Consider the following 57,671-nt stretch of genomic DNA (forward strand, 5'->3'; position numbering starts at 1 on the left):
ACATCACATCCTGCCTTTCTTTCCCCACAAGATACCGCTAGCACCTTACCGGGCTTCCCTCAGCTCGCTGATATTCTTTATTCCAAAAACGTAATAATGCTCATGAACGTGCCTCCATCTGATATAATACCTCCTCACACAACACATTACCTTATCCATCATCACGCCCGGATTTTCATGTCGCTTCCCTTTCGTGCCCTTCGCTCTGCCGTTCTGACAACAGGCCTGCTTGCTACACTGGGGGGCTGCATGGTCGGGCCGGATTATCACCGGCCAAAAGCGATCATCTCCTCACGCTTCAAAGAAGCCCCTCCACCTGAGGGCTGGACAAAAGCCAATCCGGCCATGAGCAACATGCCCAAGGGAAACTGGTGGACCGTTTTCAATGATCCCACGCTGAACGGACTGGAAGAGGAAGTCAGCCGTTCCAACCAGAGCCTGAAGCAGTATGAGGCGCAATACCGCAAAGCACGGGCCATGATCGACTCCGTGCGGGCCAGCCTTTTCCCTACCCTCAACGGCAAATTCGGCTTCAACCGCAATTCCAGCGGGGGCAGGACCATCAGCGGCCTGAATGCCGAACCCCATACCTTCGTCAACACCACCAACACCTGGACCATGGGGCCCAGTGCCAGCTGGACGATTGACGTCTGGGGCATGATCCGGCGGCAGATAGAACAGCAGGTCAGCTCGACACAGTCCAGCGCAGCCCTGCTGGCCAACATGCAGCTCTCCTACCAGCTGGAGTTGGCCACCGATTATATGAACCTGCGTTATCAGGACAGCCTGATTGACCTCTTCACACGCAATGTCGGCCTGTACCAGCATAATCTGGAGATTCTCAGCAACCAGCTGGCCGCCGGTGTCGCCGACCCCACCAGTGTGCTACAGGCCAAATACCAGCTGGAATCAACCCAGGCCAGTCTGGCCAACGCCCATGTGGCCCGTGCCCAATACGAGCATGCCATAGCCGTGCTGATCGGCCGTCCTCCGGCTGACCTGACCATTCCCCATGCACCACTGCCCTTCACGCTGCCACCCATTCCACAGTTCCTCCCCTCCGACCTTTTGCAAAGGCGACCAGACATCGCCCAGGCCGAGCGGGAAATGGAAGGATACAATGCTGAAATCGGGTACGAGATCGGGGCCTTCTATCCGCAGATCACCCTGTCAGCCAGCTATGGCTACAGCGGAAATCCTATCCAGCATCTGATCCAGCTGGCAACACGCACATGGTCGCTCGGTGCAGCCGCCAGCGAGACCCTCTTCAATGGTGGGGCCCGTTCCGCTGCCGTACGGGAAGCCGAAGCCGACTACGACAACGCTGTTGCCAATTACAGACAGGTCGTGCTGAAGGCCCTGCAGGATACGGAGGACCAGCTCTCCAACCTGCATTATCTCGGCGACCAGATGACCTACCAGAATCAGGCTGTAGAGAGCGCACAGCGGGCCGTGGAAGTCTCCATGAACGAGTATCTGGCCGGAACACAGATATACACCACTGTCATCACGGCGCAGCAGACAGCCCTGCAATATGAAGAATCCCGCCTTCAGATACAACAGCAGCGCCTCAACAGTGTCATCCGCCTCATCACCGATATTGGTGGCGGCTGGAGCACAGACCAGCTACCCAGCAAGGATTCCCTCCAGACTGACAATCCCTTCCTGCCCAGCTTCATCCAGAAAGACAAAAACTGACCGCATCAAAAAAGGCGCCCTCTCCTCTGGGGAGAGAGACGCCTTTCCACGAGGACATGATTCTGTCCCGTGCCTTCAGGAAGGCTGCTGCTCCTGACAAGGCTTCTTCTTTCGGCCCAAAAGTATCCCTACGAAAAAAGCAAATCCAGTCCATCCCCAAGGATGGTCCATTACCAGATCCTCAATTACGTCCTGCACCATCCCCAGAATCGGGCTGCTTACGTCTTTCAGATTAGAACTCATGGCATTACCTGCTTTTCTATCGGGTACTCTTACCCCGTGAAAAAAGGCCGATGCCTGATGGCACCGACCTTTCCTTTATTCTCCCATTGGAGAAAAAGCTCAAGCAGCTTCCTGATCTTCTTTCTGAACAGGGCCGCTATCTTTGCCCTTGGCCTCGACATCACGCTCGACCAGCTCAATCACGGCCATGTCGGCATTGTCGCCATAGCGGACGCCAGCCTTCAGCACACGGCTGTAGCCACCTGCACGGCCTGCATAACGCTTGCTCAGCTCAGAGAAGAGCTTGGTGACGATGGCATCATCACGCAGCTGGGCAAAAGCCTGACGGCGTGCATGAAGTGTGCCACGCTTGCCCAGCGTGATCAGCTTCTCGACAACCGGGCGAAGCTCTTTGGCCTTCGGCAGAGTCGTGGAGATCTGCTCATGCTTGATGAGCGCAACAGCCATGTTGCGGAACATCGCAGCGCGATGAGTGGAGGTGACGCCAAGTTTACGTCCGCTCAGATTATGACGCATGTTGTTTCCCTAATCCTTCTACCCGAACTTCCCAGCCGGGGTTCTTAGAATGTCTCGTCGAGACGCCGGGCCAGATCCTCGATGCTCTCCGGCGGCCAGGCCGGGACATTCATCCCCAGCGAAAGCCCCATGCCTGTGAGCACTTCCTTGATCTCATTCAGCGACTTACGACCAAAATTCGGAGTCCGCAGCATTTCCTGCTCGCTCTTCTGCACGAGGTCGCCAATATACACAATATTGTCGTTCTTCAGGCAGTTTGCGCTACGCACGGAAAGCTCAAGCTCATCCACCTTACGCAGAAGGTGACGGCTGAACGGCAGATCATCCTGCGGCTCTTCATTCTGAACCGGACGCGGCTCATCGAAATTGATGAAGAGCTGAAGCTGATCCTGCATGATGCGGGCAGCCAGTGCCAGTGCGTCTTCCGGAGTGACGACTCCGTTTGTCTCGACACTCAGCAGCAGCTTGTCATAGTCGGTGACCTGTCCAACACGGGTCGGCTCCACCTTGTAAGACACACGCTGCACCGGCGAATAGATCGCATCAATGGGGATCAGCCCGATCGGTGCATCATCCGGACGGTTGGCAGAAGCAGGGACATAACCCTTGCCCATGTTCACCGTGAATTCCATGCCAAGCTTGACATCATCGTCAAGCGTGCAGATCACCAGCTCCGGATTCATGATCTCAATGTCATGGCCCGTCTGAATCTGCCCAGCCTTCACTTCTCCCGGCCCTGTTGCCGTGAGAACCATACGCTTCGGGCCCTCACCATGCATGCGCAAAGCAAGCTGCTTCACATTCAGCACGATGTCGGTCACATCCTCACGCACACCCGCAACGGATGAGAACTCGTGAAGGACCCCGTCAATCTGGATGGCCGTAACAGCAGCACCCTGAAGGGAGGAAAGAAGAATACGACGCAGGGCGTTGCCCATCGTCAGGCCAAAGCCACGCTCAAGCGGCTCTGCAACGATGGTTGCCATACGGGAAGGAACCGGGCCAGGCTCGACTTCAAGCTTCTCCGGTTTGATGAGAGACTGCCAATTTTTCTGGAGAACCAAGATCATGGCCTTTCAAACAACGAAGCCCGCCACAGGATGGCGGTGCCAGGCCCGCACTGTCGTGCGGTACGAACTCACCAAGGTCAATCTGGCTGCACCATCCATTCGTGACAGCCAGACCTACCAGATTTTTGCGTCCAGATCAGACGCGGCGACGCTTGCGCGGACGGCAACCGTTATGCGGCACCGGCGTCATGTCGCGGATGGATGTGATCGTGAACCCGACAGCCTGAAGGGCACGCAGAGCGCTCTCACGCCCTGAACCAGGACCGGAAACCTCAATCTCCAGCGTTTCCATGCCGTGCTCGCGGGCCTTGCGCCCTGCATCCTCGGCAGCAACCTGAGCTGCATACGGGGTGGACTTGCGGGAGCCCTTGAAACCCTGTGCGCCGGAGGAGGACCAGGCGATGGCGTTGCCCTGGGCATCAGCAATCGTGATCATCGTGTTATTGAAGGTGGAAAGAACGTGAGCAACACCGGAAATGATGTTTTTACGTTCCTTCTTACGGATACGCGGTGCGGCAGCCTTGGCCATAGTATGCTTGTCCTATTAAATCTGCGATAGGGTGAAAGAAGCGGCGCCTATCAGCGCGTTGCCTTCTTCTTACCTGCAATGGCAACAGCCTTACCCTTGCGGGTCCGGGCGTTGGTATGCGTACGCTGACCACGAACCGGCAGACCACGACGATGACGCAGGCCACGATAGCAGCCAAGGTCCATCAGACGCTTGATGTTCATCGCCGTCTCACGACGGAGATCACCCTCCACACGATAATCGCTATCGATCAGGTCACGAATCTTCGTCACCTCATCATCAGACAGCTCATTCACGCGCTTGGCATTGTCGATACCGAGCTTCTCACAGATAGCCTGTGCGCTCGAAGGACCAATGCCATAAACATAGCGCAGACCGATGACCACCCGCTTGTTGGTCGGAATGTTTACGCCGGCAATACGTGCCACGCCAATTCTCCCATCCACACGGCCCAAAGCCGTGTTTACAAAAATCTTTGTCTGACCGGACCATGGCCGCTCACCGGCGTCGGTCCTCAGAACGATTCCAGCCCCACCATCAGGGCCGTACGCTCACCTTATGCTGGGCGAATATACTGCCCTGCCAGACAAGTCAAACCATAAAGATCACTTTTTCGTGATCAGCTCATTCATTCAGGAGCCTGCCCGATCGAGAATGGCATCAATCGCCCTCCCGACTGTTTCGACATCCTGCATACCATCAATGCGGTTCAGACGACCGTTCTGCTCATAATAGGGCAGGATGGGGGCCGTCTGCTTCCGGTACATCTCCAGCCGGGCATGGATCACCTCAGGATGATCATCAGCCCTGCGAGAGCCATCTTCATGCTGCCGTTCAGACAGACGCTTCACCAGCGCTTCCTCACTGACCTCCAGAAGAATGACTGCATCAATCTTAAGCCCCTGCTCCTTCAGCATGGAGTCCAGAATCTCTGCCTGGCTTTCAGTCCTCGGGAAACCATCAAGGATGACACCCTTTCCACAGTCAGGCTGAGCGATACGGTTTTCAATCATCTGAACGATGATCGGATCAGGAACAAAATGCCCCTTCTCCATCAACGCCTTCACCTCCATACCAATCGGTGACTGCGCCTTCACCTCGGCACGAAGCATGTCCCCTGTTGAGATCTGCTTCATGCCCCGGCTGTCTTCAAGACGTTTTGCCTGTGTCCCTTTGCCCGCACCCGGCGGGCCAAGAAGAATGATGTTCACCGTAAGTTCCTTCTTTCCTTGCCCGCCCGGCCACGGGCTCCCTTCCGGCCACGCTGCTTGCGGATGAGCCCCTGATACTGATGGGCCACCAGATGGGACTGGACCTGTGTGACCGTATCGATCGTCACGGAGACAATGATGATCAGACTGGTTCCCCCAAAATAGAACGGCACATTATATTTGTTGATCAGGAACTGCGGCAGCAGACAGACCAGCACCATGTAGGCGGCACCGATAGTCGTCAGCCTTGAGAGAATCCGGTCAAAATAACGGGCCGTATTCGCACCCGGTCGGATACCCGGTACAAAACCACCCTGCTTTCTCAAATTCTCAGCTGTCTCTTCAGGATTGAAGGTTACCGCAGCATAGAAATAGGAGAAAAAGACGATCATGAAGGCATAAAATGCCATGTAAAGTGGCTGCCCCTGGGAAAGCCACTGCCCGACATGCCCCAGAAATCCACCATTGTTATGCATGAAGCCTGACAGCGTTGCCGGCACCAGCAGAACGGATGATGCAAAGATCGGCGGGATGACCCCGGCTGTATTGACCTTCAGCGGCATGTGCGTGGAATCGCCACCATAAATGCGGTTACCCACCTGCCTCTTGGGATACTGGATCACGACACGCCGTTGTGCCTGCTCCATGAACACGATGAAGGCAATGACAGCCAGCGCCAGCAGCAGGAAAACCACGACAAAAACCGGAGACAGCGCTCCAGTACGTCCCAGCTCCAGCAAGCTCCCCAGTGCATGAGGCAGGTTGGCCACGATACCCGAGAAAATGATCAGGGAAATACCGTTCCCGATACCCCGGGAGGTTATCTGCTCACCCAGCCACATCAGGAACAGGGTTCCCGTTACCAGCATCACGACATAAGAGACGAGGAAAGTCGGACCCGGCGAGATGACAGCACTGAGCCCTGCCTGCGTGTGCATGCTGCTCAGCCCCATGGCAAAGCCATAGGCCTGCACGATGGCGATCAGCACCGTCAGATAACGGGTATACTGGTTCAGTTTTTTGCGCCCACTCTCCCCTTCTTTCTTCAGCGCTTCCATGGAAGGCAAAGCCGTGGAAAGAAGCTGGATGATGATGGATGCACTGATGTAGGGCATGATGTTGAGAGCAAAAATGGTCATGCGCCCCAAAGCGCCACCCGTGAACATGTCAAACATGCCCAGGATGCCACCCTGCTGCTCCCCAACAAGCTGCCCCAGCACAGAGGCATCAATCCCCGGAACCGGGATGAATGTTCCCAGTCGATAAACAATCAACGCACCCAGCGTGAACCAGATCCGTTTTTTCAGCTCCGTCGCCTTCGCGAAGGCACCCATATTCAGGTTACCGGCCAGCTGTTCTGCGGCAGAAGCCATCTCCCCGTCCTTTCATGAAAACAGCGCCACCGCACATCGTACGGGACGCTGTTCACTAGTTCACCGTCGTCCCAGCAGGCTGGGCAGGACAGGCTCAGGCTTCAGCCTGAGCATCCTTCTTTGCGGCCAGAACCTTCACAGAGCCACCGGCCTTCTCCACTGCAGCCACAGCAGCAGCAGAGGCACCGGACACTTCAAAGTTCACGCCTTGAGACAGTTCACCTTTTGCCAGAAGACGCACACCAGCAACCTTGCGGCTACCGACCAGACCAGCCTGGTACAGTGCTTCTTCCGTCACAGGAGCAGAGGCGGAAAGCTTGCCAGCCTCCAGAGCCTTGCTCACTGCACCGATATTCACCGCAGCATATTCCTTGCGGAAAATGTTGACGAAGCCACGCTTCGGCATACGGCGATAGATCGGCAGCTGACCACCCTCAAAGCCATTGATGGCCACGCCGGAGCGTGCCTTCTGACCTTTGTGACCCTTTCCGGAGGTCTTGCCCTTGCCGGAACCGATACCACGCCCGAGACGCTTCTTGTGATAGCGTGCCCCGGCGTTGTCGCGCAATTCATTCAGGTTCATATCAACCCTCCACCTTCACCAGGTGGGACACCTTGCGGATCATGCCACGGACAGAAGGGGTATCCTCCAGCTCACGGCTGGAACCGATGCCACGCAGGCCCAGCCCCTTCACCGTTTCCGCCTGACCCGGTTTGGAACCGATCACAGAAGCGATCTGCGTCACCCGGATTGTCTTGCCTTTTGTCTCAGACATTGGCAGCCTCCGTCTCTGACTGCTCACGACGTCCGAACAGCTCGAATGTCTTCTTGCCACGGCGGGCCGCAACCTGACGCGGGCTGCTTGCACGCTCAAGAGCGTTGAAAGCAGCTTTGATCATGTTGTGCGGGTTCCGGGTCCCGAGGCTCTTGGCAACAACGTCGCTGATGCCCAGGCTCTCGAAGACAGCACGGATCGGACCACCAGCGATGATCCCCGTACCAGCCTCAGCTGCACGGACGACAACCTCACCAGCACCGAAATGGCCCACTGCATCATGATGCAGAGTCCGGCCTTCTTTCATCGGTACACGGATCATGTTGCGACGGGCGCGCTCGGTTGCCTTACGAATGGCTTCCGGCACCTCACGGGCCTTGCCAGCACCGTAACCGACACGACCCTTCTGGTCGCCAACAACGACCAGAGCCGCGAAGGCGAAACGCCGACCACCCTTAACAACCTTGGCGACACGGTTGATGGTTACCAGCTTGTCAACCAGCTCATCACCCTGCTCGCGCTCACGACCACCACGGCCGCCTTCTCTTGGCTCACGTGCCATGTGTGATCCTCCTTAGAAAGACAGCCCGCCCTCACGGGCAGCCTCTGCCAGGGCTTTCACCCGGCCATGATAGAGATAGGAGCCACGGTCGAACACGACTTCCTTGACCCCAGCCTTGACAGCGCGCTCAGCAACGAGCTTACCGATAACGGTAGCTGCTGCGATATTCGCACCCGTTTTACCGGCTTCACGAACACTCTTCTCAAGCGTAGAGGCGCTGGCCAGCGTAATTCCACGGGCATCGTCGATGACCTGGACGTGGATATTCTTGCTGGAACGGAAGACCGACAAACGCGGCCGGCCGCCGCTCTTGCGACGAAGCTGGAAACGCAGCCGCTTGCGGCGGCGTTCCTGCAATCCTTGCAGCGATGCCATTACTTCTTCTTACCTTCTTTCTGACGCAGAACTTCGGTCTCATACCGGACACCCTTGCCCTTGTAAGGCTCGGGCTTGCGGAAGCTGCGGATATCCAGAGCTACCTGACCAACGCGCTGCTTGTCGTTACCTTCAACCAGAATGGCTGTCGGGCGGGGCGTCGTGATTTTCACATCGGACGGGATCGGATAGATCACATCGTGAGAGAAACCGAGGTTCATGACCAGATTGGAACCCTGAACAGCAGCACGGAAACCCGTACCCTGGATCTCAAGCCCCTTCTGGAAGCCCTCAGAGACACCTTTGATCATGTTGGCGAACACCGCGCGGGATGTCCCCCACATCGTCCAGCTCTTGTTGGTACGACCACCCAGCGGAGACACGGTAACCTTGCCGTCGGCAATCTTCACATCAACATGAGAAGATACCGGCACGCTGAGCTCACCACGTTTACCCTTGACGCAGAACATACCGTCCTTGACAGCTGCTTCCACGCCTGCGGGGAGGTCAATAGGATATTTACCTACGCGAGACATATTCCCTCCTTAGAAGACGCGGCAGAGGATCTCGCCACCAACATTGGCAGCCCGAGCCTCGACGTCTGAAAGAACACCGCGCGGCGTGGAGAGGATGGAAACACCCAGACCAGCATAAACACGCGGCAGCTCTTTGATTTTGGAGTACACACGGCGACCCGGACGGGACACGCGATGGATCTCGCGGATCACCGGCTGACCATCTGTGTACTTCAGCTCGATACGGAACTGGGAAATGCCCTTGCGGACTTCCTCGGTCGTGTAACCGCGGATATATCCTTCGCGTTTCAGTGCTTCAAGAACACTGGCACGCAGCTTGGACGCCGGAGCAACGCAGGCAGCATGGCGGGCACGCTGAGCGTTACGGACCCGGGTGAGCATATCACCCAAAGGATCAGACATAGACATTCAGACTACCCTTTTACCAGCTGGACTTGACCATGCCGGGGATCTGCCCCGTAGAAGCAAGGTCACGCAGAGCAATACGGCACAGTTCAAACTTGCGGTAGTTCCCACGGGGACGACCGGTCAGTTTGCAACGCAGGCGCACACGGGTCTGGGACCCATTACGCGGCAGCTTGGCCAGTTTAAGTGTCGCTTCGAAACGCTCCTCCATGGAGAGAGAGCGGTTCTTGATAGTATTTTTGAGAGCGGTCCGCTTTTCAAGGTCACGCTGCGCCATGGCAGCACGACGATTATTACGGTTCACCGCAGAGACTTTCGCCATCTCGAATCTTCTCCCGGAACCTGTCAGGCCTATCCCGACGGTTTTCCAATCACCGGACTTGTAACGGAAACTCCCCCCTCATGTGAAGGGGGAAAGTCCATTTTCCCGTGATTGATACGAAAAATTGTCGCTCAGGACACGAACGGCAGATCAAATGCCTTCAGAAGAGCCTTCGCTTCTTCATCAGTTTTTGCCGTTGTCACAAAGATGATGTCCATACCACGGATGGCATCAACCCTGTCATAATCAATTTCCGGGAACACGATCTGCTCTTTCAGACCCATGGCAAAATTGCCACGGCCATCAAAGCCCTTGTTCGCCGGAAGACCGCGGAAGTCACGGATACGCGGCATGGCGATCGTCACCAGACGATCCAGGAACTCGTACATGCGAGCCTTGCGCAGCGTTACCTTACAACCGATCGGCAGCCCTTCACGAATACGGAAGCCCGCAACAGCCTTGCGTGCCACAGTCTTGACCGGCTTCTGACCAGAGATCAGAGCCATCTCTTCAACAGCGGCATCCAGCTTCTTCTGGTCAGCAGCAGCCTCACCGACCCCCATGTTCAGGACAATTTTCTCCAGTTTGGGGATCTGCATGTCGCTCTTATACCCGAACTGCTCACGCAGCTTGGCGCGGAGCTTGTCCTGATATTCCTGCTGCAGACGGGGCAGAACGGCACTCTTGTTATCGCTCATCGTTCGCTCCTCAGCCTTCGATCACTTCGCCGGTCACCTTGGCAACACGGACCTTGCGACCATCTTCCAGAACACGGAAACCAACACGGGTCGGCTTACCACTCTTCGGGTCGATCAGCTTCAGATTGGACAGATGAACAGGCATCTCACGCTCGATGATGCCGCCACCCTCGCCCATACGGTTCGGCTTGGAGTGGCGCTTGGCAACAGCCACGCCACGCACCACAGCCTTTTCCACCTTCGGCAGAACGGAAAGGACTTCCCCACGCACACCGCGGGAACGCCCTGTCAGGACCAGAACCTGATCACCTTTTTTGATACGTGCAGCCATTACAGCACCTCCGGAGCCAGGGAGATGATCTTCATGAACTTGCGGGCACGCAGCTCACGAACAACCGGGCCAAAAATACGCGTACCAATCGGCTCCTGCTGCTTGTTCAGCAGGACAGCAGCGTTCCGGTCAAAGCGGATGGCGGAGCCATCTGCACGACGCACCGGGTAAGATGTGCGAACGATGACAGCCTGATGGACGTCACCCTTCTTCACCTTCCCGCGGGGAATTGCTTCCTTGACGGATACGACAATGATGTCGCCGACCGAGGCGGTCTTCCTCTTGGAGCCACCCAGCACTTTGATGCACTGCACCCGACGTGCACCGGAGTTGTCAGCTACGTCAAGGTTGGTCTCGGGATGAATCATGTGTCTACCCCCTTATGCGCCGACAGAAGTCGAAGCGGCCTCGGCAACATCGACTCCATTACGGGAAACGACCGTCCACGTCTTACGCTTGGAGAGAGGTGCGCACTCAACGATGCGGACCACATCACCAACCTTGCATGCATTGGCGCCATCATGCGCTGCATACTTCTTGGAACGGCGGATAAACTTTTTATAGAGCGGATGCATGACACGACGATCAACAAGAACGGTCACCGTCTTGTCCATCTTGTCACTTGTCACCCGCCCTGTCAGGACGCGCCTGGGCATCGTCCGTCTCCTCTCAGGACTTGGCGGCGGACGTTTTTGCGCCCGCACGGTTCTTCGACTGGTTCAGCAGTGTCTTGATGCGGGCGACAGCACGACGCACGATCCTGACACGGCTGGTGTTCTCGGACTGGCCTGTAGCCGCAGAGAAACGCTGGTTGATCTGCTCACGCTTCAGATCCAGCAGGAGAGCCTTGAGCTCATCCTCGCTCTTTGCGCGCAGCTCGGCAACCTTATAGGTCGTCTCAGCCATTCTCAAGCCTCCCCGATACGCTGAATGAACTTGGTCTTGATCGGCAGTTTTGCAGCTGCCAAGCTAAGAGCCAAGCGAGCAACCTCCGGCGGCACCCCTTCAATTTCGAAGAGGATACGACCCGGCTTCACACGGGCTGCCCAGTACTCGGGGTTACCTTTACCGGAACCCATACGCACTTCTGCCGGCTTTGTCGAGACCGGAGTGTCAGGAAAAATACGAATCCAGACACGTCCGGCACGCTTCATGGCACGCGTGATGGCACGACGGGATGCCTCGATCTGACGAGCCGTGATACGCTCAGGCTCCAGAGCCTTCAGACCATACGCACCGAAATTCAGCTGCGTACCGCCCTTGGCCATCCCATGAATGCGGCCCTTGTGGGCCTTACGAAACTTTGTCCGCTTTGGAGAAAGCATGATTTTCTATCCTCACATCAAGCACCTCGGATAAAAGACGGGGGAAGCCCCCGCCCCTTAACGCTGAGGAGCCTGCTCCGCAGCACGACGGTCCTGGGCCATCGGGTCGTGAGCCAGGATCTCACCCTTGAAGATCCAGACCTTCACGCCGCAGGAACCGTAAGTGGTGTGCGCTGTAGAAGTCCCATAGTCGATGTCGGCACGCAGCGTATGCAGCGGTACACGACCCTCACGATACTGCTCGTCACGAGCGATCTCGGCGCCACCAAGACGTCCACTGCATGTCACGCGGATACCCTGGGCACCCAGACGCATTGCAGACTGGATGGAGCGCTTCATCGCACGGCGGAAGGCCACACGGCGCTCCAGCTGCTGGGCGATGTTGTCTGCCACCAGAGTCGCATCGATTTCCGGCTTGCGGATCTCGACAATATTCAAAGCGACATCAGCCTTGGCCATGGCGCTGAGGGTCTTGCGCAGGGCATCAATGTCCTGACCCTTTTTGCCGATGATCACGCCAGGACGTGCGGCGTAGATCGTCACACGAGGCTTCTTGGCAGGACGTTCGATGACCACACGGGAAACACCAGCACCCGAAAGCTTCTTGCGCAGGAAAGAGCGCAGCTTCAGATCCTCATGGAGCAGACGGGCATAATCCCCGCCTGCATACCAGCGGCTGTCCCATGTACGATTGACACCGAGCCGAAGCCCGATCGGATTAACCTTATGTCCCATAGATCAGGCTGCCTTCTGCTCTTTTGAGTTCTTGCCGGCCTTCGGAGCTTCCTCAGCTTCAGCGCGCTCAGCAACAACAATCTTCAGGTGGCTGAAAAACTTCTCAACACGAGCAGAACGACCACGGCCCCGTGCATGGAAGCGCTTCATCACGATCGACTTGCCAACCTCAGCAGTCTTCACCACCAGCTTGTCAACATCAAGCTGATGATTGTTTTCTGCATTGGCCACGGCACTCTCAAGAGCCTTCTTGACCTGCTGGGCGATACGGCGACGGGAGAACGTCAGCGCAGCGATTGCCTTGCCTGCCGGCTGGTTGCGGATCGTGGCAGCAACCAGATTCAGCTTGCGCGGGCTGACACGGATGTTGCGGGCAACAGCCTGTGCCTCTGTATCAGCCAGGGTACGGATATGCTTAGGCTTACTCATGCTCAGCCTCGCTTCGACTTCTTATCGGAACCATGACCGGTATAAGTACGGGTGGGTGAGAACTCACCAAACTTATGACCGACCATATGCTCCGTCACCTGCACAGGCAGGAACTTCTGACCATTATAGACGCCGAACGTCAGCCCGACGAACTGCGGCAGGATGGTGGAACGACGGGACCAAATCTTGATCACCTCATTCCGGCCCGATGCACGGGCCTTCTCAGCCTTGCCAAACAGATACCCGTCGACGAACGGGCCTTTCCAGACGGAACGTGCCATCTTCTATGCCCCTCTCTTACTTGCCGGTTTTACGACGACGGATAATCAGGCTGTCCGTCTTCTTGTTGGTACGGGTCTTGTAGCCCTTGGTCGGCACACCCCACGGTGTGACAGGATGACGGCCACCAGAGGTACGACCCTCACCACCACCATGCGGATGGTCGACGGGGTTCATGACCACACCACGGTTGTGTGGACGACGCCCCATCCAGCGACGACGACCTGCCTTACCAAAGTGCTGGTTCATGTTGTCCGGGTTGGAAACCGCACCAACAGTTGCCATGCACTCGGCACGCACGATACGCAGCTCACCGGACTGCAGCTTGATCTGTGCGTAACCGGCATCCTTGCCAACGAGCTGGGCATAGTTGCCAGCCGAACGGGCCAGCTTGCCACCAGCACCGGGCTTCAGCTCGATGTTGTGGATGATCGTACCAACCGGCATGGAAGCCAGCGGCATGGCGTTGCCCGGACGGACGTCAGCATGATGGGCAGCAACCACACGGTCACCAGCCTTCACGCGCTGCGGAGCCAGGATATAGGCCAGCTCACCATCCTCATAGCGGACCAGTGCGATGAAGGCCGTACGGTTCGGGTCATATTCCAGACGCTCGACCGTGCCGACAACATCGAACTTGCGACGCTTGAAATCAACATAACGGTAGGACTGCTTGTGCCCGCCGCCACGGAAGCGCACGGTTGTACGCCCGTAGTTGTTACGGCCACCAGTCTTGTTCTTGCCTTCCGTAAGCTGCTTGACGGGCTTGCCCTTCCAGAGCTCACTCCGGTCAATCAGCACGGTACCACGAGTGCTTGGTGTCGTGGGATTAAAGTGCTTCAATGCCATGGTATCTTACCCCGCGCCTCAACCAAGCTTCGCTGTGAGGTCAATTGACTGACCTTCAGCAAGCTGGACATACGCCTTCTTGATGTCAGAACGGCGACCCGGACGACCTTTGACGCGCTTTGTCTTACCTTTCTGGATCAGGGTGCTGACACCAGCCACCTTGACGTTGAAAAGCTTCTCGACAGCGACCTTGATCTGCGGCTTCGTTGCTTCCAGAGCCACCTTGAACACAACCTGGTTCTTCTCAGAAGCCATGGTTGCCTTTTCAGTGATCAGCGGTGCACGCAGCACATCAAACAGAGCTTCCTGAGACAGGCCAGCAGCCGCCTTGCGTGCATTCAGAACTGTTTTCGTTGTCATGCCAGACGCTCCTTGAGACCCTCAAGAGCAGCGTGGGTAATCACCAGCACATCATGCTTGAGAATATCATAAACATTTGCCCCGATCGTGGGCAGGAGATCGATCTTGGGCAGATTGGCAATCGCACGGGCAAACGGCTGGTCAGCAACCTGATCTACGATCAGCGCAGACGAGCAGCCAAGAGCCTTCAGACGGGCAGCAGCCTCACGGGTCTTCTCAACGCCAGCCAGATCCTTCAGAATGATCAGCTTGCCTTCAGAAGCCTTCTGGGAAACGGCAGAGCGCAGCCCGAGACGACGCACCTTCTTGGGGAGGTCGAAACCATGATCACGGGCGACCGGACCATGCACAACACCACCGGTACGGAACTGCGGAGCTCTCAGAGAGCCCTGACGGGCAGAACCTGTCCCCTTCTGGCGATACGGCTTCTTGGTTGTGCCAGAAACGACACCCCTGCCCTTTGTTGCGTGTGTGCCAGCACGACGTTTGGCAAGCTGCCAGTTCACGACGCGGGCCATGATGTCCTTGCGGGGAACAATCCCGAAAATCTCTTCCGGCAGTGCGATTTTACCGGCACTTCCGTTTTCGAGGGTTTTGATATCGTATTCCATATCCCTCACCCGGCGGCCTCAACGGTCGCTGCCGGATATGGCGCGTCCGCATTACGGGCCTTCTTGATTGCATCGCGAACCAGAACAACACTGTTCTTGGCACCTGGGATAGCACCGCGCACCATGATCAGGTTACGCTCTTCATCCACAGCAGCAATTTCGAGGTTTTGTGTTGTCACGCGCTTGTCACCGAGGTGACCAGCCATCTTCTTGCCCTTGAAGACCTTGCCAGGATCCTGGCGCTGACCTGTAGAGCCGTGAGAACGGTGACTGATGGACACGCCGTGTGTCGCCTCAAGACCGGCAAAGTTGTGGCGCTTCATGACACCAGCAAAACCTTTACCCTTGCTGCGGCCCGTGACATCCACTTTCTGACCAACCACGAAATGGGCAGCAGAAAGCTTCGTCCCCGGTTCCAGCAGGGCATCCTCTGCCACACGGAACTCGGCCAGCTTCTTCTTGGGCTCAACCTTCACACGGGCAAAATGCCCACGGTTCGCTTTTGTGACGTGCTTGGCCTTTGCAGCCCCCATACCAAGCTGGACAGCCGTATAGCCATCACGCTCCTGTGTACGGGCATCCACAACCTCGACAGCATCAAGGTGCAGCACCGTCACCGGCACATGTGTGCCGTCTTCTTTAAAGAGCCGGGTCATCCCCAGCTTTTTTGCAATCAATCCGGTACGCATCGTCTGGACCTTAGAGTTTAATCTCGACATCTACGCCAGCGGCGAGATCGAGCTTCATGAGGGCGTCCACGGTCTGCGGGGTCGGCTCGACAATGTCGAGCAGCCGGCGGTGCGTTCTCATTTCGAACTGCTCGCGGCTCTTCTTATCCACATGCGGTGAACGATTCACAGTAAACCGGGCAATATGCGTCGGCAGGGGGATGGGACCCCGAACCCGCGCACCCGTACGCTTCGCCGTATTGACGATCTCTTTCGTGCTGTTATCCAGCACGCGATGATCATACGCTTTAAGGCGAATGCGGATGTTCTGGTCGTCCATGATTTCACTTCATCCTTAATAAACCGGATGCCGTCCTACTGCATTTCTCCTAGAAATGGAACCCCGGCCGAAAAAAATTCGACCGGGGCACCAGATTCCGAAGTCGGCAGGGACTTAGGCGCTGATGGAAGCCACCACGCCGGCACCCACTGTACGGCCACCTTCACGAATAGCGAAGCGGAGACCTTCGTCCATGGCGATCGGAGCAATCAGCTCGACATCCATGGTAGCATTATCACCCGGCATCACCATCTCGGTGCCTTCCGGCAGGGTCACAACACCCGTCACGTCCGTCGTACGGAAGTAGAACTGCGGACGATAGTTGGTAAAGAACGGCGTATGACGGCCACCCTCTTCCTTCGTCAGGATATAGGCCTCAGCCTTGAACTTGCTGTGCGGGGTGATGGTGCCCGGCTTTGCCAGAACCTGACCACGCTCAACATCTTCGCGCTTCGTGCCACGCAGCAGAGCACCGATGTTGTCACCAGCTTCACCGCGATCCAGCAGCTTGCGGAACATCTCGACGCCCGTAACTGTCGTCTTGACGGTAGGACGCAGACCAACGATCTCGACCTCGTCACCGACGTTGACTTCACCACGCTCGACACGGCCAGTCACAACCGTACCACGCCCGGAGATGGAGAACACGTCTTCGATCGGCATCAGGAACGGACGGTCAACCGGACGCTCCGGCTGCGGGATGTAGCTGTCAACAGCCTTCATCAGCTCCAGGATGGCTTCCTTGCCCTGTGCCGGGTTACCATCTTCCAGAACGGCCAGAGCAGAACCCTTGACGATGGGGATATCGTCACCAGGGAAGTCGTAGGAGGACAGAAGCTCACGAACTTCCATCTCCACCAGCTCCAGCAGCTCCGGATCGTCAACCTGGTCAACCTTGTTCAGGAAGACCACCAGAGCCGGCACACCGACCTGACGGGCCAGCAGGATGTGCTCACGTGTCTGCGGCATCGGGCCGTCAGCAGCGGAGACAACCAGAATGGCGCCATCCATCTGGGCCGCACCGGTGATCATGTTCTTCACATAGTCAGCGTGGCCGGGGCAGTCCACGTGAGCGTAGTGACGGTTTTCCGTCTCATACTCAACGTGAGCTGTGGAAATCGTAATACCACGAGCGCGCTCTTCAGGAGCCTTGTCGATCTGGTCATAAGCACTGAAGGTCGCACCACCGGTCTCAGCCAGTGTCTTTGTGATTGCAGCCGTCAGCGTGGTCTTACCATGGTCAACGTGACCAATCGTGCCGATGTTAACATGCGGCTTTGTACGCTCAAATTTAGCCTTTGCCATCGTCTCTCTCCAAAACCTTGACCCACAGGGGCCAGAGGTATGACTGAAACTTCATGCTGGCCACTCTGGAAACCAGAAAATGGCCAGAAGCCTTATTACCGGTAAAAATTACCAGCGATAATGACTGAATGCCTTATTGGCTTCAGCCATACGGTGAGTGTCTTCCCGCTTCTTGACGGCTGCACCGCGGTTGTTCACCGCGTCCATCAACTCATTGGAAAGACGGTCCTGCATGGTGTTCTCACCACGCTTGCGGGACGCCTCAATCAGCCAGCGGATAGCCAGCGCCTGACGGCGTTCTGCACGAACCTCTACCGGAACCTGATAGGTCGCACCACCAACACGGCGGGAACGGACCTCAACGGCCGGCTTTACATTATCCAGTGCTGAGTGGAACATGGCCACCGGGTCCGCAGAAGACCCGCCACGCTTACGCAGCACTTCCAGTGCTCCATAAACGATGCGTTCAGCAGTAGATTTCTTACCATCATACATCAGCGCATTCATGAAGCGCGTAATGACGGCATCTCCGAATTTTGGATCGGGAAGGATCTCACGCTTGACAGCGCGATGACGGCGACTCATTCCAAATACCCCTTATTTCGGCCGCTTTGCGCCATACAGCGAACGGCGCTGACGGCGTTTTGCGATACCCTGCGTATCCAGCACACCACGAAGAATGTGGTAACGCACACCGGGAAGATCCTTCACGCGACCACCGCGGATCAGAACAACGCTATGCTCCTGGAGGTTGTGCCCCTCACCCGGAATATAGCTCACCACCTCATACCCGTTGGTCAGACGCACCTTGGCGACCTTACGCAGGGCGGAGTTCGGTTTTTTCGGCGTTACAGTATAAACACGTGTGCAAACACCACGCTTCTGCGGACATCCCTGCAGAGCAGGAACCTTGTTCCGCTTTGCGGCCGGCTCACGGCCCTTTGCGATCAACTGGTTGATGGTCGGCATGCGCCCTTCCCAATCCTTGTCCATATGCTGACAGGGAAACCCCCGCCACGACATTCCGTTCTAACCGACATGCGGCTGAACCGCCTGTCTTCGCACGATTGCACAGAAGAAAGGAAAGAATCTTCCCTCCTCCAAAGCTACTTGCCTCTGGACTTAACCTTTTTTTCCAAGAAACAAAAGTAGTGCCAGATGCTATTTTTTATTCTGGGACGATTCCTTCACCTTAACAGGCGGGAACTGTCTAAGGCGCGGACCCTAAGTTGGGTTGGCCCGAGAGTCAAGCCTCTCTGCCATAACAGAGAGGCTTGACCCCAGAATTCCTCACTCAGCAGCGTCTTCCACCTCAGCTCTCCCCTTATCGAGGCGAGCCGGTGCCTGGTCTGCTGCAAGATTACGCAGACGCCGCATGGCACCGCCCGTCCCTGCCGGGATGAGACGGCCCACGATCACATTCTCCTTCAGGCCACCAAGCGTATCGATTCTGCCAGATGTGGCGGCATCGGTAAGCACACGCGTGGTCTCCTGGAAGGAGGCCGCAGAGATGAAGGACTGCGTCTGTAGAGACGCCTTGGTAATACCCTGAAGGATCGGCATGGCCTTTGCCGGCTCACGCCCCTGCTCCAGAAGCATCCTGTTGTCCCGCTCGAACTCGATCCGGTCCACAGTCTCACCAATGAGATAGGTGGAATCACCCGGCTCCAGAACCTCAACCTTCTGCAACATCTGGCGGACGATCACTTCAATATGCTTGTCGTTGATCTTCACGCCCTGCAGGCGATAGACGTCCTGAATCTCATTGACCAGATAGTCAGACAGGGCTTCCATCCCCATGACCTTGAGGATGTCATGCGGCACACGGGGACCATCGACCAGCGGGTCACCCTTCTGGACAAAGTCACCTTCCTGCACGGAAATATGCTTGCCTTTGGGTATCAGGTAATCCGTCCGCTCACCCGTCTCGTCATTATGTACGATGACACAACGCTTCGACTTGTAGTCCTTGCCGAACTCGATGCGGCCATCACCTTCGGCAATGATCGCATGGTCCTTCGGACGGCGGGCTTCGAACAGCTCGGCCACACGTGGCAGACCACCGGTAATGTCACGGGTCTTGGAACCCTCGCGCGGAATACGGGCCAGCACATCACCGGCATGGACCACGGCCCCATTCTCCACAGACAGAATACTGTCAGGAGACAGGAAGTAGCGGGCCTCGTTGCCGTTGGCGAGACGGACCACATTGCCATCCGCATCCTTGAGCTGGAGGCGGGGACGCAGATCAACACCCTTGGCGGCCTGCTTATAGTCCACGACAACACGTGAGGTCAGACCGGTCACCTCGTCAACCCGCTCGACCAGCGTGATGCTGTCGATCAGGTCCTGATATTCGACCGTCCCAGCCTGCTCCGTGATGATCGGCAGCGTGTAGGGATCCCACTCTGCCATCTTGTCACCACGCTTGACCTCCTGCCCTTCGGACACCATCAGGCGGGCACCATAAGGCACACGGTAGCGGGCCTTCTCCGCCCCGGTTTCGTCAATCAGCAGAATCTCACAGTTCCGGGACATGACCACAGGAACGTTCTGGGAATTCTGGACGACGTTGCGGTTACGGATGGTCACCTTGCCGTCACGGAAGGCCTCGACCATGGACTGTTCGGCACCACGGGTCGCCGCACCACCAATGTGGAAGGTACGCATCGTCAGCTGCGTTCCCGGCTCACCGATGGACTGGGCAGCGATCACGCCAACGGCTTCACCGATGTTGACCGGCGTACCACGGGCCAGATCACGGCCATAACAATGGGCGCAGATGCCTGCCTTGCTGTCACAGGTCAGGACGGAGCGAATTTCCACCGCTTCAATCCCGGCACCTTCGAGCATCTCGACATCAGCTTCTTCCAGCAGACGGTTGCGCTCCAGCAGTTTCTCACCCGTCATCGGATGGAACACATCCTGGGACAGGGTCCGCCCGAGGGCACGCTCTGCCAGAGAAGCCACGACCTCACCGCTATCCGTCACCGCACGGACAACGAGGCCACGCTCGCTACCGCAATCAGTTTCGGTAATGATGCAGTCCTGCGCCACGTCGACAAGACGACGTGTCAGGTAACCAGAGTTGGCGGTCTTCAGCGCCGTATCAGCCAGCCCCTTACGGGCACCATGGCTGGACGTGAAGTAATCGAGAACTGACAGACCTTCTTTAAAGTTGGCCACAATCGGCTGCTCGATGATCTCACCAGACGGCTTCACCATCAGGCCGCGCATACCGGCAAGCTGCTTCATCTGGGCCGGTGACCCACGGGCCCCGGAATGGCTCATCATCCAGACAGAGTTTGTCGGCTTGCCCGGTACCTGCTTGGAAATCTCCTTGAGCATGGCCGCCTGCACTTCATCCGTACAGCGGGACCAGGCATCCACCACCTTGTTATAGCGCTCGCCAGCGGTGATCAGACCTTCCTGATACTGCTGCTCGAACTCCTTCACCTCTTCGGTGGTTTTGTTGACCAGAGTGGTCTTTTCGGCTGGAACGATCATGTCATCCTTGCCGAAGGAGATGCCAGCCTTGGCAGCGTGGCGGAAACCAAGAGCCATGAGACGGTCACAGAAAATGACAGCCTCTTTCTGCCCGCAGTGACGATACACGGTATCAATCACGTCGGACACCAGCTTCTTCGTCAGCTGACGATTGATCAGGCTGAACGGAATGGCCGGATGCTTCGGCAGGATCTGGGCAATCAGGGCGCGACCCGGTGTCGTCAGGATCATCTGACGGACCGGCTTGCCTTCCTCATCCTGAGCATCCAGACGCAGACGGATCTTGTCATGAAGCTTCAGCGCACCGGAAAGCAGGGCCGCCTCAATCTCGGCCACGGCCGCATAGGCAGGCGGAGCCGCCTTGATGACCTTGCCATCCTTGATCTCGGCTTCATCCGGCGTCAGACGGTACTCGGGCACCTCGAGGCTCAGATAGTACAGGCCAAGCACGATGTCCTGGGAAGGCACAATGATCGGCTTGCCGTTGGCCGGGCTGAGGATGTTGTTGGTGGACATCATCAGCACACGGGCTTCCAGCTGGGCTTCCAGCGAAAGCGGTACGTGCACGGCCATCTGATCACCGTCAAAGTCCGCATTGAAGGCGGTGCAGACCAGCGGGTGCAGCTGGATGGCCTTGCCTTCCACGAGGCTCGGCTCAAATGCCTGAATGCCGAGACGGTGCAGGGTCGGCGCACGGTTCAGCATCACCGGATGTTCACGGATGACCTCTTCGAGGATATCCCAGACTTCCGGACGCTCTTTCTCGACCATCCGCTTTGCGGCCTTGATGGTCGTGGCGTGCCCGTACTTCTCCAGCTTGGAATAAATAAAGGGCTTGAACAGCTCCAGCGCCATCTTCTTGGGAAGACCACACTGATGCAGCTTCAGCTCCGGCCCCACCACGATCACGGAACGGCCAGAATAGTCCACACGCTTGCCGAGCAGGTTCTGACGGAAGCGACCCTGCTTCCCTTTCAGCATGTCGGACAGGGACTTCAGCGGACGCTTGTTGGCCCCGGTGATGGCACGGCCACGACGGCCATTGTCGAACAGCGCATCAACGGCTTCCTGCAGCATGCGCTTTTCGTTGCGGACGATGATGTCTGGCGCACGCAGCTCGATCAGCCGCTTCAGACGGTTGTTACGGTTGATGACACGGCGATACAGGTCATTCAGGTCGGAGGTGGCGAAACGCCCACCATCCAGCGGCACGAGCGGACGCAGCTCCGGCGGAATCACAGGCACGATGTCCATGATCATCCATTCCGGACGGGCACCACTCTCGACGAAGGATTCGACCATCTTGAGGCGTTTGACCAGCTTCTTGCGGGCTGCCTCGGATGTCGCCTTGCGCAACTTCTTGCGCATGACCGTCTTTTCCGAATCGCCGTCCATCACCTCGGCGTCGTAATCGAACGGATCCGGCTCGCCACGCTCCCGGGCAGCACGGCTCAGCTCGGCCTCCTGAGCGTTCGGCAGACCCCAGTCATAGCTGGACAGCGCACGCTTGATGGCCTCGGCACCGATACCGACATCCAGACCGTCATCAGCGAATTCATCCATCAGCTCTTCGCAACGGATTTCATCCAGCAGATACTGGTCACGACGCTTGCCGTGCTTGTAGGACTCGACCTGATCGGACTCGCAGACGCCCTTGTCGAGCACCAGGAACTTCTCGAAATACAGGACCGGCTCAACATCCTTGAGCGGCAGGTCCAGCATCGTGGCAATGCGGCTCGGCAGGGACTTCAGGAACCAGATGTGAGCGACAGGTGAAGCAAGGTCGATATGACCCATCCGCTCACGGCGGACCTTGGCCAGCGTCACCTCGACACCGCACTTCTCACAGACGATCCCACGGAACTTCATCCGCTTGTACTTGCCACAGAGGCACTCGTAATCCTTGGTCGGACCAAAAATCCGGGCACAGAACAACCCGTCACGCTCCGGCTTGAAGGTACGGTAGTTGATCGTCTCCGGTTTTTTGATCTCGCCATAGGACCATGAGCGGATCTGCTCACTGGAGGCGAGCTGGATGCGGATCTGGTCAAACGTGCCTGACTGACCAGACTGACCCAGAATCTTCATGAGTTCGTTCATTTGCCGAAACCCCACTGTGCCGGGCGGCGTCCCGCCGGCACGTTAAACATGAACAATGAAGAAGAAGCGGAAAGCACTGCCCTCACAGCCCTCCCTGCTCAAGTTCGACATTCAGACCAAGCGACTTCAGTTCCTTCACCAGAACGTTGAAGCTCTCTGGAATACCAGCTTCAAAGTCGTCCTGCTCACGAACGATCGCCTCATACACCTTCGTCCGGCCGGACACATCGTCCGATTTCACCGTCAGCATTTCCTGCAGCGTGTAGGCAGCACCGTAAGCCTCCAGTGCCCAGACCTCCATCTCACCGAAACGCTGACCACCGAACTGGGCCTTACCACCAAGCGGCTGCTGGGTGACCAGCGAGTAAGGACCGATCGAGCGGGCATGAATCTTGTCATCAACAAGGTGATGCAGCTTCAGCATGTAGATGTAGCCCACCGTGGACTGACGCTCGAACTTCTCGCCCGTACGCCCGTCGATCAGCTGGGACTGACCACTCTCGCTGACACCAGCCTTCTTCAGCATCTCCTCGATGTCAGGGATGGAGGCACCATCAAACACCGGAGTTGCGATCGGCACGCCCTTGCGCAGGTTGTTGGCCAGCTCGATCAGCTGATCGTTGTCCATCGTGGCGATATCTTCATTGAAGATCTTCTCACCATAGACATCTTTCAGACGGTCCAGCAGCTCCTGCCGACGCTCACCCGTGCGCTGATATTCATCAACCATCGCACCGATGCTCTGGCCGATATTGGCACAGGCCCAGCCCAGATGCGTCTCCAGAATCTGCCCCACATTCATGCGGGACGGCACGCCCAGAGGATTCAGCAGCAGATCAACCGGCTGACCATTCTCGAGGAACGGCATGTCCTCGACAGGAACGACACGGGACACCACACCCTTGTTACCGTGACGGCCAGCCATCTTGTCACCCGGCTGAAGCTTGCGCTTCACGGCAATGAAGACCTTGACCATCTTCATCACACCAGGCGGCAGCTCGTCACCACGCTGGAGCTTCTCGACCTTGTTGTCGAAGCGGTTGTTGATGCGCTTGATGGCACCATCAAACTCACGGCACAGCGTTTCCAGCTCGGCCATGACAGCCACATCGGCAACAGGAATATTGCGCCACGTCACACGGGGATGCTCACCCAGCAGCTCGGCCGTGATCGGTGTGCCAGCCCGCACGCCCTTGAAGCCTGCAGCAGCTTCCTGCCCGACCAGACGCTCCTTGAGGCGGTTGTAGAAACTGCGCTCCTGGATGGCACGCTCGTCATCACGGTCCTTGGCCAGACGCTCGATCTCGGCCCGCTCGATGGCCATGGCACGCTCGTCCTTGTCCACACCACGGCGGGAGAAGACACGGACATCAACCACCGTCCCGCTCGTGCCCGGGGGCAGCTTGAGGGAGGTGTCACGTACATCAGAAGCCTTTTCACCGAAGATGGCACGCAGAAGCTTTTCTTCCGGTGTCATCGGGCTTTCACCCTTCGGCGTCACCTTGCCGATCAGGATGTCACCCGGATTGACCTCGGCACCGACATAGACAATGCCGGCCTCATCGAGGTTGCGCAGGGCTTCCTCACCGACATTCGGGATGTCACGGGTGATTTCTTCCTGACCCAGCTTGGTATCACGGGCCATGACCTCGAACTCTTCAATGTGAATTGAAGTGAAGATGTCATCCCGGGCGATACGCTCGGAGATCAGGATGGAGTCCTCGAAGTTGTACCCGTTCCACGGCACGAAGGCCACGAGCACATTACGGCCCAGAGCCAGCTCACCCAGTTCGGTGGACGGACCATCAGCGATGATGTCACCGGCAGCGACCAGATCGCCAACCTTCACCAGCGGACGCTGATTGAGGCAGGTAGACTGGTTGGAACGCATGTATTTGCGCAGACGGTAGATGTCCACGCCCTGGGTGGCCCCCTGCTCGTCCGTCGCACGGATCACGATACGGGCACCATCCAGCTGGTCCACCACACCGCCACGCTTGGCGATGATGGTCGCACCAGAGTCGTGCGCCACAGGGCCTTCCATGCCGGTACCGACCAGCGGGGCATCAGCCTTCACCAGCGGCACGGCCTGACGCTGCATGTTGGAACCCATCAGCGCACGGTTGGCGTCGTCGTTTTCCAGGAACGGAATAAGCGCAGCAGCCACGGAAACCAGCTGCTTCGGCGACACGTCACAGGCGGTAACCTGTTCCGGCGGCACAAGACGGAAGTCACCGGTCTGGCGGACAGCCACCAGCTCATCCGTCAGACGATTGTCGCTCTGCTTGGCATCGGCCTGCGCCACCAGAAGGCGTTCTTCCTCCATGGCGGAGAGATACTTCCAGCCGTCCTGGAAAACGCCATCCTTCACCAGACGATACGGCGTCTCGATGAAGCCGTACTTGTTCACCTTGGCATAAGTGGCCAGGGAGTTGATCAGACCGATGTTCGGCCCTTCCGGCGTCTCGATCGGGCAGATACGGCCATAATGGGTCGGATGAACGTCACGGACTTCAAAGCCTGCACGCTCACGGGTCAGACCGCCCGGACCAAGGGCCGACAGGCGACGTTTATGTGTCACCTCGGAGAGCGGATTGGTCTGATCCATGAACTGGCTGAGCTGGGAGGAACCGAAGAACTCACGTACGGCAGCAGCAGCAGGCTTGGCGTTGATCAGGTCATGCGGCATGACCGTGTCAATATCGACAGAGCCCATACGCTCACGGATGGCGCGCTCCATACGCAGCAGACCGATGCGATACTGGTTCTCCATCAGCTCGCCGACGGAACGGACACGACGGTTGCCGAGGTTGTCGATATCATCGACCTGACCACGACCATCCTTGAGATCGCAGAGAATCTTGACCGTCCGCAGGATGTCTTCCTTGCGCAGCGTCCGCAGCGTATCGGGCGCATCCACATCCAGCCGCATGTTCATCTTTACACGGCCAACGGCAGACAGGTCATACCGGTCCTGCGAGAAGAACAGACCATGCAGCATGGCTTCTGCCGTCTCACGGGTCGGCGGCTCACCAGGGCGCATGATGCGATAAATATCGATCAGCGCCTCTTCCCGCGTGGTGTTCTTGTCCGCCATCAGGGTGTTGCGGATCCACGGGCCATGCGTCCCGTCAATTGCGAGAAGCGGAAGCTCCTTCAGGCCCAGCTCTTCCAGCTCGGCCAGTTTCTCTTCCGTCAGCTCCTCGCCAGCCTCGGCATAGATTTCACCGGTCTTTTCATTGACAAGGTCATGGGCAATGAAGCGACCCAGAATATCCAGACGCCCCACCTGCACAACACGGGTCTTCTCGGCGATCTTGCGAACGACACGGGCTGTCAGTTTGGTCTCGGCATCTGCCACAACCTCGCCGGTATCAGCATCCACCAGCGGGCTGAGCAGCTTCAGGCCACGGAAGGCATCCGGCTCAAACGGGCGGGCCCACTCGCCACCCATGCGGGTGAAGGGCACGACATCGTAGAAAGTGGAGAGAATCTCGTCCTCATCCATACCGGCAACTTCGAGTGTATCGACGTCACCACCCTCGGCCAGCTTGGCTTCACGAGCCTTGAGGTAATTGTCACCTTCCAGTGCATAGAGCAGCGTGGTAACCGGCAGCTTGCGCTTGCGGTCGATGCGGACATGGATGATATCCTTGGCATCGAACTCGAAATCGAGCCAGGAACCACGGTAAGGGATGATACGGGCAGCAAAAAGATACTTCCCGGAAGAGTGTGTCTTGCCCTTGTCGTGATCGAAGAACACGCCGGGACTACGATGCATCTGGGAAACGATGACACGTTCCGTCCCGTTGATGATGAAGGTCCCGTTGTCCGTCATGAGCGGCATGTCGCCCATATAGACTGGCTGCTCCTTCAGGTCGTGAATGGAGCGGGTTCCCGTATCCTCGTCAATATCCCACGTTGTCAGACGCAGAATGACCTTCAGCGGGGCTGCATAGGTCAGGCCACGCTGGATGCACTCTTCCACATCGTATTTCGGTTCTTCGAATTCATAATACTGGAAATCCAGCCGCCCACGGCCAGCAAAATCATGAATCGGAAAAACTGAACGGAACACCTCCTGAAGGCCAGCCGGCTCCCGGCTGTCGGGGCGCACATTCATCTGCAGGAAAGCTTCATAGGAAGCCCGCTGCACGTCAATCAAATTAGGCATCGGCGCAATTTCGGGAATGCGCCCGAAGCTCTTGCGGATCCTCTTACGCCCTGTGAACGATTTTGTGATCGCCATCTTATCCTGCCTCTGAACCAGACCTTCAAGTCGTCCGCTATGTGACCATCCCATTAACCCCATGGAATATCAGACGACTTGAACGGCTGGCTTAATCCTGTCTATGACGCGTGACGGAATGCCTTACTATAGACAACTTCCCTGTCAACGGCAAATGGGGCGGGCACCATAAAGCACCCGCCCACTCGCTCCAACGGCTCCCCCAAAGGGGACCGCATGGATACAGCTCTTACTTGATCTCGACAGTAGCGCCGTTCTCTTCCAGAACCTTCTTGATCTTCTCAGCCTCGTCCTTCGTGGCGCCTTCCTTGATGGTCTTCGGAGCGCCCTCGACCAGGTCCTTGGCTTCCTTCAGGCCCAGACCCGTGATGCCACGGATTTCCTTGATGACGTTGATCTTCTTGTCACCAGCCTTGGCCAGAACAACATCGAACTCTGTCTTCTCGGCAGCAGCTTCACCACCAGCAGCCGGAGCAGCAGCAACAGCAGCAACCGGAGCAGCAGCGGAAACGCCCCACTTCTCTTCGAGCAGCTTGGACAGCTCGGCAGCTTCCAGAACGGAGAGAGCGGACAGTTCGTCAACCAGTTTTGCCAGATCGGCCATGATAATATCCTCTAAGATGCGTAAATGTCAGGCGGCGTCGCTCATGCGGGCCACCCCGTTAATCAAGCGGCTTCCGTGTCGCCTGTTCTGGCATAGGCACCAAGAACGCGAGCAAGCTGCCCAGCCGGAGCCTGGGTGACGCCTGCGATGCGGGTTGCCGGGGTACTGATCATACCAACCAGCTGTGCACGCAGCTCGTCCAGAGATGGCAGGGAGGCCAGTGCCTTGACGCTATCAGCCGTAAGGGTCTGATTGCCAAGGGCACCACCAAGTACCACCAGCTTGTCATTCTTCTTGGCGAACTCGACCAGCACCTTCGCCACGCCAACCGGCTCATCCGACCAAGAAATGGCCGTCGGGCCTTTAAGCAGCGGCGCAATGCCGTCGAACTGGGTCCCATCCAGAGCACGGCTGACCAGCCGGTTCTTCGCAACCCTGTATGTCGCACCTACAGCGCGGATGTTGCGGCGCAGTTCTGTCGCATCGGCAACCGTCAGACCCAGATTCTGGGTGACGACAACCATGGACGTGCTACCAAACACCTTGCTGAGGGACTCGACAAAGGCCCGTTTTTCCGTACGGTCCAAAACCTGTCTCCTCGTTAGTCCGATTGCTCGGACCAGGTTACCCATAGGCCCTGCCCTGCCCAAAGGCACAACAGAGCCCGCTCGCCTGTCCATGATAAGGAAGACCGCATCGCACCCAGAGGGCCTGATACGCTCTGCCCGTCTCACGCCTGCGCCCGAAAAGGGCTTTAAGGGATGACACCCACATGCGTTCTAGGACAGGAAAGGAGCAGCCTGGGCTGCTCCAGAACACCACCCTGGAGGGTGGCGATTCCATAATCTCCCCTCAATCAGCCTTCAAAGCTGGAGAGATCGATACGCACACCTACCCCCATTGTGGAGGAAAGTGAAGCCTTTTTCAGATAAGTCCCCTTCGCACCGGACGGACGGGCCTTCTGGAGCGCATCCACCAGAGCCTTCACGTTCTCAGCCAGCTGGGACTCGGAGAAAGAAGCCTTGCCGACGCCAGCATGAACGATACCGGCACGCTCGGCACGATATTCCACCTGACCGGACTTGGCAGCCTCAATGGCACCCTTGACGTCCATCGTCACGGTACCGAGACGGGGGTTCGGCATCAGGCCGCGCGGACCAAGAATCTTACCCAGACGTCCGACCAGAGCCATCATGTCCGGGGTGGCAATGCAGCGATCGAACTCGATCTCACCAGCCTGCACCTTCTCGGCCAGGTCTTCCGCACCGACAACCTCGGCACCGGCGGCGGCAGCTTCCTCAGCCTTCGGGCCACGGGCGAACACACCGACACGCAGCGTCTTGCCCGTACCGTGCGGCAGGGAGATCAGACCACGGACCATCTGGTCAGCATGACGGGGATCAACACCGAGACCGATGGAGAATTCAACCGTCTCATCGAACTTGGCCGTTGCGTTGCTCTTCACCAGAGCGACAGCGTCGTTCAGGGAGTACAGCTTGTCACCATCAACCTTGGCGCGCAGGGCGGCAATACGTTTGTTCTTGGCCATGTTCTCAGCCCTCCACCACATCAAGACCGATGGAACGGGCAGACCCTGCCAGCATACGCACGGCACCATCGATGTCGTTTGCGTTCATGTCCTGGAACTTCTTCTCAGCAATCTCACGCAGCTGGGATGTCGTCACGGACCCGACGGAAGACGCACGGCCAACCGTCTGGGAACCCTTGGTGATCTTCGCTGCCTTCAGCAGGAAGTAGGTGTTCGGCGGCGTCTTCGTAATGAAGGTGAAGGTACGGTCCGCATAGGCGGTGATCACGACCGGGATCGGCATCCCCGGCTCAAGACCCTGCGTCTTTGCGTTGAATTCCTTACAGAACTGCATGATGTTCAGACCGCGCTGACCCAGCGCCGGACCGACAGGCGGAGACGGGTTAGCTTTGCCAGCCGGAATCTGCAGTTTGATGTAGCCAACTACTTTTTTGGCCATATCCGGGACTCCCTAATTTACAGTTCCCGAACCGTGGTTGAGACGGCAGGGATCATCCCCGCCTCCCACGTTCGACTGAGAGGGTGCCTAGACCATTCCCCCCATACCGTCAAGCAGGAATCAGGGGTGCGCTGGCACGGCAGCCGCCCCCGTCAGGTCACGTTCCGCAACGGGTGGTTCGATCTCAGAACCCTTCTGCGGGGTTCCCACCGGCACCTCACCGGCAGGGCGGGCATGGTGCAGCCCCTCATACTGCAACGGCCCAATCGGATCGATGCTCTTTATGTCCGGCAGGAGCCTGTCCGACCAGCCGCCGCCAAGGGCACGGATGAGCCTGACCGTGGACTGGAGCTGCCGTGTCTGCGCCTGCACCTCCAGCAGGCGGGCCTTCAGCGCATCCTGCTGGGCCACCAGTGCATCCAGATAGTTCGTCAGCCCCCCCGTATAAAGAGCCATCGTCATGGCCTGTGTCCGCAGTGCAGCATCCACTGCCTGATGCTGCTGGAGCCGTTCCTGATGGTACAGGGCTGTCTGGCTCAGCCCATCCTCAACATCCTGAAAGGCCGCCAGAACCGTCGCCCGATAGGCGTCCACGCGTTCCCGATATTGCGACCAGGCCCGTTGCAGGGCCGCACGCCGCATCCCCCCCGTGAAAAGCGGCTCCACAGCCTGCACGGCCACCCGCCAGAACGCCTTGGAGATGCTGGCCAGATCAAACCCGGCATCCTCGAAGCCACCCGTCGCACTGATGGTGATATGGGGATAGAAAGCTGCCCGGGACACACCAATGGCCCGTGCAGCGGCAGCCATCTGCCGCTCGCTCATGGCCACGTCGGGCCGTCTCTCCAGCAGTGTGGATGGGATACCTTCCTTCACCCGGATGGTATCAAAATGCAGCCGGAAATCCTTGACCGGCTGGATGTGGAAACTGGCAGGCACCATGTTCACCATGACAGCAATGGCATGTTCCTGCACCTGCCGGGTCGCCTCCAGATAGCTCCTTGCCGCCTGTGCGGAGTACAGCTCATTCTCCGCACGGGAGACATCCAGCCCCGCACCAATGGCCCCACCCTGCCGCAACCTCGTGATCTCCACGGCCGTACGGAAATACCGGATGGAATCATCATAAACAGCCAGCTGGGCATCAATCCCACGCAGTGCCATGTAGTTTGATGCCAGCTCGGCCTGGAGACTCAGCCTCGTCAGTGCATATTCAGCAGCCCCGGCCTGCGCCAGATTTTTCTGCATGTGCGTCTGGTTGCGGATGGCATCCCAGAAATCCGGCTCCCACGTGGCGGCACCGCTATAGGCGACGTTGGATTCATAAATGGGCGTATTGTTGCTCCGCCGCAGGAAGAGCCGCCCATCAGACTGCTTGTTCCGGCTCATCTGCGCCCCACCGGCCAGCTGCGGATACAGACGACTTTCCGTCTCACGGGCGATGTCACGCTCCTGCGTGAAAACCTCCGCCGCTGCCTGAAGGTCCGGATTATAGACGTTCAGCCGCTCTTCCAGCTCATCAAGCTGGGGATCGTGGAACAGCTTCCACCATTCTCCCCGCACGACTGCATCGGCCGGCTTGGCATCCCCCATGATGCCTTTGCCTGCCCACCCCTCCGGGTAAATGAAATGTGGCCTGTGATAGTTCGGAGCCAGATCACATGATGTCAGAAAAAAAGAGAGCCCTCCTGCCAGAAGGGAGACCGTCTTCCACACCCCTGTTGCCATCAGTGCTGCCCCTGTTCCTGTCTGACAGGCGCAGAATCGGATGCCGTTGCCCCTCTTTCGCCCGGCTTTGCCTGATCATCAGGGCTGTTTTCCTCCGGTGGTGGCATCGCACCGACACGCCTCAGATCATTCGATGTCACATTCGGCACTGGCTTCTCAGTGTCTTTAGGTTTGACATCATTATATCCACGGGTGGGTGTCACAACCCGGACCTCATCACCATCCAGCATGTCGGCTGTCGGATTGGCCACAATCTCATCATCCAGGGACATGCCGGAAAGAACCTGTGTCGTCATGCCAAAATTCGTACCGACCTGCACAGTCTCCAGCCGGACATGATGATTCACAACCTTGGCCACCTGCATCCCCTGGGCACGGAAGATGAGAGCACTGGTAGGTACAATCAGCACGTTCGGGTCGCCAGGAGCCTGGATATGCGCCGTGGCATAAGAATTGGGCCAGAGCAGCCCATCAGGATTGTCCAGCACCAGCTCGGTCGTCACGGTCCGGGTTGCGGCATTGAAGGCATTGGCCGTGGCCAGAAAACGGGCCTTGAACACACGCCCCGGATATTGTGGCACGCTGAGCTCCGCACTGATGCGGGGCGAAATGACACTGGCAAAATCCTGCGGTACCGATACGAACACACGGATCCGATGCACATCCGCCACGGAAAACAGCTCGGCGATCGCCCCCCGTGAATTGAGATTGCCCCCGGCCGCGTTCACATAATCCCCGACATTGACCAGACGGGACGTCACGATCCCATCAAAAGGGGCTACGATACGTTTGAAATTCTCCAGCGCCTCCACCCGTTCAACTTCATGGGCGGCAGCGTCAAGCTCGGCCTTCTGGGCAGCGGCATTGGCAGCCTGCACATCCACCTCCTGCCGGGAGACGGCCTGTGTCCCCCGCAGGGCTGTCCAGCGCTGCGTGGTAATCAGCGCCAGTTTGTAACGGGCATTGATGACCTCATAATGCGCCTTGGCCGCCGCGTACTGGGCATCAATGCTCGGTGTGCTGACCTCCGCCAGAAGGTCGCCCCGCTTCACATGGGCCCCGTAATCCTTATACCACATCTTCACATAACCAGAGACCTGCGCATAGATCGGCGCCTCATACCAGGCTGCCAGATTGGCAGGCAGGTCCACGGTCCGGGTGGCAGGACCCGGCTGCGCCTTTATCAGCACGACACGGGCAATGGCACTGTCCTGCGTCTCCCGCACCAGCTCTCTCCTGTGCAGGGCACGCTGCACAAGCCCCAGTACAACCAGCCCTGCAAGCACCGCCAGAAGGATGAGAATCAGCAGGCGCCCCCTGCCACGAGCCGGAGATGGAGTCTGATGGGGGGACGGATTCATGAAGGTTCTCCTTCTGGAGTGGCCCGGTCACTCTTCGGGGCACCACCATGGATCAGGGCAAAAACGCAGGGGACAAACAGCAGCGTAGCCACCGTGGCCATCATCAGCCCGCCGATCACGGCCTTGCCCAGCGGCGCATTGGAGGAATTGCTGATGGACATGGGGATCATACCGATCATCATGGCAAGGGCTGTCATCAGCACGGGCCGGATGCGTTCAAATCCGGCTTCCGAGGCGGCAAGAACGGCATTACCGTGTTCCTCCAGCCGCTCCCGGGCAAAAGCCACAACCAGCACGGCATTGGCCGTGGCTGTCCCCATGCACATGATGGCCCCTGTCAGCGCCGGAACGGACAGGGTCGTATGGGTCAGGAACAGGCTCCACGCAATCCCGCCCAGAGCGGCAGGCAGAGCCATGACAATGACGAACGGATCCAGCCACGACTGAAAGTTCACGACAATGATCAGATAGACCAGCACGATGGAAAGCAGCAGCCCACCAATCAGCTGGACATAAGCATTGTTCATCGTCACGACCTGCCCACGCACCACCATGCTGGACCCATGCGGCAGGTCAGGCCGGACGCTTTCCACCTCCCGGTTCACAGCACGGGACAGAGCCCCGAGGTCGATCCCCTCTGCCGCCACGTAGATGTCAAACACCGGCATGATGTTGTAGTGGGAGACTTCCGCCGGTGTCCCTGTCTGTTCGATATGACTGACACCACCCAGTATCTGCATGGTCCCGTTCTGCGGGTTGCCATCCCCCTTGTCGAGCGGCATCTTCTCCAGGTCATTGAGGGTCTGGAGATACATGGCCGGGGCCTGCACGTCGATCAGCTGTGAAGTGCCCTGCGGGTTGAGGTAATAAGTCTGCCCGACCTGCGAACTCCCCGAAAGGGTTGTCAGCACATTGAAGGCGATATCACGCTCCGTGATGCCGGTGCCCATGGCGAAACTGCGATGGGCATTGATGAGCATGGTCGGCTGGGTCATGGGTTGCTGGACACTGACATCCACCGCACCGGGAATTCTGCGCAGACGCTGGGCCAGACGGACGGCGAAGGCATAATTATGCTGGAGATCCCGCCCGACAATCTGGACATCAATGGGAGATGGCAGGCCAAAATTGAGAATCTTGGCTGTCAGATCGCCCGGCTGGAAGGTGAAACCTATCCCCGGGAAAGCCGTGCTGAGGGCCGTACGCAGGCGCTTGCGGTATTCGGCGATCGGACTTTCATCATCCTCCAGCTGAATGGTGACATCACAGTCCTGTGTTCCTGTCGTGGGAGAGGGCACCATAGCCTGGTTCATCTGGCTCATCGGCAGGCCGCAGTTATTGACGATCAGCTTCACCTGACCCGGCAGGGCCTCACGGATTTTCTTTTCAATCAACCCGCTGAGTTTGGCACTTTCCTCAATACGGGTTCCGACCGGAGCCCGGAAATGCATCTGCATGGTCCCGGATTTGATCTCCGAGAAAAAATCCTGCCCGACAAAGAAAAGCAGAAGAAGAGACGCCAGCGCACCGGAGAGGAAAAGAATGATGAACCGGGCCCGTATCGCCAGTACGGCCAGAAGAACATCATGATAACTTTGGCGGAACCGCTCGAAATATGCCTCAAATCTCTCCTGGAACCTGCCAAAGAAACCCTTTTTCCGGCTGGCATGGTCAGGATGGCGCTGCTGCTCCACCTGTGCGGCCAGAAGCCAGTTCGCCATCGTCGGGACGAGCGTTCTGGAAAGAACGAAAGAGGCGATCATCGCAAAAATGATGGCCTCGGCCATCGGCATGAACAGCCATCCCGCCACACCTGTCAGCTCAAAGAGCGGGAACCAGACAATGCAGATGCAGGTGGTCGAAACGAATGTCGGGATGACGATCTGGTTGGCAGCATCGACAATGGCAGGCTCAAGCTCCTTGCCCATATGAAGGTGGGCATCAATATTCTCGATCATCACCGTGGCATCATCCACGAGAATACCGACAGCCAGAGCCAGACCGCCCAGCGTCATCACATTGATGGATTGCCCGGCCAGGCTGAGGCCAATCAGAGCCGAAAGCATGGCCAGCGGAATGGAAACCGCTACGATCACGGTCGAACGCCACGACCCCAGAAAGAGCAGAACCGTCAGGCTGGTCAGGATGGCAGCGGTGATCATTTCCCGCACCACATCGACCACGGATTCCTTCACGAAGCTGGATGCATCGGTGAGAATATCCATGCTTGTGCCGGGGGGAAGCGTCTTCTGGATATCCGGCAGAAGTTTCTTCACCCCGCTCACCACATCCAGCGTGGAAGCGTTCCCGCTCTTCAGGATGACGATCATCACCGCCTGCTTGCCTCGCACCAGCACGGCGTTCGTCTGCGGCGGCCCACCCTTGTGGACCCAGGCCACATCCCGCAGATAGATGACGGAATTACCCACCTGCTTGATGGGCATCCGGTTGAAAGCGGCAATATCCATGGGGGCAGAATTGGTCCGCACCATGAAATCCATGGCACCGACCTTCTGATCCCCGGCCGGAAGCACGATATTCTGCCTGTTCAGGGCGCTGGCCACATCCACGGCAGAGAGACGGTGCGCCAGAAGCTTCACCGGGTCGATATCCACCATGATGTCCGCTGCCACACCACCATAAGGATTGGGGATGGCCGTCCCCGCTACGGAAACCAGCTCCGGCCGTATGAGGTTGGAGGCCATGTTATAGACCTCCGAAGCGGACATGTTGGGATTGTTGACCTGCAGGGTCAGGACAGGGACGGATGATGCATCCAGTGCCAGAATGAGCGGCGGCGTGGCCCCGGTGGGCAGCTGCTTGATGACCGTCTGGGACACGGAAGTGATCTGCGTCTGGGCAACGCTGGTATCCGTACCGGGCTGGAAGAAGATTTTGACAATCCCACGCCCGTAATAGGAGTTGCTCTCAATGTGCTCGATATTGTTGACGGTCGCCGTCAGGGCGCGCTCATAATAATAGACGATACGGCCGGAGACTTCCTCTGGCATCAGCCCTGTATAGGACCAGACAGCTGCCACCGTCGGAATCCTGATGTTGGGGAACACGTCCGTCGGCGTGCCCAGGATGGCCCTCACCCCGAAAATGAGGATCATGATGGACATGACCACAAACGTATAGGGCCGCCGCAGGGCGGTCAGGACAATGGCATTCATGACGGGCAGGACCCCATGTCGGACAGGGGCAGTCCCAGCATGAAGGCCCCCTCACCCATCCCCGCTTTCATTCGATAGGCTGTCTTCTCTGTCTCGATACTGCTGGGCAATCTGTCTCTCCACCTGGACGGGCCACAGGTGCCCGAAGGCCCCAACCCTGCGTCCGGGGGATTATAACGACGCAACCCAAAGAAAAAATGCTTTTCATCTGAAAAGATTTTTAAGAACACGGTTCCGTTACCAGCCTTTTATCTGCCACGGCCCATCACACCTCACCCTGCGCACTGGGCCTGTTCAGGAACCGGGAAAACAAGACGGAACACGGTTCCGCTGCCAACATCCCCCTGACGGTTCTCATCAATCACGAGACGGGCCTCATGCAGCCGGACGATGGCCGCCACAAGGCTCAGCCCCAGCCCGCTGCCGGGCACGTGGCGGCTCTTGTCTGCCCGGTAGAAGCGGCCCATCACGGCATCACGCTCCTCCACCGCAATACCAACCCCGGTATCCCGCACCTCGAACCACGGTTCCCCCAGCTCGTTCCGCCCTGCCCGTAGAGTGACAGCTCCCCCCTCCCCCGTGAATTTCAGAGCATTGTCCAGAAGATTGGCCAGAACCTCGTTCAGCAGGTCGGCATCCCCCCAAAGCTCCACGGGGCCTTCATGAGGTATCACGGACAGGGTCAGCCCCTGCGTTTCTGCATTGGGCTCGTACAGATCAGCCATGTCGGCAATGAGAGGCATGATATCCATGCGCCTGAAACCAGCCCTGCGCTGACCATTTTCAATCTCCCCGATCCTCAGCAGGGCCGTAATGACAGAAAAACACTGCTCGAGATCCCTCTGGCACAAAGCCATTGCCTGCTCGAAGCGGAGCTCCTCCTCCGGGGTCGATGTCAACGCCTGTACAAAACCGTTCAGGCGATCCAGCCGGGCCTGGACACGGGCCAATGGTGTACGGAGATCATGGGCAATGTCGTTGCCAACATCCCGCATTTCACCCATCAGCTGCTCCAGCCGGTCCAGCATTCTGTTGACCGACCCGGCAAGACGGTCAAGATCATCATGACCGCGCCCGACAGGCAGGCGCTCCCGAAGCTGCCCCTTAACGATCTGCTCGATGGAATGATGCATCTTGGTGATGCGCCCCAACGCACGGCGGCTGAGGATCATCCCCGCCATGAGAGCAAACAGTACGACCGGAACCATGGAGAACAGGGCGCATTGCCGGGCCACACGCCGCAGCTCATCCACCATGTGGCGGGAGCGCCCCAATACCAGAAGGCGGGTCTTCCCCGGCTGCATCCCCGGCACTTCCACCACAAGAAAGCGCATGACCGTCACGGAATGATCCGGCAGGACAAAGGAGAGATTCTGGGTAGAAGGACTGGCCGTAAGCCCTGCGGGCCACGTTGTCATGTCCCCGGCTATGGGGTGATGGTCCCTGTCGAACAGGGCGGCAGCATTCAGGAAGATGCGCAGCTCGCTCGTGCTGCGTTCTTTCAGCCGGACCTCCAGATCACCCGGGGCCTCCTGCATCAGGACCGAAGCAGAACGGCGCAGCAGGTCGTTGGTGCGCAGCTGCTCATAAGTACTGATCTGCCCGTAAAGCAGGATCAGCTCCAGCAGCATCCCCAGCACGACGACACAGACAAGCCCCAGCGTCAGCCGGAACGCCGCCGTACGAAACAGGTCACTCCGGGACACGCAGGCAGAACCCGGCACCACGGATGCTGTGGATCAACGGCTCCTCGCCATCCCGGTCCACCTTGCGACGCAGCTTGCCGATATGCACGTCCACCAGATTGGTGCGGGGGACGAACCGGTAATTCCAGACATCCTCCAGCAGCATGGTCCGGGTCAGCACCGTATTGGGGCGGCGGATCATGTATTCCAGCAGCCGGAACTCCCGTGGCAGAAGGTCGATTTCCCGCCCGTCCCGTCGCACCCGCCGTTCCAGAAGGTCCATCTCCAGCGGCCCCAGCTTCAGCATGGAGGTACGGCCATAGATGGGACGGCGCAGCAGGGCTTCCAGCCGGGCGGCCAGCTCTTCCATCACGAATGGTTTTGTCAGGTAATCGTCCCCGCCCGCCTTCAGGCCACTGATGCGGTCATCCACGGCTGACAGGGCCGACAGGACCAGAACCGGCATGGTCATGCCCTGCTCCCTCAGGGTCTCCAACACGCTCAGCCCGTCCATGCCCGGCAGCATGCGGTCCATCACCAGCAGGGCATAATCATCCCGGCGGGCCATCTCCAGCCCCTCGGTCCCTGTTGCTGCACGTGAAACCTCATAGCCACGCCCGCACAGATCCCCCACGATCTCTTCCGCAAGACTGTCGTCATCCTCGACAAGAAGAAGCTTTACCGGGGCCTGTCCCTCACCCTCCAGCGGAGCATCGCTGGGCCATGGCTGCCGTTCCATCTTCTTCATCTTCTTTTCCGCCGCCATCGCATCGCCCCTCCTCTGGCCACCATCACACACCAGACCGCCCTGCCGCAGCCTGTCCGGCCGCCACGCCACTGGCCCAGGCCCACTGGAAATTGTACCCTCCCAACCAGCCTGTCACATCCACGGCCTCTCCGACAACATACAGCCCCGGTACCGTGCGGGCCTCCATGGTCTGGGAGGACAGGTCTCTCGTATCCACACCGCCCCGCATGACCTCTGCCTTGGCGTAACCCTCCGTACCCGCCGGGTGGAGAACCCAGTCACTCACCTGCGCTGCCAGGGCACGCACCGCCTTCGCTGGCTGTTCCGCCAGCGGGCGGTCATCCAGCATTCCAGCAACCAACACCTTCACCAACCGGGCGGGCAGGGCCTCCAGCAGGGCGGGCGCATGAGCCTTCGGGCGCTGCTGGCAGATACCCCGCATATCCTCATGAACATCACGCCCCGGAGCCAGATTCAGGCGCAGGGCTTCATGCCTGTCCCACCATGACGATATCTGAAGGATGGCCGGGCCGGACACACCCCGATGGGTGAAGACCATTCCCCCCGTGAAGACCGGCTTCTTCCGCCCGGCCAGCGAAGCCGTGACCTGAAGGGACACACCAGCAAGATTCGGCTGGGCCGCTTCAAGACGAAAAGGCACGAGGGCCGGAGCGGGTGGCACAATCCGCAGGCCGAACTGCCGGGCCAGCTTCAGGGCAATGTCGGTGGCGCCCAGCTTGGGCAGGGCCAGCCCCCCCGTTGCCAGAATGATGGACCGTGCCCGCACCGGCCCCTGTGATGTCTCCAGTGTGAAACTGTGACCATCATGGCTCACATCACTCAGGGAACAGCCCAGCTGGAACGTAACCCCGCCAACCCGACATTCATCTTCCAGCATGGAAACAATCTGCCGGGCCGATTCATCGCAGAAAAGCTGTCCCTCTTCCTTCTCATGCCAGCGAATGCGGTATTTCTCGACAAGGGACAGAAAATCCTGCGGGCGGTACCGGGCCAGAGCGGAGCGGCAGAAACGGGGATTTTCAGAGCGGTAATATGTCCAGTCCGCCTTCAGGTTGGTGAAATTGCACCGCCCACCACCAGAAATGAGAATTTTCCGCCCCGGCTGATCGGCATGGTCCAGAAGGACAGTCCGCGCGCCCCTCTGCCCTGCCGTGGCAGCCGCCATCATGCCAGCTGCCCCCGCCCCCATGACGGCCACATCCCACATCACCATGTCTGCCCCACGCCCTTCATGACCCGTCAGAAATCAAGATCGGCATAATGGGCAGGTGGTTTCACGCCGCTGACACGGTCACCCAGAAGATCACGGAAACAGGGGCGGGACTTTATGCGGGCGTACCAGTCCCGCACGCACGGAGCCCGGCGCCAGTCGATATCACCCAGAAAATCCAGGGCGGAAATATGGGCCGCAGCCGTAAAATCTGCCGCTGTCAGAACAGAACCCCCCAGCCATGTCCGTGTTTCGGCCAGATAGCCAATGTAATCCAGATGGAAACGGAGATTCTTGTACCCTGCCTGAAGAATCTTCCCATCAGGATGCCCCTGCCCGAAAAGACGCTTCTCCACCTTTTCCCCCAGAAGGTTGACCATGACTTCCTGCTGGAAGAGCCGCTCAAACCAGTCCATGAGGCGGCGAACTTCCACCCGTTCAGCCAGATTGCGCCCCAGAAGAGAGGTCTCCGGGTAGGCATCCTCCAGATATTCGGCAATCACACGCCCGCCAGGCACGACCATGCCACTGTCCTCCACCAGAACGGGCACCTCGCCTGCCGGATTCAGTTCGTGAAACCGTTCGTTCTGCTCCCACGTCTTTTCCACGACGAGCTCAAACGGCAGCTTCTTCTCTGCCAGCATGAGCCGCACAAAACGCGATTGCGGAGACAGGGGTAAGTGATGCAGTATACGCATATGTTTTTCCTACGGCATTTTTGCATCAGGGAACAGAGACCATTCCAATCAGTCCAGACACAACCACGGTGATCCACAGTTCATGTCCAGCCCATCAGCATCTCCGTCGTTTCATCCGTCAGATGCGTCCGCAGTGCAAGCCCCAGGTACCAGCAGAATGACCATCCGTGCCCGGGGCCGGTCTTTCCTGGCACTCATTCTCTCCCCAGAAGCCCCGCTGAAGGACTGGCTGGCCGGACTGGATGAGCATATGAGGCGCGCCGCCGGATTCTTCAACCGCCAGCCCGTCATTCTGGACCTCAGCCTGCTGGATGAAAATACGGAAGGACTGGCCGGTTTCCAGCAGGAACTGCGCCAGCGCCATATCCATCTGATCGGCATTGAGGGGGGAGATCGCCACTGGGCAGCCCTCCAGTCATGGGAGTGGCCCATCGAACTCCAGGGCGGGCGCCCGAGCGGGCCCGTGAACCTGCCCGATGGCGAAGAGCCGCAGGCGGCCGAGCCCGCCACTGCGAACCTGAGCGAACCGCTCATCATCAACCGGGTCGTACGCTCTGGCCAGTCCATCCAGAATCCCGATGGGGACGTCATCGTGCTGGGGGCCGTCTCCTCTGGTGCGGAGATCATTGCCGGTGGGTCCATCCACGTTTACGGGCCGTTGCGCGGGCGGGCCATTGCCGGGGTGGACGGCCATCCCCAGGCCCGCATCTACACCGCCAAGATGGAGGCCGAACTGCTCGCCATTGACGGTTTCTACATGGTGGCCGAAGAAATGCCGGAAGACTCCGTGGGGAAAGCCGCACAGGTCTATCTGGAACAGGAACGGCTGAATGTGACTCCCCTTCAGGCAGGGACTGTCAAAATATGACTTTTTCCTTTTTGAAAAAAGAAAACTGCCCACTTGTGACACAGAATGTCTTATCAATGCTTAATCATCACTGTAGAGTGTGAAGCAACAAGGCAAGGTTCCCTTTTACTGAACCTTAATCATCTGCAATAATGTCCACAAATAAGGCTCATGAGCCGACTGCGGGAAAGCTGAAAATTTCATGGCAAAGATCGTTGTTGTTACATCCGGCAAAGGGGGCGTTGGCAAAACGACAACAACAGCCGCCCTTGGGGCCGCCTTGGCGCGAAGCGGACAGAATGTGGCTGTGGTCGACTTTGACGTCGGGCTCCGCAACCTGGACCTCATCATGGGGGTCGAACGGCGGGTCGTGTTCGACCTGATCAACGTCATCCAGGGGGAAGCCACACTCCATCAGGCCCTGATCCGTGACAAGCGCTGTGATACCCTGTCCATCCTGCCGGCCTCCCAGACCCGGGACAAGGACGCCCTGACAAGCGAGGGCATAGAACGGGTGATGAACGAGCTGCGGGAGCGCTTCGACTGGATCCTCTGTGACAGCCCAGCCGGCATTGAGCGCGGGGCCCAGCTGGCCATGCATCATGCCGACCACGCCGTGATCGTCACCAATCCGGAAGTCAGCTCCGTCCGTGACTCTGACCGCATCATCGGTATGCTCGACAGCCAGACAGCCCGGGCACAGAAAGGTGAGACGGTCGAGAAGCACCTGCTTCTGACACGCTACGACCCGAGCCGGGCCTCCCGTGGTGAGATGCTGAGTGTTGAAGATGTCGTGGGCATCCTCTCCCTGCCCCTGCTTGGCGTCATTCCCGAAAGCGAAGATGTCCTCAAGGCCTCCAACGTCGGGGCTCCGGTCACTTTTGCCTCCCCGGAGAGCGTCCCTGCCCTGGCCTATTTCGAAGCCGTGGCCCGCTTGGAAGGCAAGGACATCCCCGTCACCATCCCGACCGAAAAACGTGGTCTGTTCGACCGCATCTTCAAAAAGAGGGGATCATGAGTTTTCTGGACAGCTTCTTTTCCCGGAAACGCCCCGAGGCAAGCAGCAATGTAGCACGGGACCGGCTGCAGATCCTGCTGGCGCATGAGCGGCAGGCGCAGGAAGGTGGGGACTCAACCCTCCTCCGGACTCTCCATGCTGAAATCCTTGAAGTTCTGGCACGTCATGTCTCCATTGATGAAGACAATGTGCAGATCAAGATGGATCGGGGGCAGAAATGCTCCAAGCTGGAGATCGACATCCAGGTCCCGCAGAGTGGCCTGCGGGCGCAGGTTTCCACCATGACCCCCAATGAGGACCTGTAGTACTCCCTTTCCCTTGACCAGACCTTGTGCGGGGCCTGCCCCGCCACTGTCTCCCTATGCCTGACAGGGATGCTGCCAGGCCGGTTTCTGCAGTCTTCGCTGCTCCGCTCCCCAGAGGAGCTTTTTTTGTCCCATAATGAACGATTCATCATAGTTCATTATGTGTCCAGGACAGCACAGTACGGCGCCTTTCATGCAACAGGTGCCCTGTCACACCCTCTATCCCATGGTCTTGAAGACGACTGTTCTATATCAGACAGGCGCATAGATGTTTCTATTTTTCACTATGAAGAATAGGAGTTTGCCCGGATGATCCCCCGTGTGCAAGGTCCTGCTTCACCTGCTGGAAAGTTGGTCTCTGATGCGTTCCCTGCCTCCTTCACGTCGCCTGACTACCCTCCCCTCCCTGCTTGGCATCGGGCTGGGCTGCATGACGGCTCTATCCTCCCAGGTCAAGGCGGCAACCAGAGACCAGACCATGGCCCCGGCACAGGAAAAAATATCTGCCACAGGAAAGCCCAAACCCATCACCAGGCGGCAGGCCACCACCCCGTTGCGTCAGAAACACGTCCAGCAGGTGCCCGGCGGAACGGAAACGCTCATCGTCACAGGGACACGGGAGATCGGGAAAAAGGCCCGTGATTCCATTGCACCCATTGATATCGTCTCCAGCCGGCAGCTCACCAGTACCGGCCAGCCAACCCTGCGGGATGCCATGCAGCTCCTGCTGCCATCCCTCACCGTCCCCACAGGCGGCTTTGATACAGGCGCCCTGACGGATTCCATCAGCCTGAGGGGACTGAGCTCCAATGAGACGCTGATCCTCGTCAATGGGCACAGGCGACACACCACGGCCAACATCTATGCCGATTCCGGGCCGCAGCAGGGCACGACCCCGACCGACATCGACATGATCCCCCTCTCTGCCATCGATCACATCGAAGTGCTGCGAGATGGTGCCTCGGCCCAGTACGGATCGGATGCCATTGCCGGAGTAGTAAACATCATCCTCAAGAAGCAGGATCACGGACTGACGATCCGGTCCAACAGCGGCATCACCAGCAAGGGAGACGGCTACCAGCAGGGCATCTTCATTGATGGCGGGGCCTCCTTCGGGGAGGACCGTGGCTTCATCCATGTCAGTGGCGACCTCGTGCATCAGGACCACAGCTTCCGCTCCGGACCGGACAGCCGGACCGGAACAACCATCAACAAGATCCTGAGCCAGCCGGAACAGACCCGGGAGTCCGTAGCCATCAATGCAGGCTATGACATCACCAACACGCTCCAGCTCTACAGCACGGCCACCTATGCCCACCGCCATGCGGAGGCCTTCCAGAATTACCGTCTGCCCTCATCCCTTGCCAGCACACCCGGTTACGCCGCCATCTACCCGGACGGCTATTCCCCCCTCCAGACGCTGGAAGAAAATGATTTTGAAATCACGGCAGGGCTGAAAGGCCGTCTGGCAGGCTGGCACTGGGACCTGTCCAGCACGTACGGGCGGGATTTCGACAATATCGGCCTGAAGAATGACGCCAACAAGGCTCTTCCCGCCTCCGCCCTGCAAACCACCTACAACAGGGTGCAGGGCTTCAATGACACGCAGTGGAACAACGAGCTGAACCTGAACAGGAAGCTCAATCTGTCCTTCTGGCCCCACAGCATCAATCTCGCCGGAGGGGCCGGATACCGTTATGAAGCCTACTCCATTGCTGAAGGCTCCAGTGCCAGTACCTATGGCGGCGGCACCAGCCTGGCCCTCGCCGGAACAAGCCCCCGCAGTGCGGGCAACTCCAACCGTGACGTGGTCTCCGGTTATGTCGACATTTCCACCCATCTGACAAAGCACTGGCAGCTGGACATGGCCGGACGGTACGAACATTACACCGATGTCGGCAACACGCAGACCGGCAAGATTTCCACCCGTTATGACGTGTCAAGGAGGCTTGCCTTCCGGGGGACATTCAGCAACGGCTTCCACGCTCCCACACTGGCGCAGGAACATTATTCCGCCCTGACCCTCTCCCCGACCGTGGCCCGTGGGCTGGTGGCCGCCACCTCTCCCGGAGCCCTGGCCAGCGGGGCCCAGCGTCTGAAACCGGAGCAGAGCACGAATGTGGAAGGGGGCATCATTGCCGAACCCTTCAAAGGGCTGCATATCACGACCGATTTCTACCAGATCGACCTGCGGGGCCGCATCCTGCCCGGGAACAACCTCTATGGTGTGGAAGCCGCCAACATTCTGGCAGCCAACGGCATCACCGACCTGCCCGCCAACATCACGAACAACAATCTGTCCACCCAGTGGTTTGCCAATGTGGCGAACACCCGCACGCAGGGCATGGACATGACCATCACCTACACCACGAAACTGCGCCACGCCGGGCGCATCAACTGGGATGCCGCCATCAACCTGAACCGCACCAGACTGCGCCATCAGGCGACCCGCAGCGACGGCACGCCAGTCCTCAACGCCCCCAGCCGGGCCTACATCACGACTGCGTATCCCCGCAGCAAGATCATCTTTGGTGGCACATGGGTATCCCCGGCGCATCGCTGGGCCGTTGCCCTGCATGAAATCCGGTACGGGCAGACAACCTCCGCCCTGACCTATTACCGGAACAACAATACCTCAACGGCCTCGACCACCAATTACCTCCAGTTCCATAACAGACCGAAATGGACGACCAATCTTTCGGTGACGTACAACATCAATAAAATCTGGAGTACAACACTGGGCGGGAACAACATCTTCGCCGCCTTCCCCAGCAAGGTGCCCCATGGCAACCGTTATCTGGGAGCCGCCAAATACTACCTGAGCACATCCCAGCTCGGCATCAATGGCGGCTACTATTATCTGGACGTGTCAGCCCACTTCTGAAAAGTGGGCCAGACGGTCACATCTCGGCCCATGTCCGCAGCAGGTTGTGATACACGTTGGTCAGCCGCAGGACCTCCGCATCCTTGGGGCCGTGGCTCTGGGTCAGGGCCATGATGCTCTGGTCAAGGTCGAACAGGATGGACCGGTGCTCCTGCGAGCGGATGACGGACTGCGCCCAGAAAAAAGACCCCCAGCGGCTGCCCCGTGTCACGGGAGTGACCGTATGCAGGGCCGTGGTGGGATAGACAATCATGTCCCCCGCAGGCAGGCGCACCCGCTTTTCCTCTGACGGCCCATGAAGGACCAGCTCGCCCCCGTCATATTCATCAAGATCGGAAATGAAAAGCGTGCTGGACACGTCCGTACGGATGCGGTGCCCCGTACCGGGAATGGGCCGCAGGGCGTTATCGACATGCGCCCCGAAATTCATCCCCACATCATAACGGTTGAAGAGCGGCGGCACGAGACGCAGGGGCAGCACGGCACTGTTATAGAGCGGGTTCGTGCCCAGCTTGCGCAGGACAAACGTGGAGAGCTCCTTCCCCAGCGGGCTGTCTGGAGCGATCTGAAGATTGTTCTTCACACTGCCAGACTGTGACCCGGCTGTTCCCCGGCCATCCACCCATTCTCCCGCGGCCAGACGGGACCGCAGGTCAGCCAGCTCTTCTGCCGAGAGAACTCCCGGAATATGCAACATCATGAGATCATGCCTTTCAGGCAGGCCAGCAGCCCCGCCACCTACAGGAAAAGGAGCAGACAGACCTGCCTGCTCCATGTGAAACCTTCACACCATCATCCACCGGTTTCAAGACCGGACATGCAGAAGGCATGGCCGGCCCCGACACTCAGTAATCCATGGTCAGACGGCCAAGGAATGTCCGCCCCGGTGCGGGCGTGGCATAGCCGCTGAAGAGACTGTTGTAGTTCAGCCGATTGGCCAGATTGTACCCGTTGAGAGAGACCTGCCAGTGCCGCCCGAAATGATGGGAAATGACGGTGTCAAAATCCACATTGGCAGGCACCTTGGAGGTGTTGTCATTATCCAGATACACTTTCTGACGCCATGTCAGACCACCACCGATGGTGAAGTTCCACGGCGTACCGGGGAAGGCCTCATAGGCGGACCAGAGGGTCGCCTGATTGTGCGGCACGTACTGGATCTGGTTATGCATCCGCCCGCCACCATTGGAGGATGTCTTCGGGTCATACAGGGCGTAAGTGGCCGTGATGTTCCAGCCCGGCAGGATCATGCCACCAAGGGAGAGTTCCATGCCCTGGTTGCGCTGCTGGGCCCCCGTGTTGATAGTGGAGTTGGAGACCGGGTCCGTCGTCAGGGCATTGCTCTTGTCCAGACGGAAGAGCGAGATGGTGGCCCCCAGTCGGTCATGCAGCAGACTGAACTTGCTGCCGACCTCATACAGGCGGGCACGCTGCGGGCGTGTATCCACGGTTCCCTTTGATCCCGGACGGACCGGTATGGCCCCGCTGGTCACATACATGCCCGTCGGCGTGGTGGAGCTGGCATAGGTGAAATAGACCGTCTGCCACTTCGTCGGTGTCAGCACAAGGCTGGCCGTCGGGTTGAAGGTATTTGTCGTCTGCGGGAAGCTCCTGTCCGGGTTGTTCGGCAGTTCGGACAGGCCGGACGTCCAGTAGTTGCTCTGCCAGCGGTCCCAGCGGAACCCGCCCTTGATGGATGCCCAGTTTGTCAGCCAGATCTGGTCATACAGGAAAATGCCCGTGTCGAACCCATACCCGCGGCTGTTCGGCTTCTTGCCGATACCGGCAATATTGGGCATGGAATTGGCCTGTGCGGAGACACGGCGCACCATGGCATCCGGCACATTGTGCGGGTCTGGATACAGCATGTTGGCGGTCGGCACCGCCTTAGTGAGGGAAGCACCCTCATAGGTGTCCTGATGACGGGAATCATGGACATATTCCATGTCAAACCCTGTCACGACCTGATGCCGCAGGAACCCTGTCTTAAAGTCGGCCTGCAAGGAGGCGACGTCCTGGAAGGACCAGCTGTTCTGCTTGTAGGGCAGCGGCACGCTCCCGTTGGTGTTGCGGGTGATCACACCGGCACCGTAATTGCCACTGTTCAGCGCATTGACGCACTTCGTGCCGCACTGCACCTTAGAGGCCTCAAAGTCACGGCTGTACTCACCGAAGCGCAGATCATTGTGGAATGTCAGATGATCGTTGAAGATGTGCTTCAGGCGCAGCGTCTCCATCGTGTCATCGGTATGATTATGGTCCTGCTGCTTGCCGTACCAGTTCTGCCGGGGCACGCCATATTCCGAGATCGGCCGCCCATAGGCGGACCCACGGGCCTTGACGACCGGCATCCCGTAATCCGGGATGCTGTTATCCGTCTCATGCATCACCTGAAGCACGACGGTCGTCTTCGTCCCCAGGCCGAAGGCCACGGATGGCGCAATGCCCCAGCGATGATCCCAGACATGGTCCCGCCCGACCACATTGTTGGACGCCCCCAGCCCTTCCAGACGGAAGGCCATGGTGTCGTTGATCCGCTTGTTCACATCCACCGTGCCACGGAAATAATCCGCTGACCCGCCACTGAAATCCACGTTGTAATGGTCGTTGACCGTCGGCGTCTTCGTCACGACATTGATGGCACCACCGGTCGTTCCGTTACCGAAAACCTGTGAGGACGGCCCCTTGATGACATTGACGGAATCATAGTTGAAGCTGTCACGGGAATAGACGCCGAAGTCCCGCAGGCCATCTTCGTAGATGTCATTCTGTGCCGGGAACCCACGGATGAGAAACTGGTCCCCGTTGAGACCACCGGCCCCTTCCCCGACGGAAGCCGTGATGCCGGGGACGTTGCGCAGGGCCTCATCCAGAGACTTCGCATTCTGCTGCTTGATCAGTTCCCGGGGAACGACATCAATGGTCTGCGGCGTGTGCATGACATCCTGCGGCATACGCCCCATGTCGTTGCCTGCATGCATCGTGTTGAACGGATGACCGATGACATGGATACGCTCCACCTGCGTTGCCTGCACACCATCCTGTGCCGCCCGGGATGCAGATGTTCCGGCTGTTGTCTGTTCCGCATGTGTTCCATCTGATGTGGCAACGCCATCCTGATGCAGGGCTGTTGTGTCAGCAGCATAGGCCCCCCCAGCGACACCACCCAGTGTCAGGACAGCCGAAGCCGGCTTGAGGCATTGATGGATAAAACGACTCATACAAAGGTGCTCCACATCAGGGTAATACGACCTCCACCAAGGAGAGACACCTTCCATAGATGATAATTATTCTCAGTTTCAAACCATAAAAATCATACCAAATCGTTTACAGATAAGATTGTGTCTTAATTGCCACAATATGACACACCATTACCATAATGGCTGTTTCCTGCTGTTTTTCAGCATGTTGCTACCTCCACTCCCATGTTGTGAACAGGTATTCCCGATTATTTCTTAGAACTGACAGGATAAACCGAACACAAAAACAGGAGCCCGTTGCCCAGCCCCAATGCGGAGCCATACCTTCAGGCCGGACAGTATGTCCGGCCTGAAAAAACAGCTCAGTAATCCATGGTCAGACGGCCAAGGAATGTCCGCCCCGGTGCAGGGGTAGAATAGCCACTGAAGAGCGTGTTGTAGTTCAGCCGGTTGGCCAGATTGTATCCGTTGAGAGAAACCTGCCAGTGCCGCCCGAAATGATGGGAAATAACGGTGTCAAAATCCACGTTGGCGGGCACCTTGGAGGTATTGTTGTTATCCAGATACACACCCTGCCGCCATGTCAGCCCCCCACCGATCGTGAAGTTCCATGGCAGGTTGGGGAAGGCCTCATAAGCGGACCAGAGAGTCGCCTGATTATGCGGCACGTACTGGATCTGATTATGCATAGGCCCGCCATTGTTGGAAGATGTTTTCGGATCATACAGCGCATAAGTGGCTGTGATGTTCCAACCCGTCAGGATCATCCCCCCGAGGGAGAGTTCCATGCCTTGGTTGCGCTGCTGGGCCCCCGTGTTGATGGTGGAGTTGGAGACCGGGTCTGTCGTCAGGGCATTGTCCTTGTCCAGACGGAAGAGCGAGATGGTGGCCCCCAAGCGGTCATGCAGCAGGCTGAACTTGCTGCCGACCTCATACAGGCGGGCATGCTGTGGCCGGTTATCCACCGTTCCTCCATTCTTGCCCGGCCGGACCGGCACGGCCCCGCTGGTCACATACATGCCCGTTGGTGTGGTGGAGCTGGCATAGGTGAAATAGATCGTCTGCCAGCTGGTCGGTGTCAGCACGAGGCTGGCCGTCGGGTTGAAGGTATTCTTCGTCTGCGGGAAACGCTTGTCCTCATTCGGGACGGGGCGGTTTTTCTCATTCAGGGTCGTCTCTGGCCCACCTGTTACGGTGTACCCACTCTGCCAGCGGTCCCAACGGAACCCGCCCTTGATGGATGCCCAGTTTGTCAGCCAGATCTGGTCATACAGGAAGATGCCCGTATCAAACCCATAACCATGATTGTCCGGCTTTCTGCCCAGCCCGGCAATGTACGGCATGCTCTTCGGATTCTCCCCTCCCGGCACACGACGGGCCTGTGCATCCGTTACCTCATGCGGATTGGGATAGAGCAGATTGGCCGCAGGAATGGTCCCGGCATAGACGTCCTGATGACGGGAATCATGGACATATTCCATGTCAAACCCTGTCACGACCTGATGCCGGAGAGACCATGTCTTGAAGTCTGCCTGCAGGGACGCAACGTCCTGGAAGGACCAGCTGTTCTGCTTGTAGGGCAGCGGCACACTGTTGCCCGGCGTCGTGCGATTGACCAGCCCCTTGCCAAAATCACCGCCATTGATCGCATCAATACAGCCAGCCCGGCACACGACCTTCGAAGCTTCAAAATTACGGCTGTATTCACCGAAGCGCAGATCATTGTGGAAGGTGAAATGCCGATTGAAAACATGCTTCAGCCGCAATGTTTCCATCGTGTCGTCGGTGTGATTATGGTCCTGCTGCTTGCCAAAGAAATTGTGCCGCGGCACGCCATATTCAGACAAAGGCCGCCCATAAGCCGACCACTTTGTCTTGATGACCGGCATCCCGAAATCTGGCACGCTGTTATCTGTCTGGTGCATCACCTGAAGAACAACGGTCGTCTTCGTCCCCAGCCCGAAGGCCACGGAAGGCGCAATGCCCCAGCGATGATCCCAGACATGGTCCCGACCCACCACATTGTTGGACGCTCCCATGCCTTCCAGACGGAAGGCCGTCCTGTTATTGATGGTCTTGTTCACATCCACCGTGCCACGGAAATAATCCGCTGACCCGCCACTGAAATCCACGTTGTAATGGTCATTGGCCATCGGCGTCTTCGTCACGACATTGATGGCACCGCCAGTCGTTCCGTTACCGAAAACCTGTGAAGACGGCCCCTTGATGACATTGACGGAATCATAATTGAAGCTGTCACGAGCGTAGACACCGAAGTCCCGCAGGCCATCTTCGTAGATGTCATTCTGTGCCGGGAACCCACGGATGAGAAACTGGTCCCCATTCAGGCCGCCAGCCCCTTCCCCGACGGAAGCCGTGATGCCGGGGACGTTGCGCAGGGCCTCATCCAGAGACTTCACGTTCTGCTGCTTGATCAGTTCCCGGGGAACGACATCAATGGTCTGCGGCGTGTGCATGACATCCTGCGGCAGACGCCCCATGTCATTGCCTGCATGCATCGTATTGAACGGATGACCGATGACATGGATGCGCTCCACCTGCGTCGCCTGCACGCCCTGCGTCTGGGCATCATTGACAGAAGGCGCTGGTGTCGTCGTTTCCTGCCCTGTAGGCGTGCTTTCTTCCTGATGGGAGGCAGAAGCAGCCAAAGCCCCCCCTGCCATGCTCCCTAAAGTCAGCACCGCTGAGACCGGTTTTAGACATTGATGGATAAAACGACTCATGGAAACAACCTTTGTCCTGAAAGGGTCACGCACATCCCCAGCGGGATAGCCGCTCATAAATGCGACTAATTCTTAATTTTAACTTTAAGAAATTGTTGTCCTTTGCAGAAATTTGATAAATGTGTCGTAGAAAACACATTTATTTTAATCTTTTGTTTATTATCTGTAAGACAGACACAGTCCCTCTCATGATTTTTGTTAATATTTAAACAATTAAATATTAACCATTGCGATCTCCCATAAAAAAAACTGCGCCTTCCCAAACGGGAAAGGCACAGAATCCAGCAGATGATCCGTGTCTGAAGGGTAGATCAGTAATCCATGCTCAACCGCCCAAGGAAGGCCCGCCCCGGAGCCGGTGTTACCCGGTTCGTGAAGAGTGAGTTGTAGTTGAGACGGTTGGACAGGTTGTAGGCATTCAACGACACGACCCAGTGCCGGTTGATGCGGTGCGAGATGTAGGAATCGAACTCCACGTTGGCGGGCACCTTCGCCGTGTTGGCAAGGTTCAGATACACGCCCTGCCGCCATGTCAGCCCCCCACCGATGGTGAAGTTCCAGAGCTTGCCGGGAAAGGCTTCATAAGCAGACCACAGCGTCGCCTGATTGTGCGGCACGTACTGGATGTTCCGGCCATGATTGGGACCGGACATCACCCGCGGGTCATACAGGGCATATGTGGCCGTCACGTTCCAGCCCGGCAGGATCATGCCTCCCAGGGACAGTTCCAGCCCCTGGTTGCGTTCCTTCACACCCGTGGCCAGTACCTGCCCGGCGACCGGGTCCGTCGTCAGGGCATTGCTCTTGTCCAGCCGGAAGAGCGAGATCGTGGCCCCGAGACGGTCATGCAGCAGGCTCATCTTGGACCCCACCTCATAGAGCTGGGAGCGTTCAGGCTGGGTGGCCACCTGCCCGTTCACGGGGCGGATCGGCAGGGCACCGTTGGTCACATACATGCCCATCGGCGTCGTGGAGCTTGCATAGGTGAAGTAGAAGGTCTGCCAGCTGTTGGGCGTGATCAGCAGGCTGGCCGTCGGATTGATGACGCCCTTCGTGTCATGATAATCCAGTGCCGCAGACGGCGCCTTGCCCAACGGGCCACGGGCCGCCGCACTCTCCTGCCCGTCCGCTCCCCATGTCCTGTACATGGTCTGCCAGCGGTCCCAGCGCAGCCCACCCTTGGCGGACAGCCACTTGGTGAACCAGATCTGGTCATACAGGAAAAGACCCGTATCGAATCCATAGCCACGGGAATCCGGCCGCCCCAGACTGTAATTGGTGTTCTTCCAGCAGTTTCCGGAATCCGCCCGGCAGGTCGCATAACCATAAGCGTCACGCTGCGGATGGTAGGTGTTCTGCCACGGAATGGCCCGGTGGGCACCCACGGCATCATACGCATACTGGCGGCGGGAATCCTGCACATATTCCATGTCGAATCCCGTCACGACCTGATGGCGCAGGAATCCCGTATTGAAGTCCGCCTGCAGGGAGGCCACGTCCTGAAAGGACCAGCTGGACTGCTTGTACGGCATCGGCCCGCCATTGAGGCCCACACCGGCAGCCGGATCGACCTTCTTGTACCCCGGATTGTATATCTGCATCTCGGAGCAGGACGCATTGGCACATTGCGGCGTAGAGGCCGCAAAGTCCCGGCTGTATTCACCGAAGCGCAGGTCATTGTGGAACGTGAAATGACGGTTGAAGACATGCTTCAGCCGCAATGTCTCCATCGTGTCATCGCTGTTGTCATGGTCCTGCGTCTTGCCGTACCAGTTGCCCCGGCGCACACCGAGAGACGACTGCTCCGTGATGGGATGGCCCTTGACGACCGGCACGCCATAATCCGGCACGTTGCGGGAGGTCTGGTGCATCACCTGCAACACAACCGTCGTTTTCGTGCCGATGCCAAAAGCGATGGACGGCGCAATACCCCAGCGGTGGGAATAGGCGTAATCACGCCCCACCACATCATTGGAATTCCCCATACCCTCCAGACGGAAGGCCGAGGTATCCCCGATGCGTTTGTTCACATCCACCGTGCCACGGTAGAAATTCCCCGACCCACCACTGAAATCGGCTCCGTAATGATCCTTCAGGGTCGGGGTTTTGGTGATGATATTGATGGCCCCACCTGTCGTTCCGTTACCGAACACCTCGGAGGACGGCCCCTTGATGACATTGACGGAATCCTGAAAGAAACTGTCACGGGTATAAACCCCAAAATCCCGCAAACCATCTTCATAAATGTCATTTTGCGCCGGGAAGCCACGGATGAGGAACTGGTCGCCACTCATTCCTCCAGCCCCTTCCCCCACGGAAGAGGTGATACCGGGAACATTCTTCAGGGCTTCCTCGAGCGATTTTGCATTCTGCTGCTTGATGAGCTCCCGGGGAACGACATCGATCGTCTGGGCCGTGTGCATGACATCCTGCGGCATCCGGCCCATGTCGTTGCTGGCATGCATCGTGTTGAACGGGTGGCCGATGACATGAATCTGCTCGACCCCCTTGGCCTGAATTCCTCTGGAATCATCTGTTCCATCTGCAGGAGACGTTACATCCTGGGCAACCCTGTTTGCCGCTCCCGGCTCTGCATGGGCACTCCCTACAACACCCCCCATTGTCAGAACTGCAGATAACGGCCTGAGACCACTACGGATGAAACGACTCATATATACCACCAGAAAAACAACATTATTCAGAAGTCGTTCTAGGTGATAATAATTATCATTATATAATAAAGTTTAATTTAAAGATCGGACACACACCCTCCCTCACCAACAGAAGAATGGCAGGAACCTCATGTTTTTTCTAAAAAAAGCAGATGGGAACAGTCAGTGAAACCAGTCACAGTGGCACAGTGAAAGGTATAACCTATTATGTGAATTAATTTATTTTATTCCCGATCAAAAGAACGGGGATGACACAGCCTGACAAGGTGACGGCGACAGAACAGATCATCCGGGGCCCCGCTCTGCTTGCAGGCCAGCTCCAGCTCCTGCGTTGCCTCCGCTGCCTGGGAGAGAGCAACCTGAGACCAGCGCCTCATGCCCGCCAGAAAAGCATCCTTGTGACGAAAAAAGACAGGTGGCTTCAGGGCAGCCATGGCCTCCTGCCGGGACTGTCCCTCCTGCACCAGAAAAAACGCCCGCTGGAAGCGCTCCAGCACGGACAGTGTCACACGGGCAAAAGCAACAGGGCTGGCCCCATCCCCCATGGCCCGCTCAAACGCCCGGTCAGCCTCCAGCCGGTTCCCCGCCAGGGCCGCATACACCGCATCATCAAGGGACGCCTGCCCCGAATCCCCCACGCAGGCCTGGACGTCATCAACGGTCAGGGTGCTACCCGGCTCACCGTAAAGACGCAGTTTTTCCACTTCACTACGGACCAGCGTCCGATCATGCCCCAGATGACCGAGCAGCCACGCCATGCCATCACGATCCAGCCGGATATCATCTTCCGCCAGAATATCGCTCACCGTCCGGGCAAGGTTGCGCCCTTCCTCCGGATAACACCCGATGGACGCCACCTGCCTGTGTTTTTCTGCAAACTGCCGCAGCTTGGAGCGACTTCCCAATCCCGGCCCTTCCAGAACGACCAATGTATCGCTCTGATGCTCCAGAAGGGATTTCAGCTGGCCAAGAGCGCCATCCTGCACACCACGCAACCAGACAGCACGCCGCCCCCCTGTCAGGGACAGGGCCAGAGCCTCCTCCTCCAGCCTGTCCTGCTCTTCCGCTTCCAGCCGGGCCAGACGAAACGGGTCATCCAGATCATCCAGTATGGTCTGGACAGCCTCCCTCGCCCGCTCACGAATCAACCCGCCATCATCTCCGTGGAGAAGAATCACACGCCAGCTGCCAGCCTCCTTCAGAGTCTGCCTGGCAGCCTGCGTCTTGATCTTCACAGACCGTTATCCTCTTCGTCCTCCAGATTCCGGCTGTCCTCACCCGTCCATGTGGAGGCGTTGTTGCTGCTGCGCCCCGTTGCATTGGCTGGGAAGCCATCAACACCAATATAGCGCATGTCCGTCCGCTGCGTGCCGGGCAGACGGTCCAGATAGGGATCACGCCCCGGACGGATGGACTTCTCCTCTCCCAGAGACTGATGCGCCCGGAACCAGACAGCCACCTGCATGGTGATGTCATGCGCCAAGCTTTCCCCGATCCGCTTGTAAAGCGTTTCGTTATTGAGCGTCTGGGCAAAATACTGCTCAATATTCATGTTGAAGCCGTCCAGAGTGCGGGCATAGCCCCGTGCCAGCACCTTGCTGGTATCCCCGACACGATAAAGCCGCCAGTCAGCCCAGCCAACACCACGGGTACGACCCGAGGTATTGTCCTGATGGATATCGATCGACTCCAGAGAAGCCGTGGCATTCACACGCAGGATGTACCCCTCCGGCCGTTCCGGCCCATCCCCCGCCATTTCCTTTTGCAGGCCAAGGCGCAGCTCCTGCCCGAAACGGGTCGGAATGTTCGCTACATAAACATCCTTCAGCTGGGCATTGACGGCAGCATCCTTCTGCCCAGCCTGCCTGCCATAAAGTGGCTGGAAACCACACGCTCCCAGACTGGCAAGCCCGACCCCGGCCAGCAGGATGCCAAGGCCCCGGCGAGCCACTTTCTTCATCCGGGAGTTTCCGTTCATCCAGCCTCTCCCGCTCAGCCCGCTACCACAAAATTGACGATCCGGTTCGGCACATGGATCTCCTTGACGACCCGTCTGCCTTCCAGCGCTTTCGCCACATTCGGCTCGGCCCTGGCCTGTGCCAGCACAGTCTCCTTCGCCTCATCAGGGGCGCAGGTGATCGTACCACGCAGCTTGCCCAGCACCTGCACGGCAATGGTCACCTTCTTCACCGCCAGCAGGCTCTCATCCGCTTCCGGCCAGCTCCGCTCCACCACCATCGGGCCTTCCGGCTCCAGCAGCAGCATCAGCTCCTCGGCCAGATGCGGCATCATGGGAGAAACCAGCATGGCCAGAACATGGGCGGCCTCACGGCGGGCGGCAGGCAGGCCCTCACCATCCCGGCCCTCAGCCTCACCCAGCGCAGAGGACAGCTCATGCAGACGGGCCACGGCCACATTCGGCGTGAACCCTTCCAGAGCCTCCGTCACGGCGGCAATGGTGCGGTGCGTCACCTGCCGCAGCTCCTCCCCGGCAGCCCCGTGGGCGGCATCCGCTCCATCCCTTGCCGCAACGGTCTGAACCTGCCGGTAGAGACGCTGCATGAAGCGCCCGGACGCTGCCACACCAGCTGCTGTCCATTCCATGTCACGCTCCGGCGGGCTGTCGGACAGGACAAACCAGCGGGCCGTGTCGGCACCGTAACGTTCAATGATCTCCACCGGAGACACCGTGTTGCGCTTGGACTTGGACATCTTCTCCGAACGTCCGACCGTCACGGGATTGCCGTTGTCCTTGCGGACCACCTGATCCCCACGCTGCTCGACCTCATCCGGGTACAGCCACTGGGTACCATCCCGGTAGCTCTCATGCGTGACCATGCCCTGCGTGAACAGCCCGGCAAATGGCTCGCTGACATCCAGATGTCCCGTCTTCTTCATCGCCCGGGTGAAGAACCGGGCATAAAGCAGATGGAGGATGGCGTGCTCGATACCGCCGATATACTGGTCCACGGCCAACCAGCCATCAGCCGCCTTGCGATCAGTTGGCGTTGCGGCCTTTGGTGCCGTGAAACGGGCGAAATACCATGAGCTGTCCACGAACGTGTCGCAGGTATCGGTCTCACGCCGTGCAGCTGCACCGCATTTCGGGCAGGAGACGTGCTTCCATGTCGGATGGTGGTCGAGCGGATTGCCCGGCCTGTCAAACGTGACATCCTCCGGCAGCGTCACCGGCAACTGATCTTCCGGCACAGGGACAGCACCGCAGGACTCGCAATAAATGATGGGAATCGGGCAGCCCCAATACCGCTGACGGGAAATGCCCCAGTCCCGCAGGCGCCAGTTGGTCACGCCACGGCCAACGCCCAACTCTTCCACCCGCTCGATGGCAGCCCGGATGGCCTCTTTCGTACTCTTCCCGC

Annotated in this window: 55 protein-coding genes (1 of these 55 only partly in view); 5 read left to right on the plus strand and 50 right to left on the minus strand. The window is 58.3% G+C overall.

Annotated features, from left to right (window positions below):
* The first annotated feature begins 177 nt into the window (after positions 1-177).
* The gene (locus tag DTI93_RS08330; protein ID WP_043558323.1) at positions 178-1,698 is read left to right on the plus strand and encodes an efflux transporter outer membrane subunit; all 1,521 of its coding nucleotides are present in this window, start codon (positions 178-180) and stop codon (positions 1,696-1,698) included.
* A gap of 342 nt (positions 1,699-2,040) precedes the next feature.
* Here DTI93_RS08330 and rplQ read toward each other — a convergent pair whose 3' ends face one another.
* From rplQ to DTI93_RS08545, 43 genes are all read right to left on the minus strand, one after another.
* Positions 2,041-2,457: a 50S ribosomal protein L17 gene (rplQ, locus tag DTI93_RS08335; RefSeq protein ID WP_043557864.1), complete on the minus strand. Its 417-nt coding sequence runs from the start codon at positions 2,455-2,457 to the stop codon at positions 2,041-2,043.
* A 44-nt stretch (positions 2,458-2,501) separates the two neighbouring features.
* A complete protein-coding gene (locus DTI93_RS08340; protein WP_043558320.1) occupies positions 2,502-3,521 on the minus strand; it encodes a DNA-directed RNA polymerase subunit alpha in 1,020 nt (339 codons plus the stop codon).
* A gap of 142 nt (positions 3,522-3,663) precedes the next feature.
* Positions 3,664-4,056, minus strand: coding sequence for a 30S ribosomal protein S11 (gene rpsK, locus DTI93_RS08345; RefSeq protein ID WP_043557862.1), 393 nt, complete (start codon positions 4,054-4,056; stop codon positions 3,664-3,666).
* Positions 4,057-4,106: 50 nt separating this feature from the next.
* Entirely contained in the window at positions 4,107-4,484 is a 378-nt protein-coding gene (rpsM, locus tag DTI93_RS08350) for a 30S ribosomal protein S13 (protein ID WP_043558318.1), read from the minus strand.
* A 204-nt stretch (positions 4,485-4,688) separates the two neighbouring features.
* Positions 4,689-5,267 (minus strand): adenylate kinase, encoded by a 579-nt coding sequence (locus DTI93_RS08355; protein ID WP_086442052.1) that lies wholly within the window; start codon positions 5,265-5,267, stop codon positions 4,689-4,691.
* Positions 5,264-6,640 carry a preprotein translocase subunit SecY gene (secY, locus tag DTI93_RS08360; protein WP_043557860.1) on the minus strand — a complete coding sequence of 459 codons (1,377 nt, stop codon included), beginning with the start codon at positions 6,638-6,640 and terminating at the stop codon, positions 5,264-5,266. The genes DTI93_RS08355 and secY overlap by 4 nt, the downstream gene beginning before the upstream one ends.
* Positions 6,641-6,734: 94 nt before the next feature.
* Positions 6,735-7,223 carry a 50S ribosomal protein L15 gene (gene rplO / locus DTI93_RS08365; protein WP_043557858.1) on the minus strand — a complete coding sequence of 163 codons (489 nt, stop codon included), beginning with the start codon at positions 7,221-7,223 and terminating at the stop codon, positions 6,735-6,737.
* Position 7,224: 1 nt separating this feature from the next.
* Positions 7,225-7,416: a 50S ribosomal protein L30 gene (gene rpmD / locus DTI93_RS08370; RefSeq protein WP_043557856.1), complete on the minus strand. Its 192-nt coding sequence runs from the start codon at positions 7,414-7,416 to the stop codon at positions 7,225-7,227.
* On the minus strand, positions 7,409-7,978 hold the full coding sequence (rpsE, locus tag DTI93_RS08375; RefSeq protein WP_043557855.1) for a 30S ribosomal protein S5: 570 nt from the start codon (positions 7,976-7,978) through the stop codon (positions 7,409-7,411). Before rpsE ends, rpmD begins: the two co-directional genes overlap by 8 nt.
* 12 nt (positions 7,979-7,990) lie before the next feature.
* A complete protein-coding gene (gene rplR / locus DTI93_RS08380) occupies positions 7,991-8,353 on the minus strand; it encodes a 50S ribosomal protein L18 (protein WP_043557853.1) in 363 nt (120 codons plus the stop codon).
* Positions 8,353-8,889, minus strand: coding sequence for a 50S ribosomal protein L6 (gene rplF, locus DTI93_RS08385; RefSeq protein ID WP_043557852.1), 537 nt, complete (start codon positions 8,887-8,889; stop codon positions 8,353-8,355). The genes rplR and rplF overlap by 1 nt, the downstream gene beginning before the upstream one ends.
* A gap of 9 nt (positions 8,890-8,898) precedes the next feature.
* Positions 8,899-9,297 (minus strand): 30S ribosomal protein S8, encoded by a 399-nt coding sequence (gene rpsH / locus DTI93_RS08390; protein WP_043557850.1) that lies wholly within the window; start codon positions 9,295-9,297, stop codon positions 8,899-8,901.
* Between the two features lie 13 nt (positions 9,298-9,310).
* Complete coding sequence (gene rpsN, locus DTI93_RS08395) at positions 9,311-9,616, minus strand: 30S ribosomal protein S14 (protein ID WP_043557849.1); 306 nt, start codon at positions 9,614-9,616, stop codon at positions 9,311-9,313.
* Between the two features lie 131 nt (positions 9,617-9,747).
* Positions 9,748-10,314 carry a 50S ribosomal protein L5 gene (gene rplE / locus DTI93_RS08400; protein ID WP_043557848.1) on the minus strand — a complete coding sequence of 189 codons (567 nt, stop codon included), beginning with the start codon at positions 10,312-10,314 and terminating at the stop codon, positions 9,748-9,750.
* Between the two features lie 10 nt (positions 10,315-10,324).
* A complete protein-coding gene (gene rplX, locus DTI93_RS08405) occupies positions 10,325-10,645 on the minus strand; it encodes a 50S ribosomal protein L24 (RefSeq protein ID WP_081562857.1) in 321 nt (106 codons plus the stop codon).
* Positions 10,645-11,013, minus strand: coding sequence for a 50S ribosomal protein L14 (gene rplN / locus DTI93_RS08410; RefSeq protein ID WP_043557844.1), 369 nt, complete (start codon positions 11,011-11,013; stop codon positions 10,645-10,647). Before rplN ends, rplX begins: the two co-directional genes overlap by 1 nt.
* 12 nt (positions 11,014-11,025) lie before the next feature.
* Positions 11,026-11,301 carry a 30S ribosomal protein S17 gene (gene rpsQ / locus DTI93_RS08415; RefSeq protein ID WP_043557843.1) on the minus strand — a complete coding sequence of 92 codons (276 nt, stop codon included), beginning with the start codon at positions 11,299-11,301 and terminating at the stop codon, positions 11,026-11,028.
* 13 nt (positions 11,302-11,314) lie between these two features.
* Entirely contained in the window at positions 11,315-11,551 is a 237-nt protein-coding gene (rpmC, locus tag DTI93_RS08420) for a 50S ribosomal protein L29 (RefSeq protein ID WP_043557842.1), read from the minus strand.
* A gap of 2 nt (positions 11,552-11,553) precedes the next feature.
* Complete coding sequence (rplP, locus tag DTI93_RS08425) at positions 11,554-11,970, minus strand: 50S ribosomal protein L16 (protein WP_043557840.1); 417 nt, start codon at positions 11,968-11,970, stop codon at positions 11,554-11,556.
* Positions 11,971-12,027: 57 nt separating this feature from the next.
* The gene (gene rpsC, locus DTI93_RS08430; RefSeq protein WP_043557839.1) at positions 12,028-12,705 is read right to left on the minus strand and encodes a 30S ribosomal protein S3; all 678 of its coding nucleotides are present in this window, start codon (positions 12,703-12,705) and stop codon (positions 12,028-12,030) included.
* A gap of 3 nt (positions 12,706-12,708) precedes the next feature.
* Complete coding sequence (gene rplV / locus DTI93_RS08435; RefSeq protein WP_043557837.1) at positions 12,709-13,134, minus strand: 50S ribosomal protein L22; 426 nt, start codon at positions 13,132-13,134, stop codon at positions 12,709-12,711.
* A gap of 2 nt (positions 13,135-13,136) precedes the next feature.
* Positions 13,137-13,415: a 30S ribosomal protein S19 gene (gene rpsS / locus DTI93_RS08440; protein ID WP_043557836.1), complete on the minus strand. Its 279-nt coding sequence runs from the start codon at positions 13,413-13,415 to the stop codon at positions 13,137-13,139.
* A gap of 16 nt (positions 13,416-13,431) precedes the next feature.
* A complete protein-coding gene (gene rplB / locus DTI93_RS08445; RefSeq protein WP_081562856.1) occupies positions 13,432-14,262 on the minus strand; it encodes a 50S ribosomal protein L2 in 831 nt (276 codons plus the stop codon).
* 18 nt (positions 14,263-14,280) lie between these two features.
* On the minus strand, positions 14,281-14,577 hold the full coding sequence (locus DTI93_RS08450; RefSeq protein WP_181005181.1) for a 50S ribosomal protein L23: 297 nt from the start codon (positions 14,575-14,577) through the stop codon (positions 14,281-14,283).
* A 41-nt stretch (positions 14,578-14,618) separates the two neighbouring features.
* Entirely contained in the window at positions 14,619-15,233 is a 615-nt protein-coding gene (gene rplD, locus DTI93_RS08455; RefSeq protein WP_043557831.1) for a 50S ribosomal protein L4, read from the minus strand.
* Positions 15,234-15,238: 5 nt separating this feature from the next.
* On the minus strand, positions 15,239-15,922 hold the full coding sequence (gene rplC, locus DTI93_RS08460; protein ID WP_043557830.1) for a 50S ribosomal protein L3: 684 nt from the start codon (positions 15,920-15,922) through the stop codon (positions 15,239-15,241).
* A gap of 10 nt (positions 15,923-15,932) precedes the next feature.
* On the minus strand, positions 15,933-16,241 hold the full coding sequence (rpsJ, locus tag DTI93_RS08465) for a 30S ribosomal protein S10 (RefSeq protein ID WP_018980179.1): 309 nt from the start codon (positions 16,239-16,241) through the stop codon (positions 15,933-15,935).
* Between the two features lie 114 nt (positions 16,242-16,355).
* A complete protein-coding gene (gene tuf / locus DTI93_RS08470) occupies positions 16,356-17,546 on the minus strand; it encodes an elongation factor Tu (RefSeq protein WP_043557828.1) in 1,191 nt (396 codons plus the stop codon).
* A gap of 108 nt (positions 17,547-17,654) precedes the next feature.
* The gene (gene rpsG, locus DTI93_RS08475) at positions 17,655-18,131 is read right to left on the minus strand and encodes a 30S ribosomal protein S7 (RefSeq protein ID WP_043557827.1); all 477 of its coding nucleotides are present in this window, start codon (positions 18,129-18,131) and stop codon (positions 17,655-17,657) included.
* A 12-nt stretch (positions 18,132-18,143) separates the two neighbouring features.
* On the minus strand, positions 18,144-18,515 hold the full coding sequence (gene rpsL / locus DTI93_RS08480) for a 30S ribosomal protein S12 (RefSeq protein ID WP_023979007.1): 372 nt from the start codon (positions 18,513-18,515) through the stop codon (positions 18,144-18,146).
* Positions 18,516-18,836: 321 nt separating this feature from the next.
* Positions 18,837-23,153, minus strand: a complete 4,317-nt coding sequence (gene rpoC, locus DTI93_RS08485) for a DNA-directed RNA polymerase subunit beta' (protein WP_043557824.1) — start codon at positions 23,151-23,153, stop codon at positions 18,837-18,839.
* Between the two features lie 82 nt (positions 23,154-23,235).
* Complete coding sequence (gene rpoB / locus DTI93_RS08490; RefSeq protein ID WP_043557823.1) at positions 23,236-27,402, minus strand: DNA-directed RNA polymerase subunit beta; 4,167 nt, start codon at positions 27,400-27,402, stop codon at positions 23,236-23,238.
* Positions 27,403-27,631: 229 nt separating this feature from the next.
* Positions 27,632-28,006 carry a 50S ribosomal protein L7/L12 gene (gene rplL / locus DTI93_RS08495; RefSeq protein ID WP_043557822.1) on the minus strand — a complete coding sequence of 125 codons (375 nt, stop codon included), beginning with the start codon at positions 28,004-28,006 and terminating at the stop codon, positions 27,632-27,634.
* A gap of 62 nt (positions 28,007-28,068) precedes the next feature.
* Positions 28,069-28,593, minus strand: a complete 525-nt coding sequence (gene rplJ / locus DTI93_RS08500) for a 50S ribosomal protein L10 (RefSeq protein ID WP_043557820.1) — start codon at positions 28,591-28,593, stop codon at positions 28,069-28,071.
* A 269-nt stretch (positions 28,594-28,862) separates the two neighbouring features.
* Entirely contained in the window at positions 28,863-29,555 is a 693-nt protein-coding gene (gene rplA, locus DTI93_RS08505) for a 50S ribosomal protein L1 (protein ID WP_043558313.1), read from the minus strand.
* Between the two features lie 4 nt (positions 29,556-29,559).
* On the minus strand, positions 29,560-29,994 hold the full coding sequence (gene rplK, locus DTI93_RS08510) for a 50S ribosomal protein L11 (protein ID WP_043557819.1): 435 nt from the start codon (positions 29,992-29,994) through the stop codon (positions 29,560-29,562).
* A gap of 120 nt (positions 29,995-30,114) precedes the next feature.
* Positions 30,115-31,722, minus strand: a complete 1,608-nt coding sequence (locus DTI93_RS08515; protein ID WP_043557818.1) for an efflux transporter outer membrane subunit — start codon at positions 31,720-31,722, stop codon at positions 30,115-30,117.
* The gene (locus DTI93_RS08520; RefSeq protein WP_052348862.1) at positions 31,722-33,083 is read right to left on the minus strand and encodes an efflux RND transporter periplasmic adaptor subunit; all 1,362 of its coding nucleotides are present in this window, start codon (positions 33,081-33,083) and stop codon (positions 31,722-31,724) included. Before DTI93_RS08520 ends, DTI93_RS08515 begins: the two co-directional genes overlap by 1 nt.
* Complete coding sequence (locus DTI93_RS08525) at positions 33,080-36,259, minus strand: efflux RND transporter permease subunit (protein WP_086431268.1); 3,180 nt, start codon at positions 36,257-36,259, stop codon at positions 33,080-33,082. The genes DTI93_RS08520 and DTI93_RS08525 overlap by 4 nt, the downstream gene beginning before the upstream one ends.
* 272 nt (positions 36,260-36,531) lie before the next feature.
* Positions 36,532-37,965, minus strand: a complete 1,434-nt coding sequence (locus tag DTI93_RS08530; RefSeq protein ID WP_043558309.1) for a HAMP domain-containing sensor histidine kinase — start codon at positions 37,963-37,965, stop codon at positions 36,532-36,534.
* A complete protein-coding gene (locus DTI93_RS08535; protein ID WP_052348917.1) occupies positions 37,952-38,683 on the minus strand; it encodes a response regulator transcription factor in 732 nt (243 codons plus the stop codon). The genes DTI93_RS08530 and DTI93_RS08535 overlap by 14 nt, the downstream gene beginning before the upstream one ends.
* A 52-nt stretch (positions 38,684-38,735) precedes the next feature.
* Entirely contained in the window at positions 38,736-39,920 is a 1,185-nt protein-coding gene (locus DTI93_RS08540; protein ID WP_081562855.1) for an aminoacetone oxidase family FAD-binding enzyme, read from the minus strand.
* Positions 39,921-39,952: 32 nt separating this feature from the next.
* The gene (locus DTI93_RS08545; protein ID WP_043557811.1) at positions 39,953-40,621 is read right to left on the minus strand and encodes a glutathione S-transferase family protein; all 669 of its coding nucleotides are present in this window, start codon (positions 40,619-40,621) and stop codon (positions 39,953-39,955) included.
* 157 nt (positions 40,622-40,778) lie between these two features.
* Between DTI93_RS08545 and minC the strand changes: the two genes are divergently transcribed.
* The 4 genes from minC (at position 40,779) to DTI93_RS08565 (ending at position 45,675) form a co-directional block, all read left to right on the plus strand.
* A complete protein-coding gene (minC, locus tag DTI93_RS08550; protein WP_103765221.1) occupies positions 40,779-41,489 on the plus strand; it encodes a septum site-determining protein MinC in 711 nt (236 codons plus the stop codon).
* 181 nt (positions 41,490-41,670) lie between these two features.
* Positions 41,671-42,486: a septum site-determining protein MinD gene (minD, locus tag DTI93_RS08555; RefSeq protein ID WP_081562853.1), complete on the plus strand. Its 816-nt coding sequence runs from the start codon at positions 41,671-41,673 to the stop codon at positions 42,484-42,486.
* On the plus strand, positions 42,483-42,791 hold the full coding sequence (minE, locus tag DTI93_RS08560; protein ID WP_043557807.1) for a cell division topological specificity factor MinE: 309 nt from the start codon (positions 42,483-42,485) through the stop codon (positions 42,789-42,791). The genes minD and minE overlap by 4 nt, the downstream gene beginning before the upstream one ends.
* 361 nt (positions 42,792-43,152) lie before the next feature.
* Positions 43,153-45,675 (plus strand): TonB-dependent siderophore receptor, encoded by a 2,523-nt coding sequence (locus DTI93_RS08565; protein ID WP_249080356.1) that lies wholly within the window; start codon positions 43,153-43,155, stop codon positions 45,673-45,675.
* 16 nt (positions 45,676-45,691) lie between these two features.
* Here DTI93_RS08565 and DTI93_RS08570 read toward each other — a convergent pair whose 3' ends face one another.
* The 7 genes from DTI93_RS08570 to leuS all read right to left on the minus strand — a co-directional run.
* Positions 45,692-46,375 (minus strand): Fe2+-dependent dioxygenase, encoded by a 684-nt coding sequence (locus DTI93_RS08570; RefSeq protein ID WP_043558305.1) that lies wholly within the window; start codon positions 46,373-46,375, stop codon positions 45,692-45,694.
* A gap of 145 nt (positions 46,376-46,520) precedes the next feature.
* On the minus strand, positions 46,521-48,896 hold the full coding sequence (locus DTI93_RS08575) for a TonB-dependent siderophore receptor (RefSeq protein ID WP_249080358.1): 2,376 nt from the start codon (positions 48,894-48,896) through the stop codon (positions 46,521-46,523).
* Positions 48,897-49,237: 341 nt separating this feature from the next.
* Positions 49,238-51,619 (minus strand): TonB-dependent siderophore receptor, encoded by a 2,382-nt coding sequence (locus DTI93_RS08580; protein WP_081563396.1) that lies wholly within the window; start codon positions 51,617-51,619, stop codon positions 49,238-49,240.
* Between the two features lie 311 nt (positions 51,620-51,930).
* Positions 51,931-54,291: a TonB-dependent siderophore receptor gene (locus DTI93_RS08585; protein WP_081562685.1), complete on the minus strand. Its 2,361-nt coding sequence runs from the start codon at positions 54,289-54,291 to the stop codon at positions 51,931-51,933.
* 224 nt (positions 54,292-54,515) lie between these two features.
* Entirely contained in the window at positions 54,516-55,526 is a 1,011-nt protein-coding gene (gene holA, locus DTI93_RS08590; protein ID WP_249080368.1) for a DNA polymerase III subunit delta, read from the minus strand.
* A complete protein-coding gene (locus tag DTI93_RS08595) occupies positions 55,523-56,269 on the minus strand; it encodes a hypothetical protein (protein ID WP_227431506.1) in 747 nt (248 codons plus the stop codon). Before DTI93_RS08595 ends, holA begins: the two co-directional genes overlap by 4 nt.
* A gap of 14 nt (positions 56,270-56,283) precedes the next feature.
* Positions 56,284-57,671, minus strand: partial view of a leucine--tRNA ligase gene (leuS, locus tag DTI93_RS08600; protein WP_043558300.1) — the 3' portion only. Its footprint extends 1,228 nt past the window's final position; the window shows 1,388 of its 2,616 coding nt (coding positions 1,229-2,616); the start codon falls outside the window, past its right edge — the gene reads right to left on this strand; its stop codon occupies positions 56,284-56,286.

Source organism: Parasaccharibacter sp. TMW 2.1884 (genome assembly GCF_023337695.1).
Lineage (GTDB): Bacteria > Pseudomonadota > Alphaproteobacteria > Acetobacterales > Acetobacteraceae > Bombella > Bombella apis.

Bases quoted from the DNA above. Each gene is read 5' to 3' on its own strand.
- DTI93_RS08330 (WP_043558323.1), top strand. From the start codon at position 178: ATGTCGCTTCCCTTTCGTGCCCTTCGCTCTGCCGTTCTGACAACAGGC.
- rplQ (WP_043557864.1), bottom strand. From the start codon at position 2,457: ATGCGTCATAATCTGAGCGGACGTAAACTTGGCGTCACCTCCACTCAT.
- rpsK (WP_043557862.1), bottom strand. From the start codon at position 4,056: ATGGCCAAGGCTGCCGCACCGCGTATCCGTAAGAAGGAACGTAAAAAC.
- secY (WP_043557860.1), bottom strand. From the start codon at position 6,640: ATGGCTTCTGCCGCAGAACAGCTGGCCGGTAACCTGAATATGGGTGCC.
- rplO (WP_043557858.1), bottom strand. From the start codon at position 7,223: ATGAACCTGAATGAATTGCGCGACAACGCCGGGGCACGCTATCACAAG.
- rpmD (WP_043557856.1), bottom strand. From the start codon at position 7,416: ATGTCTGAGACAAAAGGCAAGACAATCCGGGTGACGCAGATCGCTTCT.
- rpsE (WP_043557855.1), bottom strand. From the start codon at position 7,978: ATGGCACGTGAGCCAAGAGAAGGCGGCCGTGGTGGTCGTGAGCGCGAG.
- rplR (WP_043557853.1), bottom strand. From the start codon at position 8,353: ATGGCATCGCTGCAAGGATTGCAGGAACGCCGCCGCAAGCGGCTGCGT.
- rplF (WP_043557852.1), bottom strand. From the start codon at position 8,889: ATGTCTCGCGTAGGTAAATATCCTATTGACCTCCCCGCAGGCGTGGAA.
- rpsH (WP_043557850.1), bottom strand. From the start codon at position 9,297: ATGTCTATGTCTGATCCTTTGGGTGATATGCTCACCCGGGTCCGTAAC.
- rpsN (WP_043557849.1), bottom strand. From the start codon at position 9,616: ATGGCGAAAGTCTCTGCGGTGAACCGTAATAATCGTCGTGCTGCCATG.
- rplE (WP_043557848.1), bottom strand. From the start codon at position 10,314: ATGAGCGATAACAAGAGTGCCGTTCTGCCCCGTCTGCAGCAGGAATAT.
- rplX (WP_081562857.1), bottom strand. From the start codon at position 10,645: ATGGCTGCACGTATCAAAAAAGGTGATCAGGTTCTGGTCCTGACAGGG.
- rplN (WP_043557844.1), bottom strand. From the start codon at position 11,013: ATGATTCATCCCGAGACCAACCTTGACGTAGCTGACAACTCCGGTGCA.
- rpsQ (WP_043557843.1), bottom strand. From the start codon at position 11,301: ATGCCCAGGCGCGTCCTGACAGGGCGGGTGACAAGTGACAAGATGGAC.
- rpmC (WP_043557842.1), bottom strand. From the start codon at position 11,551: ATGGCTGAGACGACCTATAAGGTTGCCGAGCTGCGCGCAAAGAGCGAG.
- rplP (WP_043557840.1), bottom strand. From the start codon at position 11,970: ATGCTTTCTCCAAAGCGGACAAAGTTTCGTAAGGCCCACAAGGGCCGC.
- rpsC (WP_043557839.1), bottom strand. From the start codon at position 12,705: ATGGGACATAAGGTTAATCCGATCGGGCTTCGGCTCGGTGTCAATCGT.
- rplV (WP_043557837.1), bottom strand. From the start codon at position 13,134: ATGAGTAAGCCTAAGCATATCCGTACCCTGGCTGATACAGAGGCACAG.
- rpsS (WP_043557836.1), bottom strand. From the start codon at position 13,415: ATGGCACGTTCCGTCTGGAAAGGCCCGTTCGTCGACGGGTATCTGTTT.
- rplB (WP_081562856.1), bottom strand. From the start codon at position 14,262: ATGGCATTGAAGCACTTTAATCCCACGACACCAAGCACTCGTGGTACC.
- rplD (WP_043557831.1), bottom strand. From the start codon at position 15,233: ATGGAATACGATATCAAAACCCTCGAAAACGGAAGTGCCGGTAAAATC.
- rplC (WP_043557830.1), bottom strand. From the start codon at position 15,922: ATGCGTACCGGATTGATTGCAAAAAAGCTGGGGATGACCCGGCTCTTT.
- rpsJ (WP_018980179.1), bottom strand. From the start codon at position 16,241: ATGGACGACCAGAACATCCGCATTCGCCTTAAAGCGTATGATCATCGC.
- tuf (WP_043557828.1), bottom strand. From the start codon at position 17,546: ATGGCAAAGGCTAAATTTGAGCGTACAAAGCCGCATGTTAACATCGGC.
- rpsG (WP_043557827.1), bottom strand. From the start codon at position 18,131: ATGAGTCGCCGTCATCGCGCTGTCAAGCGTGAGATCCTTCCCGATCCA.
- rpsL (WP_023979007.1), bottom strand. From the start codon at position 18,515: ATGCCGACCATCAACCAGTTGATCGCAAAGGGCCGTGAGCCGGCCGCA.
- rpoC (WP_043557824.1), bottom strand. From the start codon at position 23,153: ATGAACGAACTCATGAAGATTCTGGGTCAGTCTGGTCAGTCAGGCACG.
- rpoB (WP_043557823.1), bottom strand. From the start codon at position 27,402: ATGGCGATCACAAAATCGTTCACAGGGCGTAAGAGGATCCGCAAGAGC.
- rplL (WP_043557822.1), bottom strand. From the start codon at position 28,006: ATGGCCGATCTGGCAAAACTGGTTGACGAACTGTCCGCTCTCTCCGTT.
- rplA (WP_043558313.1), bottom strand. From the start codon at position 29,555: ATGGCCAAGAACAAACGTATTGCCGCCCTGCGCGCCAAGGTTGATGGT.
- rplK (WP_043557819.1), bottom strand. From the start codon at position 29,994: ATGGCCAAAAAAGTAGTTGGCTACATCAAACTGCAGATTCCGGCTGGC.
- DTI93_RS08515 (WP_043557818.1), bottom strand. From the start codon at position 31,722: ATGGCAACAGGGGTGTGGAAGACGGTCTCCCTTCTGGCAGGAGGGCTC.
- DTI93_RS08520 (WP_052348862.1), bottom strand. From the start codon at position 33,083: ATGAATCCGTCCCCCCATCAGACTCCATCTCCGGCTCGTGGCAGGGGG.
- DTI93_RS08525 (WP_086431268.1), bottom strand. From the start codon at position 36,259: ATGAATGCCATTGTCCTGACCGCCCTGCGGCGGCCCTATACGTTTGTG.
- DTI93_RS08535 (WP_052348917.1), bottom strand. From the start codon at position 38,683: ATGGAACGGCAGCCATGGCCCAGCGATGCTCCGCTGGAGGGTGAGGGA.
- DTI93_RS08540 (WP_081562855.1), bottom strand. From the start codon at position 39,920: ATGTGGGATGTGGCCGTCATGGGGGCGGGGGCAGCTGGCATGATGGCG.
- DTI93_RS08545 (WP_043557811.1), bottom strand. From the start codon at position 40,621: ATGCGTATACTGCATCACTTACCCCTGTCTCCGCAATCGCGTTTTGTG.
- minC (WP_103765221.1), top strand. From the start codon at position 40,779: ATGACCATCCGTGCCCGGGGCCGGTCTTTCCTGGCACTCATTCTCTCC.
- minD (WP_081562853.1), top strand. From the start codon at position 41,671: ATGGCAAAGATCGTTGTTGTTACATCCGGCAAAGGGGGCGTTGGCAAA.
- minE (WP_043557807.1), top strand. From the start codon at position 42,483: ATGAGTTTTCTGGACAGCTTCTTTTCCCGGAAACGCCCCGAGGCAAGC.
- DTI93_RS08565 (WP_249080356.1), top strand. From the start codon at position 43,153: ATGCGTTCCCTGCCTCCTTCACGTCGCCTGACTACCCTCCCCTCCCTG.
- DTI93_RS08570 (WP_043558305.1), bottom strand. From the start codon at position 46,375: ATGATGTTGCATATTCCGGGAGTTCTCTCGGCAGAAGAGCTGGCTGAC.
- DTI93_RS08575 (WP_249080358.1), bottom strand. From the start codon at position 48,896: ATGAGTCGTTTTATCCATCAATGCCTCAAGCCGGCTTCGGCTGTCCTG.
- DTI93_RS08580 (WP_081563396.1), bottom strand. From the start codon at position 51,619: ATGAGTCGTTTTATCCATCAATGTCTAAAACCGGTCTCAGCGGTGCTG.
- DTI93_RS08585 (WP_081562685.1), bottom strand. From the start codon at position 54,291: ATGAGTCGTTTCATCCGTAGTGGTCTCAGGCCGTTATCTGCAGTTCTG.
- DTI93_RS08595 (WP_227431506.1), bottom strand. From the start codon at position 56,269: ATGAACGGAAACTCCCGGATGAAGAAAGTGGCTCGCCGGGGCCTTGGC.